The following is a 56144-nucleotide window of genomic DNA, read 5'->3' on the forward strand; positions in this document are numbered from 1 at the left end:
CCCTGCTGCTGATCCGTGCCGCGCTTTCGCAGATGGACGTCCCGACGCGCTCATCTTACGTCATGGCGGTCGTCACGGAGGCGGAACGGGCAGCCGCCGCGAGCTTCACATCGGTACCGCGCAGTTTGGCTGCCGCAGCCAGTCCCGCCCTGGCGGGCGCTCTGTTCGCTGCCTCGTTCCGGGCTTGGCCCCTGATCATCTGCGGTGCACTGAAGATCGCTTACGATCTGCTGCTGCTGATGCAGTTTCGGCACCTCAAGCCGCCGGAGGAACGGTGATGCAGCCGCCGGTTTGGGGTGTTTGACCAGGATGGGTCAATCGCGAAGGAAAACGTTGGAAAGTTGTCGATCACTTCCGGCTGTCGCGGAGCGTGAAATGTCGCCTCGCTTCCTCGTGACATTGTCTGCCGCACTTTATCTGACATCAACGGTGTTTGCCGGGGCAGGATCACCCGTTCCGTCGAACGTCTGCTATGCGTGGAAAAGCCGCTGCAGAAGGTCCGCATCGGTGAAGGTTTTTCGATGTGGGCCGCAGCGCGAGGGGTGCGGGCTGGGTCGACATCGGCCCGCGTTGAAAAACCTCCCAAGGAGGAAGCCGCGGGGTCATCTTCGGCTCTGCCGAGATGTTCGGCCCGAATGATTGGGTCGCGCGCAAGGGGATCGAGTCCCGCTCGCGCCCCGATTATCGGCCGTTACCAGCCGTAGCTGAAGATGGCGCCGCCACCACCATCGCCGTTCTGCACGACATTCGCCTCGGCGTTCCTTCCGAACTGGAAAATACCGTAGGCGTTGTCGTTGCCGTTCTGCCTCAGGATGGCGGAATGGCCGTTGCCCTCCTGATGGATGATGCCCAGATTGCCGCGGCCGTTCCGGCCGAGGCCAGCAGCATTACCGTGTCCGGACTGACGGATTCTGGCGCCGTGCAGGCCGCGATACTTCGAATAGACGCGCAGGCCGGTCGCCAGGGCGCCGGCGTCGCGGGCGTTGGCAGGAGCAAATGTCACCGACACCCAGCCTCCTGCGTAGGCCGGTGCGGACAGCGCCACCTGGCCGATGCTGCCGGCAACGAGAGCGGCAGTAAGGGTTATGAACATATTGCGGGTCATCTTGGTCTTCATTTCCGGCTGCCTCAGCCTATGGCCAACCTTCCCGAATTGCGGCTGAACCATCCCGGAACCCGTCGTTCAGCAGTCGTTCAGTCATTTTTCCCGGCTCGGCACACATAGAAAAGGCGCCGAACGCCGACGCCCTTTTCGTGAACTGGCCGATGCGATCAGGTCGCGCCGCCGACCCGCGCGGCGCAGCCGATGCTCTTGCCATCGACCGCAACTTCGAGCTTGGCGTCGTAAACGCCGCCCTTTGCGTCGAGCGTGACAGCGCCGAGCGTAGCTGGCTTGCCGGGCGCGGCGTTGAAGGCGCCGCCCTGCTCGATGTTGGTGCCGCCGGTGCGACCGGTGCTTTCGACATGGAAGGAATAGGTGCCACTCACGTTTCTGTCGGCATAGGCAAGCGCCTCAAGCAAGACCATGCCCCCTTCCGGCGTGGCGCGGATCTCGCAGCGCACCGGCCCAACGGACTGGTCGGCGGTGGCCATGGTCGCCAGCGCGCCGGCCGGGACCAGGATCAGGGCGAGTGCCGCCATGACGCGGCGGGAATGCTTGACGATGCGGGGCATGGTTCGTCTCCTTGGCTTGGCTAGCGGCGGGGCCGGGGGTTTTTGGCGGCCCCCCCCGCGGGGGTGGTTTGGGCTGCCGGGGGGGGTGTGTGGTGCCCCTGGGGGGTGGGCCCGGGGGGGGCGCCTATCTCGCCGCGGCCCCCCCTGGCCGTTGCCGTGTTTATGGGCAGGCCTGGACGAAAGCTGCGACATTGCCGCTGCCGCCCTGGCTGACATTGGCATCGCAGCCGTGGCCCACCTGCACGCCGGCAGCAATGTTGCCGTTACCGTCCTGGGTCAGAATGGTGGTGTGGTTGGAGCCGAACTGGCCGACGCCGGCCACGTTGCGGTTGCCGTTCTGGTAGGTGGCGCCGTAGTTGCCAGCCCCGTCCTGGCCGATAGCCGAAAGGTTGTGGCGGCCGCGCTGCTGGCCGATCACCTTGTTGAAGCGGCCGTTCTGATACACCCGGATACGGTTTTTGAAGCCGTTCTGGGCGCCGCCGGCCGAGTTCGACCAGCCATATTGCTCGATGCGCACGTCATTGGCCATGGCCGGAGCGGCGGCAGTGATACCGACAAGAGCGGCAAGCGCGGTTGCGATGAAAGAATTGCGGATCATGAGAGCGTCTCCTTTGGCGGACGGGACCGCGGTTGAACGGCTTCTTTTTAGGAGATGCCGTTCGAACTAAGGCTGAAGGCGGCGTTCAGCTGGGGTTCAGGAGGGCTTGCGCGGGTCGTGGCTGCGGCGGTCAGGCCGCTATTCGCTAGGGCAATGGGTGGAGCACACTCGCCAAGGGCGGCCGGTGTTGGGTCATTCTATACTTGGCGATTGGCCGCTTCCGGCCGAAAGGCTGACTGTCAGCAACGGGCCGCCAAATCGACCGTTCACCTACGAACCCTTGCCGCGTGAAAGCCGACATCCCTGTTGAGGAGGTTAGGCGTTCCGGAACTACGGCAAGAGATCCGTCACAGCGCGCCCACTTCCGTCCATTGCCATAGGGAAGCTGGCATGTTCGTGGATGATTTTCCAAGAACCGGCGACGCGCCTTAGCACGATGGTTCGCCGGCTCCAGGAGTCGACCTTTGTGCCATCGGTCTTAATGCCAGTCATGCGCGACAGGCCGAAGGCCACTGCAAGATCGCCGTCGATTATGAGCTGCGGGTCAGCCATGTGAACGGTGACGCCGTTGCGCCAAGTTGCAAACCAAGCATTTATCCCTTCGATGTCGCGTGCCTGTTCGCCTCGATAGGCAAGCGGCGGCGGCAGATCAAAAACCACGACATCCGGGTCCATGGCATCGACGTTGGCGCGGGCGTCCCCCTTGGCAGTTGCGTCTTCCTGGCCCCGGATGACAGACAAGACTTCCTTTTCAGACATATCGTTGCTCCTTCATTTTCTGGAACGACGAGGCCGGGGCGATCAATCCGACATCGATACCATTCGTAACAAATAGGGCCGGTCCTAGCTGCTGTTGCATCGTGATATCAAGAGTGATGAGCCCCTCATCTGCCGGACATCGCATCATCGGGGGCTCTAGTGGCCCACCCGCACCCGCTGACCTCACCACTCAGCATCCCGCAGTCCCAAATGGGAAGACCGATATCCAAATTACGCCCGCCAAGCAGCCCGTCACCCTCCGTGAGGTGGCGGCCATTGCCGGCGTCAGCGTTGCCACGGCATCAAAAGCGCTGAACGGGCAGGGGCGGATGACGGCCGAGACGCGGACCCGGATTCGCGGGACGGCGCAGCGGCTTGGCTTTCGCCCGATACCGTCGGCCTTTTGACCAACGACTTATCGCCGCGCCTTCGGCGCGCATTTGTGACGGTCACCGCCTTCATGAAGCAACTCTGATCCCAAATATCATCGTGCGATGCCAAGCCGCTGCGGGAGGGGATGCGGGTAACGTCAGCAAAGTGGAACAATCCGGCAGCCGGCGGGTTTGTACGATGAAGGGCGATCTGTTTCGGAGGAAGATTACGATGAAACGCGTCCTTGCCCAACATGCGGTGCGACTGATGCTCGGCGGCGTAACCGCCTGCCTGCTCACGATCGTCGAGATTCCCAACCCAATTGCGCCATTGTCGCTTGTGTCCGAGGCAAGGGCTGCCACCACCGTTAAGATCAGCACGTTCTACCAAAACCTGTCTTCCTATGGTGATTGGGTCTCGTATCACGGAGCGACCGTTTTCGTGCCGGTTGATGTGCCTGACGATTGGCGTCCGTACACGCTTGGACACTGGGTCTATACCGAGCAGTATGGCTGGCTCTGGGTATCCGACGAGCCATTCGGCTGGGCGACGTACCATTACGGCCGGTGGGGCTATGCCGACGATATCGGCTGGTACTGGGTTCCGGGCACTCGCTGGGCGCCAGCATGGGTGAGTTGGCGTCGTGACAGAGAGCACATCATTTGGGCGCCGCTGCCGCCCCGCCGCGATCCGGATTTGATTTCAATCGAGGTGACCTTCGACACGACGCCGGATTATTACTGGGTTGTGGTCCCCACCCGCGAATTCCTTGCCGCGGACATTTCTGTGGTCGTTATTCGTGATGAGCCGGAGTTTGTGCGCATTGTCGAGGCGGCCGAACCGGCCGGCGACGTGACGATCCAGAACAATTTGGTGATCAACAAAGTCATTGATGTCGATGTGATCGAAAAGGAGACGAACCAGAAGGTGACTGCTGTCAAGGTCAGCAAGACCGACGCGCCCGAGAAGTCCGGCAAACTGGAAAACGATAGGGTCGCTGTCTTTGAGGGCGAGGTGAAAGCCGACCCTAAGGCCAAACCAGCTAAGCTCAAAGACATCGAAGAGGTGAAGCAGGTTCAGGCTGGCCGGAAATCGAAGCCGACCGAAGGCGCTGCAACGACCGAGCAGGCCAAGCCCGAAGAAACCGCCAAGCCTGAGAAGCCGAAGGCCAAGGAGCAGCCGGCCACCGAGCAGCAGCAGGCCCAGCCCGAAAAGGCGGCCAAGCCTGAGAAGCCGAAGGCCAAGGAGCAGCCGGCGACCGAGCAGCAGCAGGCCGAGCCCGGCAAGGCGGCCAAGCCTGAGAAGCCGAAGGCCAAGAAGCAGCCCGCCGCCAAGCAGCAGCAGGCCGAGCCGGAACAGGCGGCCAAGCCTGAGAAGCCGAAGGCCAAGAAGCAGCCCGCTGCCGAGCAGCAGCAAGCTGAGCCGGAGCAGGCTGCCAAGCCTGAGAAGCGGAAGGCCAAGGAGCAGCCAGCGGCCGAGCCGCAGCAGGCCGAGCCCGAGCAGGCGGCCAAATCCAAGCCACAGAAACAGAAAAACAAGGCGTGCGATCCACAGACTGAGAACTGCTAGCCTTGCGGGAAGACTGCGGCACCGCGATTATTCCATCGCGGTGCCCGCTGAAAGGCAATGCACGCCAAAGCTGCTCGCCCTCTTTCCTTCGGGCCGCCATGGCAGATCCTGGACCCAGGGCAGCGAGTCGTAGTTGACTGCCGAACATGCCTGTAACCGGGCCATTCCCTCTTGCCATCCTTGCATCCTTCCCCTAATCTTCCTTTTGAGAAAACCTTTTCCCAACTCTGCCGGCATCCGCTGACTTCACCATTCAGCGCTTCGCAGGACGATAAGAGAAAAGCTTTTCTCAAATGGGAGGATCGATATCCAAATCATGGCGTCCGATGCGCAGCCAACGCCTGTCAAACAGCCGGTCACCCTCCGCGAGGTGGCGGCACTCGCCGGCGTCAGCGTCGCCACGGCCTCAAAAGCGCTGAACGGGCAGGGGCGGATGACTGCCGAGACGCGGACGCGTATTCGCGAGACGGCGCAGCGGCTTGGCTTTCGCCCGAACAGCCTGGCGCAGAGCCTGTTGCGGCGGCGCTCCTTTACCGTCGGGCTGTTGACCAACGACACCTATGGCCGCTTTTCGCTGCCGCTGATGGCTGGCGTTTCCGATGCGCTGGTCGATGCCGGCGTCTCGGTGTTTTTGTGCAATGTCGAGGACGACCCGCGCCTTGCCCAGCTGCATGTCGATGCCATGCTCGACAAGCGCGTCGACGGCATAATCGCCACCGGCAAGCGCATCGACCGCCATCTGCCGGTCGATCTCGCCAATCTCGGCATTCCGGCGATCTATGCCTTCACCGAGCCGGATCCGGGCGCCATCGCGTTCGTCTCCGACGATGCCGGCGGCGCGCGGCTGGCGGTCGAGCATTTTTGCCGGCTCGGGCGGCGGCGCATCGCCCATGTCAGCGGGCCGGCGAGCTTTGCCGTGGTGCATGCCCGCGCCGAGGCTTATCGCGCGGTGCTGGCCGAGAACGGCCTGCCGGTCATGGAGCCGCTGCTCGGCCCGTGGTCGGAGGCCTGGGGCCATGAGGCGGTCAAGACGCTGTTCGACGGCAAGGGACGCGATGGCAACGGGGAAAAACCCGATGCGGTGTTTTGCGGCAACGACCAGATCGCGCGCGGTGTCATCGACGCCTTGCGCGAGCGCGGTATCGGCGTGCCGGACGAAGTCGGCGTCATTGGTTTCGACAACTGGCAGATCGTCGCCGAGGCGACCCGCCCGCCGCTGACCTCGGTCGACATGAACCTTTCAGCACTTGGCCGCGAGGCCGGCCTTGCCTTGCTTTCGCTCGTCGGCGGCGAACCCGCTCTGCCGGGCATCAGAAAACTGCCGTGCCGGCTGGTGGTGCGTCAGTCATGCGGCCGTCCGCCGGACGGCTGAACGAAACGGGCCGTGTCGATAGTCACCCGCTTGGGGGCGCGGCTAAATTAAGACGCTAAATTAAACCATGTGGAGGAGAAGCATGAGAACCACCATTACCGGGCTCGCCATAGCCGCGAGCATTTTTGGCACGCTGGCAACCGTCGGCTCGGCCGCCGCCGACACCGCCAACATCTGGGTGCGCGCCGACGGCTCGAACTTCATGCCGCGCATCGTCGATGCCTTCAACAAGGGGCATCAGAACCAGATCAAGCTCGACATCATCCCCAATGCCGAAATCATCCCGAAATACGGCGCTGCCGCTGCCGGCGGCACAGCGCCCGATGCGCTCTCGCTCGACCTGATCTACACGCCGTCCTTCGCCGCCGCCGGCCAGCTCGAAGACATCACCGACTGGGCGAAATCGCTGCCCTATTTCGCCAGCCTGTCGCCGGCGCATGTCAAGACCGGCACCTATAAGGGCCGCATCTACGGGCTGCCGTTCTCGGCGGACTCCTCGGTGCTGATCTGGAACAAGAAGCTGTTCAAGCAGGCCGGCCTCGACCCGGAAAAGGGCCCGACCAACTGGGCCGAGATCGAAGCCGACGCCGAAAAGGTCAATGCGCTCGGCGGCGACATCAAGGGCTTCTACTTCTCCGGCAATTGCGGCGGCTGCAACATCTTCACGTTCACGCCGCTGATCTGGGCCTCGGGCGGTGACATCCTGACGGAGGACGGCTCCAAGGCGACGCTGGATACGCCGCAGATGCGCGGCGCCATCGACCTCTACCGTTCGATGGTCAAAAAGGACCTGGTGCCTTCAGGCGCGCAGACCGACACCGGCTCCAACTTCTTTGCCGCCTTCGCCACCGGCAATATCGGCATCTCGCCGTCCGGCGCCTTCGCCATCGGCGCGTTGAACACGCAATATCCCGACATCGACTACGGCATCACCTTCCTGCCCGGCAAGGATGGTGGCTGGTCGTCGTTTGCCGGCGGCGATAATTTCGTCGTCACCAAGGGCACCACCAAGGTCGCGGTGGTGAAGGAGTTCCTCGATTTCGCCTATTCGCTCGAGGGCCAGACCATCCTGGCAAAATACGGCAGCCTGCCGGTGCGCGGCGACATCGCCAATGAGGCGCTGAAGGAACTCGACCCGCGCTACAAGGTTGCCGCCGAAGCCATGGCCAAGGGCCGCACGCCCTATTCGGTGGTGTTCAACGATCTGATCAACTCGGCCAACGGTCCGTGGAACCAGATGATGAACGAGGTCTTCTTCGGCGAAGACGTCGACGGCGCCATCGCCAACGCGCAGGAAACCATGCAGTCGATCATCGATTCGGCGCCGCAGAAGTAAAGCGCCGGCTCCACCTCCCCCTCGAGGGGAGGTCGGACCGAAGGTCCGGGTGGGGTCGTTGCGGCAGTGCTCGACGCTCTTTTGATGTCGGCGCGCTTCGCGGAGGACCCCACCCCCGGCCTTCGACCGGACCCTCCCCTCAAGGGGGAGGGGGACGTAGCGCTAACGGAAGACCACGGCATGACCACCATCACAGCAACCACCGCCGCGCCAGCGCGCGCATACAAACTCGTCGGCGCCGGCCGCCGGCAGTGGATCGGCTTGCTCTATGTCGCGCCGGCCGTTGCCCTTGTCGTCGTCTTCTTCATCGTGCCGCTTTGCATGACCGCCTGGATGTCGCTGCACAACTGGCCGCTGATGGGCACGCATAGCTTCATCGGCCTCGACAATTATTGGGCGATACTGCGCGATACCCGTTTCTGGAACGCGCTGAAGTTCACCGGCTATTACACGGTGGTGGTGACGATCGCGATCTTCGCCGTCGCCTTTCCGCTGGCGCTGTTCATCGAAAGGCCGCGGCAGCTGACCGGCTTCTACCGGACGTCCTTCTTCATGCCGGCGGTCATCGGTTTTGCCTCGGCGAGCCTTTTGTGGTCGTGGCTGCTCAATGTCGATTCCGGCCTGTTCAGCCCGGCCGCTTTCGAGCTTGGCCTGACCGAAAAGAAATTCAATCTGCTGGCGACCTTCCAGCCGGCCTTCTGGTCGATCATCGCCATGGTGGTGTGGAAGGTGGCGGGCTTCACCATGATCATCCTGATGACCGGCCTGCAGTCGATCCCGCCGGATCTGCAGGAGGCGGCGATGATCGACGGGGCAGGGCCATTCGCGCGGTTCCGGGCGATCACCTTGCCCTTGATGCGCCGCACGCTGGCGCTGGCGCTGATCCTGTCGGTTGCCGGCTCGATCCTCGCCTTCGACCAGTTCTACATCATCCTGCGCGGTGGGCCGCGCAACCAGACGCTGACCGCCGTCTACTGGATCTTCAACCAGTCCTTCGTGTCGTTCAAGCTCGGCTATGGCGCGGCACTTTCGATGGTCCTGCTGGTCATCCTGGTGGCGCTCAGCCTCATCCAGCTGCGGCTGCTGCGCAATCCGGAAGGAGTCGACTGATGGCGCAGGCAAGGAGCCGCAAACGCCGCATCGGCATGCAGATCGCAGAGCATGCGACCGGCATCATCGCATCCATTCTGTTCCTGGCACCGATCGCCTGGACGGTGCTTTCGGCGTTCAAGCCGGCGCAGGAGGCGCGCCAGCCGCCGCTGCCGCCCTGGCCGACGACGGGCTTTTCGCTAGAGAATTACGCCACGCTCAACACTTTCGGCGATGGCCTCTGGCTGCCGGCGCAAAACAGCATCTATGTCTCGGTCATGACGGTGGTGCTGTCGGTGATCGTCAGCGTGCTCGCCGGCTACGGTTTCTCGCGCTTCCGCTTTCCGCTGAAGAACCTGCTCTTCGTCGTCATCCTGTCGACGATCATGATCCCGTTCCAGTCGATCCTGACGCCGATCTTCCTGGTGCTGACAAAAATCGGCCTGCACAACACGCTGACCGGGCTGGTCTGCGTCTACGTCACGCTGCAGCTGCCGTTCTCAATCTTCATGATGCGCAACGCCTTCGACGCGGTGCCGCGCGAGATCGAGGAGGCCGCGCGCATGGACGGCGCCAACAATGTCACCATGCTGCTTAGGGTCATGCTGCCGCTGGTCTGGCCGGGCATCGTCACCATCGCGCTGTTTGCCTTCCTTGGCGCCTGGAACGAGTTTCTGGCGGCCCTCGTGCTGATGACCGACCAGTCCAAATTCACGCTGCCGATCATGATGACCGCGCTGCAGTCTGGCCGCTTCGGCGCCATCGACTGGGGCGCCGTGCAGGCCGGCGTCACCGTGATGATGGTGCCGTGCCTGGTGCTCTTCCTGCTGCTGCAGCGTTTCTACATCCGCGGCCTGATGGCAGGGGCCGTGAAGTGACCACAAGAAATCGAACGGAGTAGGTTGATGACCGCATCGCAATCCGCCAGTCAGGGCGCCAAGCCAAAACTCGCCTTCCGTCCGCTGCCGGTGCCGCAGGTCGACGTGCGCGGCTTCTGGGGCGACCGCGTCGATGCCGTCGCCTCAAAGACCGCCGGCATCCTCTACGACCGCTGCGTCGAGGCGCGCATGCTCGAGCAGATCGACCCCGACCGGCCGTCGCCCGGCGTCGTCATTCCGTTCCACTCACCTTCACCGGACGAGGCAGCCACCGCCGGCAACGAGTTCACCGGATCGACGGTGACGACGCAGATGTTCTGGGACTCCGATTGGGGCAAGACCATCGAGACCGCCGCCTATTCGCTCTACCGCCGCCGCAACGACGAGCTCGAGAAGAAGATCGATGCCGTCATCGACATGTACGGCAAGTTGCAGCAGCCCGACGGCTATCTGTCGAGCTGGTACCAGCGCATCCAGCCGGGCCTGCGCTGGACCAATCTGCGCGATTGCCACGAGCTCTATTGCGCCGGCCACCTGATCGAAGGCGCGGTCGCCTATTACCAGGCCACGGGCAAGCGGAAGCTGCTCGACATCATGTGCCGTTATGTCGACCACATCGCCGAGACGTTCGGTCCCGAGCCCGGCAAGAAGAAGGGCTATTGCGGGCATGAGGAGATCGAGCTGGCGCTGGTCAAGCTGGCACGGGTGACGGGCGAGCGCAAATACATGGAGCTTGCCAAATATTTCATCGACCAGCGCGGCCTTGAGCCGCATTATTTCGACGAGGAGGCGCGAGCCCGCGGCGCCGACCCCAAGGCCTATCATTTCAAGACTTACGAATACAACCAGTCGCACAAGCCGGTGCGCGAGCAGGACAAGGTCGTCGGCCATGCGGTGCGGGCGATGTATCTCTATTCGGGCATGGCCGACATCGCCACCGAATATGGTGACGACACGCTGCGGGTGGCGCTCGACCGGCTGTGGGACGATCTCATGACCAAGAACCTCTACGTCACCGGCGGCCTCGGGCCGTCATCGCACAATGAGGGTTTCACCGCCGATTACGACCTGCCCAACGACACCGCCTATGCCGAGACCTGTGCTTCGGTCGGCCTGGTGTTCTGGGCAAGCCGCATGCTCGGCATGGGTCCCAATGCGCGCTACGCCGACATCATGGAGCGGGCGCTCTACAACGGCTCGATCTCCGGCCTGTCGCTCGACGGCTCGCTGTTCTTCTACGAAAATCCGCTCGAGAGCCACGGCGCCCACCACCGCTGGAAATGGCACCGCTGCCCGTGCTGCCCGCCCAATGTCGGGCGCATGGTCGCCTCGATCGGCAGCTATTTCTACGGCCTGTCGGACGACGCACTCGCCGTCCATCTCTATGGAAACGGCACGGCTCGTTTCGATATTGCGGGCCGGCAGATAGAGCTCACCCAAACGAGCAATTATCCCTGGGACGGCGCGGTATCGATCTCTGTCGAACCGGAAGCTCCGACCGAGTTCACTTTGCACCTGCGCCTGCCGGCCTGGTGCCGCAAGGCAGCGCTCAAGGTCAACGGCGCCGATGTTGATCTGGAGGCGATCAGCAGCGACGGCTATGCCGCGATCCGCCGCGAATGGCGCAAGGGCGACCGCGTCGAGCTCGACCTCGAAATGGCCGTCGACCGCCTCTACGCCAATCCGCAGGTGCGGCAGGATATCGGCCGCGTCGCGCTGGCGCGCGGGCCGCTGATCTATTGCGTCGAGGAGACCGACAACTCCAGCCAGCTGCACCGCATCGCTCTGCCGCGAACGGCCGACATCGAGGCGCATCAGCAGCCGAACCTTCTGGGCGGCGTTGTGACACTTTTGGCGATTGCCAAAAAGGAGGCTTTCGAAAACTGGGAAGAGGGGCTCTACCGCACCGAACCGCCGGCGGTCGAGGACGCGAAAATCACCGCCGTGCCGTATTTCGCCTGGGACAACCGCGACCCCGGCGAGATGCTGGTCTGGCTCAGAAGCGCGGGGTAGGCTGGGCGCGGCAGCGGCTCAAAGTACCTCGACCGCAGTCGCGAATATGTAGCCGGCGCCACGCTCCGTAACAATGAGCTTCGGCTCGCTCGGATTGACCTCGAGCTTGCGGCGCAGCCGCAATATCTGCACGTCGATGCTGCGGTCGAACACCTCTTCGTCGTGCACGCGGCTGGCAGCGAGAAGCTGCTCGCGGCTCAGGATCTGTTGCGGCGATTTCAGGAACGCCGTCAGCAGGTTGAACTCGCCGGCGGTCAGCGGCGTCGTCTCGCCCGCCGCCGACCTCAGGCGCCGCATCCGCATGTCGAGCTCCCAGCCGGCAAAACGATAGCGTATGGGTTTCTTACTGCGCGGCTGCGGCTGCGTCGACCGCGATCGCCGCAGCACGGCGCGAATGCGCGCCAGCAGCTCCCTGAGGCCGAAGGGCTTGGTGATGTAGTCGTCGGCGCCGAGTTCCAGGCCGACGACGCGATCCACCTCGTCGCACCTGTGGCCGGTGATGATGATGATGGGCGCTTCCGGCGGACTGCCGAGTTGCCGCATGATGTCGAACCCGTCCTCATCGGCAAGCCGCATGTCGAGGATCGTCAGGTCTACGGGCTTTTCATTGAGGACGCGCGACATGGCCCGGCTGTCGGCGACCGCGCTAACCCTGAAGTTTTGGCTCTCCAGGTAATTGGTGAGCATATCGCGAATTTCGGGGTCGTCGTCGACGACAAGGATATGCTTCGGCGCCGCTGGCTGCTCGGTACTGCCTTTCGACTGCTGTTCGTGGCGAATGTTTTGTTCGGCTGACATCTCGCACCGTCCGCAAGCATGGAACTCATGACCGAGCCGTTGCTTTATTAAACGTCGATTTTCGGCGATTTATTGGTGAACGCCGATGATCTACGTGATCGCACACCCTGCCGCAGGCTCGCTCGATGGCACATCAGCAGATTGGTAAGGTTCGGGCGGGGCTTTTTGTTCCGCTTTGCCTGGCAATGGCGGCACCTTTTGCGTTGGCCCAGAGCAATCAGCCGGCCCCGCCGATGGGCGAGCCGATTGCACCGATCACGGCCAGCGGCCCCTCCGACCGGGCGAAGATCGCGCTTGGCGAGAGCCTGTTCAACGATGCCCGCCTGTCGCATGGCGATGTCGTCGCTTGCAGTTCCTGTCACAGGCTCGATTTCAGCGGCGACGACGGTCTGGCCCGTTCCGTGGCGGCGGATGGCAAGCCGCTCGATTTCAACACGCCGACCGTCTTCAACGCGGCGCTCGATTTTCGGCTGAACTGGCGCGGCAATTTCCGCACGTTCGAGGAGCAGAACGAGGCGGCCCTGCTCGATGACAGGCTGATGAATACGAGTTGGGAGGAATTGCTGACCAAGCTTCGCTCGAATGCTGAGTATTCGCAGCGGTTCGCGAGGGTCTACGGCGCCATTCCCGACCGGACAAACGTGCTCGATGCGCTTGTTGTCTTTCAACGGTCGCTGATCACGCCCGATGCCCGTTTCGACCGCTATCTCAAGGGCGAACGCGACGCCATCACGACCGACGAAGAGCACGGCTATCAACTGTTCAAAGCCTATGGCTGCGTCGCCTGCCACCAGGGCGCCAACGTAGGCGGCAATCTGTTTCAGAAATTCGGCATCTTCCAGGATCCCTTCGCTCGCCAGAAGACCCTGACCAAGGCGGATCTCGGCCGCTTCGCCGTTACCGGCGCCGAGAGCGACCGCCATGTGTTCCGTGTTCCCAGCCTGCGCAACGTCGCGGTGACAGCGCCGTATTTTCACGATGGCCGCACCGCATCGCTCGCAGACGCGGTGAAGATCATGGCGCGCAACCAACTCGGCCGGGAGCTCGACCAGCGCGATGCCGATCTCATCGTCGAATTCCTCGGGACACTGACGGGCGAGTATCGCGGCCGGCCGTTGACCAGCGCAGCCGATCGTCTGCAGCAATGAAGTCGCTACGCATCCTGGCGCCGATCGTTGCCTGCCTGCTCATCGCCCTGACCTACCTCCTGGTGCAGGGCACGGCTCCCGATGCGGCGCGCCACGAGCGCACGCTCGATGCGCTCAGGACCGTCATCCTCTATAACGCCGCGCTGCAGCGCGATGTGTTGCGGGCACGCGCGGGGCTGCTGCGCAGCTACGATCCGCTTGTGCGGTCGATCGAGAACCTGGATGAGGCGACGCAGACGCTGCCGGCTGCCCGCGACGCAGCAAGCGGCGAAACACGGGCGGACATCGACAAGCGGATCGCCGAAGTCATCGCCGCGATCCGCGACGAGGAAGCGCTCGTCGAGAGGTTCAAGTCCGATAACGCGCTGCTGCAGAACTCGCTGAACTTTTTCAACTATATGAGCGGTCGTCTCACGAGCGAGGGTGACGGCCTTCGAGCGGTCGAGATAGGAGCCATGATGGTCGCAATGTCGCGGTTTATCAGCGATCCCCAGCCGGACGCGGCAAAAGCCGTAACCGCCGCACTCGACCGGCTGGCAAGGCCCTCCGTCGATGCCGTGCCTGCAAGCGATGTGCTCTCGCTTGTCTCCCACGGCCGGCTTATCGTCACCAGGCTTCCGGCGGTCGACGATCTCGTCGCCCGCCTGCAGACCGCGCCGACGAGCGAGCGGGCTCGCGCGCTGCAGGACGTCTATCTCGGTGCGCATGGGCGGGCCGCGGCGCGGGCCGAACTGTTCCAGACGCTGCTTTATGTCGCCGCGTTGGGCCTCGTCGGCTATGTCGCCTACCTGTTCGCCCGCCTGCGCCGCAACGCGCGGATCCTGCGCGAGCGGCTGGAATTCGAGGGCCTGATCGCCTCGATCTCCACGCAGTTCATCAATCTGCCGCGTGACCGCATCCGCGCCGGCATCAGCAAGGGCCTCGCGCGCCTGGTCGAACATGCCGGGCTCGACGGCGCCCAGATTTTCGTCAGCCACATCGCCGGTCCTTCCGGCGGCTACTTCTATCGCCGTCCGGGCGGGAGCAGGCCGGCCCGCCTGTCGAAGGACATGATCGAGCTGGCTTCACGCTGGGCGCTGGCCGACCACGAGCGGCAGGGCTGCATCGACGTTCCCCGCGTCGGCGAGCTTCCCGAGGGGCGGGAGAAGGCATCGCTGCAGGCACACCAGTTTCGATCGTGGCTGTGCATACCGATGTGGCATGCCGGCGAGCGGTTGGGTTTTCTGGCTCTCGATACCGTCACGCACGAAAAGCATTGGGCCGACGACGACATTGCACTGCTGCGCACCGCGGCCGAGATTTTCGCCAATGCCATCGTGCGCGAGCACAACGAACGCGAGCGCGAGGCACTGCAGGCGCGGCTCAATCAGTCGCAACGGCTGGAAGCGATCGGGACGCTCGCCGGCGGCATAGCGCACGAGTTCAACAACATCCTCGGTGCCGTCCTTGGCTACAGCGAGATGGCGCTGGCGGTGCTGCTGAAGGAGTCGCGCGCGCGGCGCTACGTCCAGCAGATCATGCAGGCCGGCAGGCGGGCGCAGGACGTCACCGAGCAGATCCTCGCCTTCGGCCGTCGTCACGAGCGGCAGCATCACGCGCTGCGGGCGGAAGCCGTGGTTGCCGAAGCGGTCGACCTGCTGCGCGCCTCGTTCCCCGCCACGCTTTCGGTGCAGACGCGTCTTGCAGCCGCGGATGCGGCGATGATGGGCGATCCGACCGAGCTTCAGCAGGTGGTGATGAACCTCGGCACCAACGCGGCGCAGGCGATGAACAACCGCGGCGCATTGGAAATCGGTCTCGATACGACGGAATTCGTCGAGGCGCGGATGCTGTCGCACGGCAACCTGCCTGCCGGCCGCTATCTCCGCCTTGCCGTCAGGGACACCGGCAGCGGCATGGATCAGGCGACGCTCGAGCGCATCTTCGAGCCGTTCTTCACGACCAAGCCGGCAGGGCAAGGCACCGGGCTCGGCCTGTCGACGGTGCACGGCATCGTCATAGCGCACAGAGGCGCGGTCGACGTGAACAGCAAGCCCGGCGAAGGCACGACCTTCGAGATCTATTTTCCGCAGATCGAGGCCGCCGAAGCAACCCAGAACGAGGACGAGAGCGACGCCGCCGAGGTGCCGGTCAAGCATGGCAACGGCGAGACGATCCTCGTCGTCGACGACGACACGCCGCTGATGCAACTTGCGGAGGAAATGCTCGCCGCGCTCGGCTACGAGCCGGTCGGGTTCGACCGCAGCCCCGCGGCTCTCAGCGCATTCCGCACCGATCCGGAACGCTTCGACCTGGTGCTGACGGACGAGGTCATGCCCGACATGACAGGGATCGAATTCTCCGGCCGGTTGCACAAGATCCGGCCCGACCTTCCGGTCGTGCTGATGACCGGTTACTGCCGTCAGCTGCGGTCGCGCCAACTGACGGCGGTCGGCATAAGCGAAGTCATCAAGAAGCCGCTGCTGTCGGCCGCCGTCGCACAATGCCTTGCCCGCCATCTGCATTCAGGCTGATCACGGCCGGCCGGATTTCTTCGTTACAACCGTAACCAAAATCCCACCTGGCTGAAATCGACCCGTAGCCGGGCCAGTCGATGATCCTCCCGCGCCCAGACCATGATCCCGAAAAACCGGGAACCGGTTTTTTGGAAAGGTCATGGTCTCTTGAGGAAGGAGAAATCTTATGGACGCAAACATCACCGAGGTAACGAAACAGGCGAAGGACGTCGCAGAACTGTCGCCCGAAAGCCTTATGCAACTCGGCCTCGGCTTCTGGGCATCGAAGACGTTGCTGAGCGCCGTCGAACTCGACCTTTTCACGGAGTTGGCGGCCGGACCCCTCGAAGGGGAAACACTGAGAAACCGGCTCGGACTGCATGAGCGGGGAGCGCAGGATTTCTTCGACGCGCTGGTCGCGCTGCGCATGCTTGAGCGCGAGGGCAACGTCTACTGCAACACGCCCGTGACTGACCGCTACCTTGACCGCAACAAGTCGACCTGTGTTGGCGGGATGCTCGCCAGGGCCGGTCAGCTGCTTTACGCGAACTGGGGCTCGCTCACCGACGCGCTCAGGACGGGCAAACCGCAAAACGGCACCCAGGACGGCGAAGATCTGTTCGACATGCTGTTTTCGGACCCGGACAAGGTGGAGATGTTCGCGCAGGCGATGACCGGCGGCAGCCTCCAGGTGGCGGAGGCGCTCGCCCGGGATTTTCCGTGGGCGGACTATTGTACCTTCACCGATATCGGCACAGCCGAAGGCAGGCTTCCGGTCGAGATCGGCCGCGCCCATCCGCATCTCACCGGCGGCGGTTTCGACCTGCCGCCGATGCGGCCGGTGTTCGAGGCCTATGTGGAGCGGCACGCACTTGCAGACCGGCTTCGGTTTTATCCCGGCGACTTCCTTGCCGAGCCGCTGCCTTCCGCCGACGTGCTGGTGATGGGTCATATCCTGCACGACTGGAACCTGGAGGTGAAGCGCGCGCTGCTGGCAAAGGCCCATTCCGCGCTGCCGAAGCAAGGCGTGCTCATCGTCTACGACCAGATCATCGATGACGAGCGACGGGAGAACGCTGCGGGTCTGCTGATGAGCCTCAACATGCTGGTCAACACCAATGGCGGGTTCGACTACACGCGCGCCGACGGCATGGGCTGGATGCGGGAGGCGGGCTTTGCGGAGGTCCGCTGCGAGCATCTCGCCGGTCCTCACTCGATGATCGTCGGCGTCAAATAGCAGCGGAGAAGCTGATGACACGAAGAGCTCTCATCGCAATTGCCGCCCTTGGCCTGGCCGCAGCATTCACCGCCGCAACGCTCAACCAGGGTGAGGTCGGCGCGGCGTCCGCGACCGCTTCGATCGAGCACGGTCGATACCTGGTGAAAATCGGCGGCTGCAACGACTGCCACACGCCAGGGTACCTGGAGAAGGCCGGCAACGTTCCGCAGGATCGATGGCTAATCGGCGACTCGCTCGGCTTCAACGGGCCGTGGGGTACGACTTACCCGACCAATCTTCGCCAATTTTTGCGGACCATGGACGAGGACGACTGGGTACAGTTCGCGCGCACGATCGAGACGCGCCCGCCCATGCCATGGTTCAACCTGCGTGCCATGAGCGAGCCCGACCTGCGCGCCATCCACCGATATGTGCTTTCGCTCCCGGCAGACGATACGCCGGTTCCGGACTATGTGCCGCCCGGTCGTCCGCCGAAGACGCCGCATATCGTGTTCGTTCCGCGGGCGCCGAAATCATAGTGGCGTCCGAATGCCGGGCGCAGGGTGGTTCTCCGCTTGCGTGGTATGCCAGGCACGGGCGCCTGTTTCAGTCGTAACGCAATTCCCGATTCCGGAAATCACGTTGTAGCACCGATCTCCGATCGTGACGGTCGGGCCCTGGGCGGTCATCAGGCTGCCCAGCGGTCACAAATCCCGGATAAATCGATCATGGAGTCAAACATGTACAATCTGCTTGCCGAACATGCGCCGAAGACCGACCGTGATCAGAGCCCCATGGATCCGCGTCCCTATGCGTTGGGTTACACGCAAAGCGAATTCAAGCGCCTGGAGCTGCAGGGAGCGCTCATTCACGACCTTACCGAGCATGTCCTGCGCAGTGCGGGCATAGGACCCGGCATGCGCGTGCTCGACATTGGCTGCGGCGTAGGCGATGTCTCCTTGCTGGCCGGAAGGCTGGTCGGACCGGCGGGAAGGGTGCTTGGTGTCGATCGCTCGGCAGAGGCTGTGGACATTGCCGAGCGGCGCGCCACTGAATCCGGCCAGTGTTACTGGACACGTTTCACGACGGCCGAGCTTGATACATTCTCGCCCGACGGGAGCTTCGATGCGGTGATCGGCAGGCTTGTCCTGATGTATCTGCCCGACCCGGCCGCAACCCTGCGCAGGCTTGCCGGTTTCCTGCGGCCTGGCGGCATCGTCGCCGTCCAGGAACTGGCGATGCCGCTCACCCGCAGTTTTCCAGAGGCGCCGGTGTTCGGCAAATGCCGCGGCTGGATCATCGACACGATCGAGCGCGCGGGTTTCGAGGTCGACATGGGTGGCAGGCTGCCCATGGTGTTCGCCGGCGCAGGGCTGCCGGCGCCGCGGATGAACTCCGCCGGCCTCGCCGGCAGCGGACCCGACTCGCCGATCTACGACTACATTGCCGGCACGTTGCGCAGCCTGTTGCCGATGGCCGAGGCAGTCGGTACCGCAACCGCCGCCGAGGTGGAAGTCGATACCCTCGCCGAGCGGCTGCGCAACGAGGCTGTCGAGCAGCAGACGTGCATCATGCTGCCGCCCTTTGTCGGCGCATGGGTGAATACGCCGGGATAACGAACCGAAGGGAGGACACACGATGCTCGATACTGCCATCGGCGAGCGCGCGGGACATCTCGTCGACCTGCACAACATCGATTTCGCCTGGGAGCCCGACGAGATGCTGGTCTGGCTCAGGGACGAATTAAGCCCGACCGCAGCGCCCGACCGATCTCCTCGGCCACAAGTTCCTGCAACTGCCAGAGATTGCGGTCGCGGATGCCGCAGGCGTCGAGATGGCGAATGGTCTCGAACAGATATTCGGCGCCCGAACCCCAATGGCCGACGGCCGTGGCCAGGGTCGCCGCTATCGCTCGCTTTTCGAGCTTGCCGGCATAGCGCGGATTGGCGGGATCGACAATGAAACCAAGCGCTTGGCCCGTGCCGTCGCCCGTCCTGACCTGCAGCCAGCGCGGCACGTTGACGGCCGGCAGGATGGTCATCTCACGGCGCAGCAGCGTTTCGAGATTGGCCCCCACTGGCTCGGCGACCTCGAACACCATGCCCTGACATTGGCCGCCGCGGTCGAGCGCCATCATCAGGCCGGGCTGCTCGACGGTGCCCCTGAAGCGCTGCACCGTAAAACAGAACGAACGGTGCCAGCCCGTCGCCACGGCCCGTTCGCCACCCCTGACCTCGCCGGCCGGCTTCCACAGCAGCGAGCCATAGGCGAACAGCTTCACCGGCCCGCCCGGCGCGCCGGCTAGCACCTCGTCGCGAATGCGCGCGTAATCGGCATCGGTCATGTAGACCATGCCCGGCGTCGGCCCGGCATCCTCGACCGCACGCAAGGTGCGGGCGACCAGCGCCTCGGTCAGCGCCATCGGTGTCTTGCGCGGCGAACGCCGTGATGCGGCGGAAATGACCTTGCTCATCCTCATGCTCTCAGCCTTGCCGCCATGTTGCCGAAGGCTGAAGGATTCTCAAGGGCCGAGTACACCAGCGCGGTATCGGGATTCGAACTATCGTGTCCAACAGCTTGACTGCACAAATACCTACGCGACGGGTTAAAAGCGTCGACTGAACCCATTTCAACGTGTGATGCGGCGAGATGCTGGTCTGGGGGGACGCCGGATAGGCGGTATCGCCAATTTTTGAGCCGCGTTGCATGCCTTGAATTCGCCAGGGCGCGCGTCATCTAGCTTTGAGTGGCGCCAGCCACTTGAACGGGTGGAGGCAGATTTTGGCGCTCGAAGCTGTCGCGCGTCCCGGCGGTCGCTATATTGCGGTCGCCGTCGTGGCGGTGCCGTTGCTGTTCGCCGTCAGTGGACTGGCCATCCGCTATGCCGCATTTGCTTCGGTTTCGGCAGAACCCGGCTTCGCGGCCTATGCCCAGGCGCTCTGCCGCTGGGATTGCGCGTGGTATGTCGGCATTTCCGAACATGGCTATGAGCGCTTTCCCATTCCAGGCCAGAGCAATGTCGGACGGTGGGGCTTCTTCCCGCTCTATCCGATGCTGGTGGCGGCAATCCGGTCTGTTTTCCCTTTGCCGACGATACTGCTCGCGTCGATCGCATCGATTGCGTGCAGCTACGCGGCCTGTCTGGTGGCGTGGCCGTTGCTCGAGAAGAACATGCGCGCTTATGTGCTGTATTGCGCCTTTCTGCTCAGCGGCCCGTTCTCCTTTCACTTCACGACCTTCCTGACCGAACCTCTTTTCGTGCTCCTGACGTCGTGCGTTTTTCTGGCACTCAAACGCTCCAGCTATCTGACCGCGGGGCTGTCATCGGCTCTGCTGTCGGCAACCAGGCTCGTCGGAGTGCTTGTTGTATTTGCGACCGTCATTCAGATGTTCAGGGATTACCGCGCAAAGGGCGGATCGGCGCTTTCGTTCCCACGTTGGGTGCTTGGCCGACCGGATCTGCTCGTTGCAATTCTCATCTCGCCTGCCGGCTTGTTCGCCTACATCCTGTTCCTCTATCTGACGGTCGGGGACGGCTTTGCCTTCCTGCACGTCCAGCGCGCGTTTGGACGGGTGGCGGGCAATCCGCTCGCCTTCATATGGGATGGACTCTCGGCCGTTCCGACGACTGGATGGCTGCCTACGGCGCCGCAATGGAGCGCGCTCGCCGCACTCATAGGACTGGCATTATCGGCGGTTCTGGCGGTTCGCAGGCAATATGGCGCCGCGCTGTTCTGCGCCTGCTGCATCATCTCGCCGCTGATCACGAACCTGGCCTCGATGGTCAGATACGTCGTTGGGCTTGCGCCTCTGACAATGTTGCTGACCACGTTGTTGTCGGCGTCGAAGCTGACTTTTCTTGCGGCTCTGGGTCTCTTCCTGGGCGCCTGCTATTTCATGACCGTCGCGTGGATCGGGGGCTATCTTGCCCTGGTCTAGCACTCCGGGCCCGCATCGGCGCGCGGCCTCGCTTGGCGGCTACACGCTGGCGGCGGTTCTGGCCGGGGCGGAAATCATCATCCTTGCGCTTGCTCTCAATCCAGACGTCAATGCCGATTATCGCGCCTATTACATCGACCGGACGACGACCTGCCTCAATCGCGATGCGGTCGGCAGCTACACACTTGGCCAGACGGTGTCGTTCCGGTCCGACGGAGCCAAAAAGGCAACCGGCATGATGGTCTGTGGCTGGTCGGGGCCGGTAGCCGACGGCACCCATTCGCTGGGCGAGACCTCGCGGCTTCGCCTGGACATACCGCCGCTTCGCGACGGCCTGACTGCCACGCTGCAAATGGCCGCCGTCATTCGTCCGCCACAGATCACGCAAAGGGTTGTGATCTCAGTGAACGGCGTTCGGGTGCATGCGGTGACGCTGTCCGGCAAAGAGCCACGCACCGTCTCGTTCGTCATCCCACCGGCGGCTCTCGCCGAGGCCAAGACACTCGACATCGCCTTCGACTACCTCGACGGCATTCCGCAAACTCCTGCCGCCAGCAACATCTATAAGCGCTCCATCAAATTGTTGTCGCTCCGGCTCGATCCCATTGACGCGGATTAGGGCGGGCGATCGCGCTGCTGGCCGCGTCTTCGCTGCGCAAAAACCCAGCGGTCGAGCATGAGGAGATTGACCGCTGGAACAAGCAAGCATGTAACCAGGATGGCAATGATCGGCGGCAGACTGAGTTTCGCCGTCAAAAGCGCCGGCGCCGCGTAAGCCACCGCGAAGCCGGTTGCCGTCAGCAAGAGAAAACGCGGAGCCTCCGATCGATGCGATCCGCTCGACGCGAAGGTCACGAACTTATGCGCGAGATAAGAAAACAGGGCGGCAGCGGTATAAGCTGCGAGCGAGGCACCGACCGGCGAGAGGCCGAACCGTTGCCATTCGACCAAAGCGGTGGCCATCACTGCATATAGGATCGTTGCAGCGATGCCGACCGACCCGAAGCGCGCCAGCAGCCTCAGCCCGGCGTCGCCGGTCGAACGGCGCTCAGACATAAGCGCTGCACACGTACTGGGCTCCAAGCGGCAGGGCAGAAAGCAGGCGCTCGACCTTTTTGGCCAAGGGCCTTGCCGAGGGCAGCAGCAGAAAATGCTCGGAGCGGATGTCCCTGAAGCCTGTTTCCTGAAAAAGGGACCTTGCTTTGGCGGCGTTGAGCAGGACTGCGTCGTGATCGAACGGACACCGGAACACCGCAAGACGCGTCATCGGATTATAGGGATTGTGCTCGATGATGCAGGCGATGCCGCCTGGCCGCACGACGCGCCGCATTTCCAGCAAGAAATCGAGCCAGGAGGAGGGCGGAACGTGATGGACGACACAACTGGCGAAAGCCAGGTCGAACGTGCCGTCCTCATAAGGCAGCCCCTGCGTGCTGCAGGTCCTGTAGGCCACACGCGGATTGTGTTGGCTGGCGCGCAAAATCGAGTCTTGCGAGACGTCGCAGCCATCGAGGCTGTCGAAAGCGCCGTCGAGATAGCGGTGGAGCGAACCGACGCCGCAGCCGACATCCAGCGCCCTTACAGCCGACCCACCCTGCCGAAGCTTTCGCTCGACCACCAGTCGCCGCAGCAGGTCCGCCTTGGCGACAAGGAAGAAGTCGTGCCTGAGTCCGGAAAACCGGATGGACCCTTCGACCGCCTCGCCGTAGTTGGAATTATAGTTGTCGAAGAGTTCGCCCATTGGCGGGGACTCCACTCCTGGGCTTGTGAAACGATCGGCCGCGCTCACCAGAGACGGCACGCATCGCCTCGTCGAAACCGGTGAGCCGATCGATCACGTACAGCGGGCGGCGTTTCACCTCGGCGTGGATGCTGCCAACGTAGAGCCCGACCACGCCGGTCATGAAGAGATTAATGCCGCACAGGAGCGACACGATCACCACCGTGGATGTCCACCCGGCAATGATGCCGGCTTCAAAAAACCAGGCAAACATGGCGTAGGCACCAAAGACCACCGCAAGCGCGGAAATGGCCAATCCGCCCCAGAGCGCCAGGCGCAACGGCTTCTCGGAGAAACTGACGATGCCGTGAACCGCAAGGTGCATCATCTTCCAGAACGGGTATTTGGTCTGGCCCAGGGTTCGCGCGTGGCGCTCAAATGGCACTGCCGTCTGCTTGAAGCCCATCCAGCCGAACATGCCCCTGACGAAGCGGTCATGTTCGGGCATATGCTTGAAGGTTTCCAGCGCCTTGCGGCCGACCAGGCGAAAGTCGCCGACGTCGCGCGGAATATCGACCGACGTCATTTTCTCCAGCAGGCGATAGAAAAGACTTGCCGTAAAGCGCTTGAACCAGGATTCGCCCTCGCGCTTGACTCGGCGGGCATAGACGATCTCGAAGCCTTCCTTCCACTTTGCCACCAGATCGAGAACGACCTCCGGCGGGTCCTGCAAGTCGGCATCCATGACGATGACGGCATCGCCCGCAGCGGCATCCATACCGGCGGTAATGGCCATCTGGTGGCCGAAATTGCGGGAAAATTCGATCAGCCGAAAGCGCGGCTCGGCGGCAACCACCTTTCTCAGGTATTCGACACTTCCATCGAGGCTTCCGTCATCGACGAAGATGGCCTCCGTTTCTCCGTCCAACCGGCCGATCAGGCAACTGATCCGCTCGATCAGCCGAGGCAGCACCTGTTCTTCATTGTATATGGGCAGGACCAGCGAGTAGCGAGGCGGTGACCTGTTCACCGTCATTCCAGGGTCGTGGACCACAGACTCTCGCATGCGGTTGAAAATGGAACGCAAGCTACAAAGTTCCAAAGGCACTTAAGAAACTGCTAATTTATCTAATTCTGGAGGGAATACCGGTTCTCGATGAGCACTGGAGGGTGTCGTCGTGAGGTCGGACGTCCACATCGAGGCGTAAACTATCGGTGGCTGCTGGCACGATCGGCCTGGCGAGAAACAGTCGTTGAGGCATAACGCGTTGACCGCGAGGCCTACTCCCGGACTTGCCGGCTGAAGCGGGGCTACGGGTGACCCTAAGGGTGCGGGCAGACCGCTTTTGACGCATGCCGGACATCGCTCATGGAACACGGTCGGCGAGCGCGGCCGAGTATCCCGCTTGCCGGCCAGCGAGCGTCCTGACCGGCAAGCTATCGTACCGGCCGAGCCTTAGCTGGGCCGGCCGGTACGCTTGCCGGCCTGACGAGGGCCGCCGTCAAGCAGCCGGTCGAATGTTTTGGTTCACCCGGAAGAGGTTGTTTGGGTCGTATTTCTTCTTCAGCGTAGCCAGGCGCTCATAGTTGTCGCCATAGGCCGCCTTGAGCCTTGCATCGCCCTCGTCATCCATCATGAAGTTCAGGTAGGCGCCGCCCAGATCGAATGGATGCACGGCCTCCCAGTAGGCCTTGGTCCAGCGTTTCACCGGCCCTGCTTTCTGTGGGTCCGGATCGATCCCGGCGATGACCATCGACCAGGTCGCATCACGGTAATTCCAGGGTGTCTCGTCTTTGCCGACGCGATGGACCGCACCATCGATCGGGTAGAGGTGCATGAGCGATAGCTCGCTCGGCGTCTTCGCCGCCTGCTCGAGATGGGCGTCGATCGCCTCGTCGGACAGCGTCTTGACGAAATCGCCCCGCCAGTACCACTGCATTCCCTTCGGGTAGAGCCCATCGAACATGCTCTGCACCGCGGGATAGGGCATCGTTCCCATCCAGTTGAACCAGGGCGCGGGCAGCGCATCGAGCAGCGGGGCCAGCGCCTCTCTGCCCTTTTCCTCCGGGCCGTTGTAGCAGCACATCAGCAGACACATCCGCTTTCCCCAAAACTCTTCCGGGAAGGGTGCGCTCGAGAGGACGGTCTTGAGCCCGAGAAAGATCCCGAGTTCTTCGGGCGCGTTCGGCAGGAACTCGCGATAATGCTGCATGATGGTGCGGGCGTGGCGCTGATCCCATGCGATCGGCCCCGCAAAGACCATGCTGACCTGGTGGAGCTTGAACACAAAGCTGGTGACGATGCCGAAATTGCCGCCGCCGCCGCGAAGCGCCCAGAACAGGTTGGGGTTCCGCTCCTTGCTGGCGGTGACGAAGCTTCCATCGGCAAGCACGACATCGGCCTCGATCAGATTATCGATGGTCAGGCCATATTTGCGCGTCAGATAGCCATGGCCGCCGCTCAGCGTCAGTCCGGCGACCCCGGTGGTCGAGATGATGCCCGCCGGTACGGCCAGGCCAAAGGCATGGGTGGCATGATCGAGGTCGCCCTGAGTACAGCCCGGGCCTACCCGCGCCGTGCGGGCATCCGGATCGACGCGCACGCCGTTCATCGCCGACAGGTCGATCACCAGACCGTCGTCGCAGCTCCCCAATCCTGGTCCGTTATGGCCGCCGCCACGTACCGCAACCAGCAAATTGTTGTCGCGGCCGAAATTCACCGCTGTGATTACGTCGGCGACGTCGACACAGCGGGCGATGATCAGCGGCCGCTTGTCGATCATGCCGTTGTAGAGCTTGCGGGCCTCGTCATAGCGGGCGTCGCCGGCGCGGATGACTTCGCCTCGCAGGCTTGCTGCGAATTTGGTGATGTCTTCATCGTTCATGGCATTCCTCCCTGCTATTGGACCTGTCGGCCGGCCGATGAAACGCTAATCCCGTCCGCTGTTCCCGCAAATGTCACATCGTCCATTTCTGTTGCCCGATCGTTCAGAGTAGGATTAGACCGGATGGATAGTTGCCCGGGCGGCCATATTGCCGGATAGTTCGAGATGCCTGGCGGAAAAACTCGTTGTCAAAGGGAGTAGCCGATCGTTTCCGGAGGTGTAGTGCATGGATGTCCTTTCCGATGTGCTCCGAGCCGTACGCCTCACCGGTGCGATCTATTTCGACGTCGACGCCAGCTCTCCCTGGGTTGGCGAGTCGCCGGGCACGGCCGACATTGCCGCCGCCGTCATGCCGGAGGCAGAGCACATCATTTCTTTTCATGCCGTGATGTCGGGCTCGTGCTGGGCCGCGCTGGGAGACGATTCGGTGCCGCCGGTGCTCGTGAACGCCGGTGATGTCGTTGTCTTCCCCGGTGGTGTTCCGAACGTCTTGAGCTCCTCGCCGGGGGCGCGGGGCGAGCCCAATATGGCGATGTATTATCGGCCGATAGACGAGAGCCTGCCGTTCGCGGTGATCCATGGTGGCGGCGGAGACGAGCGGACCCGGTTCATTTGCGGGTATCTTGGCTGCGATGCACGTCCCTTCAATCCTCTCCTGGCCGCATTGCCGGCCATCCTGTGTGCCCGCAAGCCCGCCGATGGAAGCAGCTGGGTTATCGACCTTTTTCGGCTGGCGCTGGCCGAAGGTGGCAGTGGGCGGGCGGGCTGTGAAACGATACTCGCCAAGCTGAGCGAGTTGATGTTTGTCGAGATCATCCGCCGCCATCTCGAGACCCTCCCCGACGATTCGCGCGGCTGGCTGTCAGGCCTACGGGATCCACATGTCGGCGAGGCGCTCCGGCTCATCCACGCTCGCCCCAGGGAGGAATGGACATTGGACCGGCTCGCCCGCGAAGTAGGGCTCTCGCGCACGGCGTTTGCGAGCCGCTTTACCCACTATGTCGAGGTCTCGCCGATGCACTATCTTGCTCGCTGGCGTCTGCAACTGGCAGGACGCTTGCTCGAACGCCCCGAAATGAGCATCGCGCAAGCGGGTGCCGAGGTCGGCTACGAGTCGGAAGCCGCCTTCAATCGCGCCTTCAAAAAGTTCGTCGGCATTCCACCTGGCACCTGGCGAAAGGGACGGTCGGCGTTGCTCGAGGCTCAGAAATTGCCCGCTGGCGTCGTGCAATAGGAAAGAACTGGCAGGGCGTTGACGCTTCGGTCTGCGTGCAATGCTCGAAAGCCCCTGGCACAAAGCGGTAGACGATGACCGGCCGCCGCGACGCTTTCGGCGAGGCGTTTCAGGCTTCGCGCCTCAATCCTTCGCGCGCTCGACATAGGCGCCATCGGCCGTCATCACCACCACGCGGGTGCCGGCGCTGATGTGTGGCGGCACCAGGGTGCGCACGCCGTTGGACAGCGTTGCCGGCTTGTAGGACGAGGACGCCGTCTGGCCCTTGGTCACCGGCTCGGTCTCGACCACCTCGAAAGTGGCGCGCTGCGGCAGTACCAGCGAGATGGCGATGTTGTTGTATTGCGAGATCTGCACCGGCATGCCTTCCACCAGATAAGGCGCCATGTCGCCGACCACGCTTTCCGGCACCGCGACCTGGTCGTAGCTCTCCGGATTCATGAAGTGAAAGCCTTCGCCGTCGCGATAGAGGAACGTGTGCTCGCGCTCCTCGACATAGGCGCGCTCGACCTGCTCGGTGGTGCGGTAACGCTCGGAAACCTTTACCCCGTCGGAGATACGCCGCATGTCGAGCTGGGTGACCGGCGTACCCTTGCCAGGATGAATGTTTTCGGCAAAGAGGATCACATAAAGCTTGCCGTCCTTTTCGACGACGTTGCCTTTGCGTAAGGAGCTGGCGATGACCTTCACGGGTTTCCATCCTGATAAAATTTGTTGGCGCAAATCGGCTGGAGAGGCCGTTGCGTGCGGCCTAGCGCATCTTGGCCGCAATCGCCAGCCCTCTGCGCAATTCCCCTGAAGCCGATGACCGCCGCCTCGCCGTGGTGGACGCCGCATGTCCACGCCGACCGCCGGCCGCGGCTGATCCTGCGCAATGCCATTGCCGCCGGGATGCGCGACTGGTTCGCCCGCCGCGACTTCGTCGAGGTGGAGACATCGGCCCTGCAGGTCTCGCCCGGCAATGAAGCGCACCTGTCGGCCTTTGCCACCGAGGCGATCGGGCCGGACGGACAGCGCCAGCCGCTCTACCTCCACACGTCGCCGGAATTCGCCTGCAAGAAGCTGCTTGCGGCCGGCGAGGAGCGCATCTTCAGCCTCGGGGCTGTCTGGCGCAACCGCGAGCGCGGCCCCTTGCACCATCCTGAGTTCACCATGCTCGAATGGTACCGCGTCGGCGAGACCTATGACAGCCTGATGCGCGATTGCGCCGAGCTCGTAGCGCTGGCGGCCGAACGGGCAGGCGCAAAGCGCTTCAGCTTCCGCGGCCGCGAGGCCGACCCGTTTGCCGAGCCGGAACGGTTGAGCGTCGCCGAAGCCTTCATGCGCCATGCCGGCATCGATCTGCTGGCGACGGTTGCAGCCGACGGCAGCACCGACCGCGCGGGGTTGCATGCCGCCCTGATCCAGGCCGGATTGCGGACCGCGCCCGACGACAATTGGGCCGACCTGTTCAGCCGGGTGATGGTCGAAAAAATCGAGCCGGCGCTGGGGCAGGGGCGCAACACCATTCTTTTCGGATATCCGATCTCGGAGGCGGCATTGGCCCGGCCGAGCGCCGACGATCCGCGCACCGCCGAGCGCTTCGAGCTCTATTGCTGCGGCGTCGAACTCGCCAACGCCTTTGGCGAATTGACCGATCCGGCCGAGCAGCGCCTGCGCTTTGCCGCCGAAATGGATGAGAAGCAGCGCGTCTATGGTGAACGCTACCCGATCGACGAGGACTTCCTCGCCGCGCTCGCCATCATGCCGCAGGCGAGCGGCGCCGCGCTCGGCTTCGACCGGCTGGTGATGCTCGCCACCGGCGCGCTCAGAATCGACGACGTGATCTGGACGCCGGTGGCCGCTTCCTGAGGGATTGTCGATCTCGCTCGCCGTTCATCCGTCCGCCTGCGGCCTGCGGTCCTGTTTGGGCGCTTGATGCACCCGGTTTGTCCGCTTCTCCCATTGCAGAAGGCGCATCGGGACAATAGATGGTGCAGCAGCGGCTGCCCTATTGCGGGCCGAAAATAACAGGATCATGCGCATGACCGATACGCTCGACGCAGCGAAACTGACCGATCGCGTCGCGGCCCTGGTCGAGGCTGCCAAACGGGCCGGCGCCGATGCCGCCGATGCCGTTGCGGTACGCGGCCGCTCGACCGGAGTGTCGGTGCGGCTTGGCAAGGTCGAAGGCACAGAGGCGTCCGAGAGCGAGGACGTCTCGCTGCGCGTCTTCGTCGGCAAGCGGGTAGCGAGCGTTTCGGCAACGGCGGCATCCGACCCCAATATGCTGGCCGAGCGCGCCGTCGCCATGGCCAAGGTGTCGCCCGAAGATCCCTATCAAGGCCTCGCTGACCCGGCCTTGCTGGTCAAGACGCCGCGCGACCTCGATCTGTTCGACGCCACCGAGGTGTCGGCCGATCAATTGAAGGAAGCAGCGCTTGCCGCCGAAGCGGCGGCGCTTGCCGTCAAGGGCGTCACCAATTCGGCCGGCAGTGGCGCCAGTGCCGGGCTCGGCGGCCTGGTGCTCGCCACCTCGCACGGCTTCGTCGGCCATTACGTCGCCTCGCGTTTTTCACGCTCGACCAGCGTGATCGCCGGCGAGGGCACCGGCATGGAGCGCGACTACGAATTCTCCTCGCGCCAGCATTTTTCCGATCTCGACGCGCCGGAAGACATAGGCCGCAAGGCCGGTGAGCGCGCTGTACGCCGCATTGGCGCGCGCAAGGCGGCGACCGGGCCGGTCGACGTGGTGTTCGATCCGCGTGTGGCGCGCGGCATTGCCGGCCACCTTGCCGGTGCCATCAATGGCGCCGCGGTCGCGCGCAAGACCAGCTTTCTCCGCGACATGATGGGCAAGAAGGTGGCTTCGGCCGCAATCACCGTCACCGACGAGCCGCTCCGGCGCCGTGGACAGGCCTCGCGCCCGTTCGACGGCGAAGGCGTCGAGGGCGAAAAACTGTTCATGGTCGACAAGGGCGTGCTCAACCACTGGTTCCTGTCGACTTCGGCGGCTCGGGAACTCGGCCTCGTCACCAATGGGCGCGGCTCGCGCAGCGGCTCGTCGGTCTCGCCGTCGTCGACCAATCTCGCCATCGAGCCCGGGGAAAATACGCCGGAAGAGCTGATCAAGTCGCTCAAGACCGGCTTCTACGTCACCGAAGTGTTCGGCCAGGGCGTCGACATGGTGACGGGCGAATATAGCCGCGGCGCTTCCGGCTTCTGGATCGAAAATGGCGAGCTGGCCTATCCCGTCGCCGAGGTGACCATCGCCTCCAATCTGAAGACGATGTTCCTCAACATGGTTCCGGCAAGCGATCTCGACCGCAATTTCGGCACTGCCGCGCCCACGCTTTTGATCGAAGGAATGACCCTTGCCGGAGCTTGACCCGGCCGTCTCGGCCGGCGCTACTGAAGACCTGCAGCTGCTGCGCGATGCCGCCCGCGCGGCGGGGCTCATCGCCATGCAGTACTTCAACAACAATCCGCAGGTGTGGATGAAGGGCGGCACCTCGCCGGTCAGCGAAGCCGATCACGCCGCCGACAAATATCTGCGCGAGACCTTGCTGGCGGCCCGGCCGGATTATGGCTGGCTGTCGGAGGAAACCGTCGACGACCCGGTAAGGCTCGTCGCGCGCCGCACCTTTGTCGTCGATCCGATCGACGGCACGCGCGGCTTCCTCGAAGGGCTGCCCACATGGTGCGTCAGCGTCGCTGTGGTCGAGAACGGCCGAACGCTTGCCGGCGTGCTCGACTGCCCGGCGAAGGGCGAAATCTATTGGGCGCTGCCCGGCGAGGGCGCGTTCCTGAATGGCAGGCGCATCAGCGTGCGTCCGCCGTCGGAAACGGCCGAAATCGCCGGACCGAAGGCGATGATCGACCTGATGCCGGCGAAATGGCACAAACGGCTGAAGCGCGTGCTCTATATTCCTTCGCTCGCCTACCGGCTGGCGATGATCGCCGGCGGCCAGCTCGATGCCACCTTCGTCAAGGCCAACGCGCATGACTGGGACATCGCCGCGGCCGATCTCATCCTGCGCGAGGCAGGCGGCGCCTTGCTCGATCGGCATGGCCGCGCGCCGCTCTATGCCGGCGAAGTGATCCGTCACGGACCGCTCGCCGCCGGCAGCGGCGAACTCCTCGCCGTGCTCGCCGGCGTCATCGCCGGGCTGGACAATTGACCACTATCAATAGTTCCAAAGTCGGCGGCTTTGGTCTAGACCTGTCCCAAACTCACGATATGTGAAGGATCGACATGGCCGCTGAAGACGGAAAGAAACAGCTTTTGCACCTGGTGTTCGGCGGCGAACTCAAGAAGCTGGGCGGCACCGAATTCCGCGATCTCGACGCGCTCGATATTGTCGGCATCTATCCGGACTATCAATCGGCGCACGCCGTCTGGAAGGCCAAGGCGCAAGCTAGCGTCGACAATGCCCATATGCGCTATTTCGTCGTTCACCTGCACCGCCTGCTCGACCCCGAAAACAAGGCTGTCGGTTGACATCGATGAACCATGAAGCGGTCAAGCGATCAGCCCCGCGGTCGGCGGTCAGACGTCGCAAGCCGAAGACGTTCTGGCGCAAGATCCGCGAACCGCTGGCGCAGTCGCGATTCGTCAAGAATGCGCTTGCCGCGCTGTTTGCGTATTTCGTCCGCCTTGTCCGCTTGACCAACCGCATGGTTGACGGATCGGCCAAGTTTTCCGGCGGTGCCTATGCGCAGCTCGAGCCTGGCATAATCGCGCTCTGGCACGGCCAGCACCTGCTGACCCCGGCCTACTATCCCAAGGGACGGCCGCTGGTTGCCATGGTATCGCGCAGCGCCGATGCCGAGCTCAACGCGCTGATGGTCGAGAAATTCGGCATCGAGGCGGTGCGCGGCTCTGGCGGGCGCGAAAGCGCAAGGCATCTCGACAAGGGCGGGGCCAAGGCGCTCATCGCCCTCAAAAAGTCGCTCGCCACCGGCAAGAATGTCGCCATGATTGCTGATATTCCCCACGGCACGCCGCGCGATGCGGGGCTCGGCGTCGTCCTTCTGGCGCGGCTGTCCGGCCGGCCGATCCTGCCTGCCGCGATAGCCACCAGCCGCCGCAAGGTGATCGAGGGCAGCTGGGACAAGACGACGATCAACTTGCCCTTCGGCCGCTCCTCGATTGTCGTCGGCACGCCTGTCTTCGTGCCGGCCAACGCCGACGCCGCGGAAATGGAACGCAAGCGCCAGGAGGTCACGGCCTCGCTCAATGCCGCGACCGCCGAGGCCTATCGCCTTGTGGACGGTTCGAAATGAGTATGCGCTGGGCCCGCGCCTTCCTGACGGCCTACCGCTTCGCCGGGGCCGCCGCTTACCCGCTGGTCGGACCTTACGTCGCCTGGCGCACTTCCAGAGGCAAGGAGGACCGCATTCGCCGGCGTGAACGCTACGGCGTCGCCGGACGCGAGCGTCCCGAAGGCCCGGTGATCTGGATCCATGCAGCCAGCGTCGGCGAGACCATCGCCGTCGTGCCGCTGGTCGAGAGCATTCTCGATTACGGCGTCAACATCGTGCTGACCACGGGCACGGTCACCTCGGCGCAGGTCGCCGAAGAACGGCTGGGCGACCGCATCATCCACCAATATGTGCCGCTCGACCTCAAGCCGGCGGTCAGCCGCTTCCTCGACCATTGGCAGCCGGACCTGGCGATCATCGCCGAATCGGAGATCTGGCCGATGACCATCCTGGAACTCGGCGCCCGCCGCGTGCCGCAGGTTCTGGTCAACGGCAGGCTGTCCGACCGCTCCTTCAAGTCCTGGAAGAAGCGCGCCAACATTGCCGAAGCATTGTTCGAAAATCTTGCCCATGTCGTCGCCCAGTCGGATCTCGATGGCGAGCGCTTCCTGTCGCTCGGCGCCCGGCCGGTCACTGTATCCGGCAATCTCAAGGTCGACACCGCGCCGCCGCCGGCCGACGAACGGGCGTTGGCGGCGCTGAAACGCCAGATCGGCGGTCGCCCGACCTGGGCGGCGATCTCGACCCATGACGGCGAAGAGGCGGTCGCCGCCGAAGTTCACGCCATGCTGCACAAGCGCCACCACGGGCTTTTGACGATCATCGTGCCGCGCCATCCCGATCGCGCCGGGCAGCTGGCCGCCCAGATTTCCGGCATGGGCCTGAAGCTGGCGCAGCGCAGCAAGGCCGACAGGATCACCGCCGACACCGATATTCTGCTCGGCGACACGATCGGCGAGATGGGGCTTTATCTGAGGCTGACGGAAATTGCCTTTGTCGGCCGTTCGCTGACTTCCGAGGGCGGCCAGAACCCGCTGGAACCAGCCATGCTGGAGACAGCGGTGCTTGCCGGCCGCAACGTCCAGAATTTTCGCGAGGCCTATCAGCGCCTGCTCGATAGCGGCGGCGCCAAGCTGGTGCGCGACCGCGATATGCTGGCCGGCGCCGTCAATTTCCTTTTGACCAACGAGGCGGCCCGCCATGAGATGATGGCGGCGGGTGCGGCGACGGTCGACGAGATGCGCGGTGCGCTGGCGCATACGCTCAGGTCGCTCGAGCCCTATATCCAGCCGCTGGTCGTCAAGTCGCGCCTGAAGGGCGCGAACGGGCGCTGACGTGACCTCGGAAGCGCCACCCTTCTGGTGGGAAGAGCCGGACTGGCGGGTCACGGCGCTGTCGCCGCTTTCCGCCATCTATGCGCTTGTCGCCGGTCGCCGCATGCGGCACGCGCCGCGCGAAAAGGTCGAGGCGCCGGTGCTCTGCGTCGGCAACTTCACCGTCGGCGGCACCGGCAAGACGCCGGTGGCGATCGCGCTGGCCGAGCAGGCCAGGCGCATGCAGCTCAATCCGGGTTTCCTGTCGCGCGGCCATGGCGGCTCCTTCGCGCAGCCGCATATCGTCGATCCCCACCATGACGCCGCCAAGCATGTCGGCGACGAGCCGCTGCTTCTGGCCGAACATGCGCCGGTCGCGGTGACGCCGAACCGGGCCGCCGGCGCCAGGCTTCTGCTGGACAAGCTCGGCTGCGATTTCCTGATCATGGATGACGGTTTTCAGAGCGCGCGCATCCACATCGACTATGCGCTGGTCGTCGTCGACGCGCGCCATGGCATCGGCAATGGCCGCGTCATCCCCGGCGGACCGCTGCGGGCGAACATCGTCGACCAGCTGGTCTTCACCAGCGCGTTGCTGAAGATGGGCGAGGGCACCGCGGCCGATACGGTCGTGCGGCAGGCAGCGCGCGCCGGCAGGCCGATCTTCGAGGCGCATACCGCGCCGAGCAGCAAGATGACGCTGGCCGGCAGGCGGTTCCTGGCGTTCGCCGGCATCGGTCATCCCGATAAGTTTTTCGACACCGTAAGCGAGGCCGGGGGCGAGCTTGCGCTGACCCGACCATTTCCTGACCATCATTTCTACACTGCGGACGAGCTTGCCGAATTGGCGGCGACAGCACGTAAAGCCGGGCTTGGCCTCATTACCACCGCGAAGGACGCTGCCCGCCTGCGTCACGGCGCAGCACCGCCGGAATTCCTCGACGGGCTCGATGTGCTGAAGATCGACACCGTCTTCGAGCTCGACCATGTGCCGCAACGCATCATCGACGAGACGCTGGATGCCTGGCGGCAGCGCAGGCTGAGGGGCTGACCAGCAGCTTGAGCACCGAGGCGATGTAGGACTGGAATTTGCAGCTTTCCGCTGGTCGCGGCATATTTTGTTTCGATCAACCTGATCGAAGATCTGCTGCTGTGGCGCTGATCCGGCGACGTCATCTCCCCGATGTCATCTACTATCCGGTGCATGCGGTCACGATGCCTTCCAGTGACCTGAAGATCGAACGGTATTGCGGCAAAGCGAGGTCAGGCAAAGCGCAGGCCGTCTCAACATCGAACCAACGGAGCTCGGTATGCTCATCACCCCGCATCTCCGGATCGCCGCCGGCCCACTCCGTGATAACAAAGAAATGAAGCCGGCCGGGTCCAACTTCGGGTGAAGACTCGACGAACCCTCCGATTGGTATGAAGCCCGTCGGCGTTACGCCAACTTCCTCTCGCACTTCCCGAACGAGCGCATCCTCTGGCCTTTCCGCGCCCTCAAGATGTCCCCCAATCACATCCCAGCAGCTTGCATAGGACCGACGATGCGGAGACCTCCGCCCAAGCAACAAGGTGCCATCGCGGACCAGGATGGCACAGGCGACTTCGCGCATCCCTTGAACACCTTCGTCGTCGTGGTTAGGCCGTGCTTTCTCACCCTAAGATCACAACAGATTGTCGACAAGCACAACTCGCGCGACGCCTCAGGCCGGACGCTTACTTTTGTTCTTGCTTTGTGCCGGCAGCTATGCTACTAATTCGGCTATGGTGATGATTCACCGAGACCCGCCCTCGAGCCCCGAGGCGGGTTTTTTATTTCAAGATAACCTCTAAGGTTTCGGTGTCGCCGGCTTGACGTCGCGGCAGGAGGCGGCGCGCGAAGGATCGCAACGGGGCGGCTTCCATTTGCGCTGGACTAGCGTCGGCGGCGCAGTTCCGGATGCGCTTCGATCTCGCGGCGCAGCGAGGCAGCGGCGTTCACATAGGGTTCCTGCCTGGCGACACTCCAGTATTTGAGCTCGTCGAGCGGGATGCTCTCGCCGGTCACCGCGCAGCGCACGAAGGCGCCGGGGCTGGTCACCTGGAAGTCGCCGTCGAGATAGCGGATGCGGGCTTCCTTGCCGCCGGGTCCTTCGAAACGGTTCATCATGGGGTGGTGCCGAAATTCATGACGATGTCATCGCCACAAATTGCGGCGAGGTCAAGCCGGCAAAGCGGATGCCGGCATCTCATTCCTCGGCCGTGATAAACTGCTCGATCTTCTCCGCTGCCAGCCCGGCCTGGACGGCGATGCGCCGGGCGAGTTCGGCGGCGGCGGCGCGCGGGCGCTCCAGCGGCCGGTCGAGCCAGTAGGATATCGGGCTTAGCGCACTGCGCTCGTCTACGGCGACGATGCGGCCCGATTTCAATTGGTCCACCGTCAACGGCGGACGTGCCAGCGCAATACCGAGCCCGTGCGCGGCGGCGTCGAGCACGAGGTTGTAGTCCTCGAAACGGCGGTCGTGCGGCCGCGGCCGATAGTCCATCTCCTGCGCCGCAAACCAGGCGCGCCAGGCCGAAGCGTCGGAATCGTTGATCACCGGAAATTTGAGCAGCCGGGCAGGATCTCCGCGGCCGATCTCCTTGGCCAATTCCGGCGAGGCGACCGGGAACACATATTCTTCGAAAAGCTGCACCGAGATCCGGCCCGGAATGCGGCCGCGCCCGCAGCGGATCGACAGGTCGATGCCCTCGTCGGCAAGATCGCCTTGGCGGATGTCAACGTCGAGCACTATACGCAGCTTGGACGGGTGGTTCTCCAGCGCCGCCATGCGCGGCATCAGCCACAGCCCGCTGACCGAGGGGATCGAGGTCAGCCGCACCACCGCCGTGCCGCGCGGCTCGACCCAACGGTCCGAATTGCTGGCGATCAGGGCAAAGGCTTCGGTGGTGCGCAGATGCAGGCGATTGCCCTCGACGGTCAGCGAGACGCCGCGGGCGCCGCGATCGAAGACTTTCAGCCCAAGCCAGCCCTCGAGCTTGGCGATCTGCCGGCTGACGGCGCCGTGGGTGATGTTGAGCTTCTCGGCCGCCGCCGAAAAGCTGCCGGTCCGAGCCGCGGCGTCGAAGGCGCGCAGCGTTTCGAGCGGCAGCATCGGGTCTAAGCTGTGATCCATAGTCACAGGTGATCCTTGATTTGTTCGTTTGTCAACCGACCCGCAATAGCGTTTCTCTACTTCATGGCATGGATCGCGAGGACACCCAGATGAGCGCTTACACCGGCACGTTGAATACGACACAGCGCATGGATGCCACGGCGGCCATCGCGGTGGCGCTGACGGTGGTCGGCTGGGCCTCCGCCTTTCCGGCGATCCGCGCCGGCCTTGCCGCTTTCGGGCCGCTGGAACTTGGCGCGCTGCGCTTTGCCATCGCCGCGGTTCCGGCGGCGATCTTCCTCGCGGTCAAGCGGCCGGCATTGCCCAGGCTCGATGAATTCTGGCGCTTTGTCTTCGGTGGTGCCGTCTTCGTCGCACTCTACACGGTGATGCTCAATTTCGGCGAGCTGACCGTTTCGGCCGGTGCGGCCGGCTTCATCATCAATGTCAGCCCGATCTTCACCGCCATCATGGCCATGGCGCTGCTCGGCGAACGCTTCTCGGGCCTGGCCTGGGCCGGCACGTTCCTGTCCTTCGCCGGTATCGGCATCATCGCCATGGGCGAGGGGCAAGGGCTGCATTTCAACAATGGTGCGCTGCTTGTCCTCGGCTCGGCGCTGTGCTCGGCCGTCAACACCATCGTCCAGAAGCCGCTGTTTGCCCGCCATCACCCGCTGACGATCTCGGCCTCGAACATGGTGCTTGGCGCGCTCTGCCTGTCGCCGTTCCTGCCGAGCGGTCTGGCGCAGGCGGCGGTCGCCGATGCGGCCGGGCTCGGCGCCGTCATCTTTCTCGGCATCGTGCCCAGCCTGATCGCCTATGCCGCATGGGCAACAGCGCTTTCCCGGCTGCCCGCGGCGCGTGCCTCGAACTTCCTCTATCTGGTGTCGCCGATGGCGACGCTGATCGGCTTCTTCTGGCTGGGCGAGGTGCCGACGCTGCTCGGCATCTTCGGCGGCGCGCTGGCGCTGGGCGGCGTCATTGTGGTGAATTTGAAGAGATGAGCAAAGGGTTTGGGGCTGTGCCTGACTCGAAAAGAGCCGCTGTACAGCGGCTCTTTTCGTACCCCCACCCCGCTGCTTCGCAGCGACCCTCCCCACAAGGGCGAGGGTAAGCTCCTCGCGAGGCGTCGGCGGATAGGCTCCCTACCTCCCCCTTGTGGGGAGGTCGGACCGACGGTCCGGGTGGGGGCTGCGCCCTGCGAGTTTCTTATCGCCGCCCGAACAACCGCTCAATATCCGCCAGCTTGAGCTCGATATAGGTCGGGCGGCCATGGTTGCAGGTGCCGGAGCCCGGCGTCGCCTCCATCTGGCGCAGCAGCGCGTTCATCTCTTCCGGCTTGAGCAGCCGCCCGGAGCGCACCGAGCCGTGGCAGGCCATGGTCGCGGCTATTTTGTCCAGCCGCTCCTTCAGCGTGTCGACCGTATCGTTGTCGGCGATCTCGTCGGCGAGATCGCGCACCAGCTGCTGGACGTTGGTCTCGCCGAGCATCGACGGCGTCTCGCGCACCGCGACGGCGCCGGGGCCGAAGCGCTCGATGCCGAGGCCGAAGCGGGCCAGCGTCTCGGAATGCCTGGCAAGCCGCTCGGCATCCTCTTCCGGCAGATCGACAATCTCGGGCAACAGCAGCATCTGCGACGGCACCGCGCGTGAGTGGAGGGCGTTCTTCAAGGCCTCGTAGACCAGCCGCTCATGCGCCGCATGCTGGTCGACGATGACAAGCGAATCCCTGGTCTGGGCGACGATATAATTCTCGTGCACTTGCGCGCGCGCCGCGCCCAGCGCCGTGCCGAGCAGCGTTTCCGCCGCTTCGTTTTGCCCGGCGCGCGCATCGGCGCTGTGCAGCGGCCCGGCGTCGAAGGCCGCCTGCTCGTCCTCGCCGAAGCCGTCGCCCATGTCGAGCGGCCGCTGCGGCGAACGGGCAGGATCGAACCCGGAAAAGCCCGATGCCCGATAGGCGGCCTCGTAGCTGCGGTGACCGTTGGCCGGGCCACCATGCGCATAGGATGCGGCGCCTGGCCGGAACGCCGCCATCATGCCGGCGGCCCCGGTGGTGGCGGCGCGGATGCCGGCATTGGCCAGCGCTTCGTGGATAGCGCCGACGATCAGCCCGCGCACCAGCCCCGGGTCGCGGAAGCGCACGTCTGCCTTGGCCGGATGGACATTGACATCGACGATCACCGGATCGAGCGTCAGGAACAGCACGGTGACGGCATGGCGGTCGCGCGGCAGCACGTCAGCGAAGGCGCCGCGAATGGCGCCGGCGATCAGTTTGTCACGCACCGGGCGGCCATTGACATAAGCGTATTGCTGCAGCGCGTTGGCGCGGGTGAAGGAGGGGACCGAGACATGGCCGGCGAGATGCACGCCGTCCCGCATCGCGTCGATGGCGATCGCATTGTCGGGAAAGTCGGCGCCCATCACCTGCGCCACCCGGCGCAGCCGGCCTTCCGGGCTGTCGTCGGTCGCCGGCAGTTCCAGCGTCGAGCGGTCCGGGCCGGCCAAGGTGAAGCGCACGGCGGGGAAGGCGATGGCGATGCGCTTGACCACGTCGCCGATGGCCGAGCTTTCGGCGCGCTCGCCCTTCATGAATTTGAGCCTTGCGGGCGTGGCGAAGAACAGGTCGCGCACCTCGACCGTGGTGCCGCGATTGGCCGCCGCCGGCCTGACCGCGGAGACGCGGCCGCCGTCGATGCCGATCTCGGCGGCGTTTTCACTGGACGCGGTGCGCGAGCGGATCGACAGCCGCGCCACCGAGCCGATCGACGGCAAGGCCTCGCCGCGGAAGCCGAGCGAGCGGATGTCGTGAATGTCGTCGGCGAGCTTGGAGGTGCAATGGCGCGCAATCGCCAGCGCCAGTTCCTTTTCCGGAATGCCCGAGCCGTCGTCGCTGACGCGGATCAGGTTCAGCCCGCCGCCGGCGGTGACGATCTCGACTCTGGCAGCGCCTGCATCCAGCGCGTTCTCGACCAGTTCCTTGACCACGCTTGCCGGACGCTCGATGACTTCGCCGGCGGCGATCTGGTTGATCATCGTTTCGGAAAGCTGGCGGATGGGCATGGGGCACTATAGGCGGATTCGTGGTCGATGCGGGAGAGGGAGAATAGCGTTGACCGTTGCAAGGCAGTGAGACTGCTCCGTTGCTCCGCCAGAGGGGGGTGCTGTCCGGGTGCTGTCCCGCCACGATATAGAGATAGGAATATTGTTGAAGTGAGTGGGCTTGGCCCCCAATTGACTTATTAGAATTAGTCGGACGAAGGCCAAAATCCGAAGCGAATGGCCGTTGGAGGCGACATTTGGACGTCATCCTAGATTACTTGATGGTAAATTTCGCTCGATGGATACAGCGTCGAAAGAGTCGTATTGCGAGAATAATTTGGTTTACTATTTGGACGGTTATTTCGATATTGCTAACAGTTTTTCTATTTTATCTCCTGTATATTCGAAACCTGACCATATAGTTTCGTGTTTCTACCACTGCGCCGCAGGTGCCGCCGCAGGCTTGATCGCGGACACCCTCGATGCGGATCTCGGGGGCACTGTCGCCCAATGCGAGGCGCGAGCGGATCGACAGCGGCGCTGCCGAGCCGATCGACGAAGCCTCGCCTCGAACGGCTTGCGCTTGCGTCGAGTCGTTCTCGAGGAAATCCACGCAGCCGACCGCGGCCGTGCACTTCAAGTCATGAGCTTGGGCAGCGCTGCCGACAGTGCATCGGCGGCAAGGCGGACTTTCATCGGCAGATGACGCGTCTGCAACCACAGGGCATGAACGTCGTAGAGAAACCGGGATTGTTCCGGCAATAGCAGGACAAGCGCGCCCACCTGGATGCGCTGGCGAACCAGCCAGTATGGCAGCCAGGCGAGCCCCATGCCGGCGGCCGCGGCATCGGCGATGGCATCGAGATCGTCGAGCCGTAATCTGCTGATGGGCCTGACCTCAATCGCGGGCAGGCCATTGCGCGGAAACAGCCACGGCTGAACGGCACGCCCGGAACGGCGGTAGATGATCGCGTGATGGCTGCCGAGGTCATCGATTTCATGTGGCTCGCCGTGCCGGTCGAGATAGGACGGCGACGCGCAGACGACCATGTGCTGGCGCGCGATGCGACGCGCCATTACCCCGGCCTGGTCCTCCAGGTCGCCCGTTCTAATGGCAAGATCGCAGCCGTCCTCTGCGAGATCGGCGATGGTGTCGCTGAACGACAGGTCAAGTTCCAGCGCCGGATATTGCTGCGCAAGCCCGAACAGGATCGGGGCAACGCAGCGCCGGCCGAAATGCACCGGCATGAGGACACGCAGTTTTCCGCGCGGTTCGGCAAGCTGGTCGGCGGCGAGTGCATCCGCGGCCTCCGCTTCGGCAAGCACCAACCGGCAGCGTTCATAATAGGCGCGCCCGAAATCGGTCAGGCTTTGGCGGCGCGTCGTCCGGTTGATGAGGCGCACGCTCAGGCGCTCCTCGAGAAACCGGACATGCTTGCCGACCATCGGCCCGGACAGATCGAGAGCCGCCGCCGCGGCTGCGAACGAGCCCAGGTCGACGGCTTTGACGAACACGGCCATGCTCGTAAGGCGATCCATATTCAAAACCCACAGTTTCTGCTGCTCTACTCAAGCGGCTATTTATCCGCCTGATGAGCGCTGGCATAGCTGATTCAGTTCAAATATTTTGGAGTTGTGACCGATGGCACGTGTCGTTCGCTTTCATGAGCTCGGTGGTCCCGAGGTCCTGCGCATCGAGAATGTTGACACGCCTGCGCCCGCGAGCGGTGAGATTCAGATCCGCGTCAAGGCGTTGGGTATAAACCGCGCCGAGGCGCTGCTGCGTTCGGGGACCTACATCCAGACCGCGCCGTTGCCTTCCGGTCTTGGGCTCGAGGCGGCGGGTATCGTCGAGATGGTCGGCGAAGGCGTGGACGGGTTTGCGCCTGGCGATGCCGTCAGCATCGTGCCGCCATTATCGATGGCCCGCTGGCCTGCCTATGGTGAGATTGCCACATATCCCGCCGAGCTCGTCGTCAAGCATCCACCATCGCTGAGTTGGGAAGAAGCCGCCGCAGCGTGGATGCAATATCTCACCGCCTACGGTGCGCTGATCGACATTGCCAAACTCGGCAGGGAGGACTTTGTTGTCATCACTGCGGCATCGAGCAGCGTCGGACTGGCGGCGATCCAGATCGCCAACATGGTTGGCGCGACCACGATCGCGGTCACACGGACGTCCGCCAAGAAGCGGGCTTTGCTTGAGTTCGGCGCGGCCCACGTCATCGCCTCGGCAGAGGAGGACCTGGAAGCCAGGCTGAAGCGAATCGCCGGCCCGGACGGCGTGCGCGTGGTGTTCGATGCCGTCGGCGGCCCGATTTTCAAGCCTCTGACGGCGGCGATGGCACCGGGTGGCATTCTCATCGAATATGGCGGCTTGAGCCTCGACCCGACACCCTTTCCACTACCTGCAGTGCTGGCAAAGACACTGACGCTGCGCGGTTATCTCGTCCATGAGATCGTGCGCGATCCGGTCCGGCTGCAGGCCGCCAAGGCGTTCATCCTTGACGGACTGAGCTCGGGTTCGCTGAAGCCGGCAATCGCCAGAACCTTTCCGTTCGACCAGATGGTCGAGGCGCACCGCTATCTCGAATCGAACGAGCAATTCGGCAAGATCGTCGTGACCGTTTGACCGGGCATTTATCGGCCTCACGCCTGCGCCGCCAGCCAGTCCCGCACCTTGCGGGCGTTGTCGCTGAGTTCGCGGTTCTTCGACCAGATGACATGAAAGCCCTTGCCGGTCGTCATCGTGTGGCCGGTGACGCGCACCAGCAGCCCTGATGCCAGCAGCCGCTCGGCGAGGTGACCCCAGCCGAGCGCGATGCCTTGCCCTTCCATGACTGCCTGGATCACCAGCGCATAGTCGTTGATGCGCAAGCCGCGTCCGGCATCGGCGATGTCGACACCGGCCGAGGCGAACCATTCGTCCCAGCTGGCCGCCTCGCGAAACGGTTCTTCAAGATGGATAAGGCGGTGCGATTGAAGGTCCGCGACACGCTCCGGCAGCCCGAACCGTGCCACATAACTAACGCCGGCAACGGGGAATATCACCTCATCGGCCAGCGGCAGCGAATGATAATCCGGCCATTCCCTGGGCTCGCCGCCGCGGACGCCGAGCGGGATGTCTTCGGCGATGATGTCGAGATCGCGGTCGGCGGTCTGGATGCGCAGGTCGATGCCCGGCAATTCGTCGCGAAACTGCTGCAGGCGCGGCATCATCCAGAACGAGGCGAAGGCGGTCGAGGCGGCGAGCGTCACGTGCGCGCCGACGGCGATCTGGCGCAGATCCTCCGCCGACTTGCGAATGTGCGACAGGCCGAGCGAGACGTCGGCATGGAAGCGGTCGCCGGCCTCGGTCAGGCTGACTTGCCGGTGGCGGCGCTGGAAGAGTTTCGCGCCGAGCTGCTCTTCGAGCCCACGGATCGCATAGGAGACGGCAGCCTGCGTCATGCCGAGCTCGCGCCCGGCGGCGGTAAAGCTCGACAGCCGCCCGGCGGCCTCGAAAACGATCAGGCTGCCGGCCGACGGCAGCAGATGGCGCAAGCTTCGCATAAGCTGAGCTTATACAAGAGATCAGGATTTTCCAGCGTCACAGCTGCATTTTGTCTGGCTAGATTGGTCACCAACAGGAATATGGAGCCTTCATGAACGCACCGGCCGTTGAAGTGAGCGAACACGCCAACCGCCGCAGCGGTGGCCGCCTGGGGCGCAAGGCGCTGCGGGGCGCACCCATAGCGTCGTTTCCAACCCTGGTCCGCCAGATTCCCGTCTATCAGATGGTTCCGGACGAGGCGGTTGAGGTGATCCACCAGGAGTCGCTCTCCATCCTCGAAGAAGTGGGATGCGAGTTCCGCGACGACGAGGCGATCGCAATGTGGAAGGCGGCGGGCGCCGATGTCTCGGAGACAAGAGTCCGGATCGACCGCGCCCTGCTGATGGAGCTCATCTCGAAGGTCCCGTCGGAGTTCACGCTCAATGCGAGGAATCCCCAGCGTTCCGTACGTGTGGGTGGAAACAACTCCATCTTCGTGCCGATGTACGGGGCGCCTTACGTGCGCGACCTCGACAACAACAGGCGCTACGGCACACTCGCCGACCTCAACAATTTCCACAAGCTCGCCTACATGGCGCCGGCGCTGCATTCGTCGAGCTCGATCATCTGCGAGCCGATGGAAATCGCGGTGCCGAAACGTCACCTCCACATCATCCATTCGGCGCTGAAGCACTCCGACAAGCCGTTCATGGGCATCGTGACCTCCAGGGATCGAGCCGAAGACACGATGGCGATGGCAGGCATCGTGTTCGGCGAGGACTATGTCCGCGACAACCCGGTCCTGGTGTCGATCACCAACTGCAATTCGCCGCTGGTGTGGGACGCCACCATGCTGGACGCGATGAAAGTCTATGCGCGCCACAACCAGCCGCTGATCCTCGCCCCCTTCGCCCTTTGCGGCGCCTCGACTTCGGCCTCTGCCGTCGGTGCGGTCGCGCAGGTCAATGCCGAAGCGCTGGCGGGCGTCGCGTTCACACAGCTCCTGCGTCCGGGTTCGCCGCAGATCTACGGACAGTTCATGGTGACGGTCGACATGAAGACCGGCGCTCCCATGGGCGGCACGCCGGAGGCGGCCCAGATGATGTATCTCATGGGCGCGCTGGCGCGGAAGTATCGTCTGCCGTGGCGCACGTCCGGTTTCCATGTCGGCTCGAAGCTGAACGACGCCCAGGCGGGCTACGAGGCGAACATGCTGATGCATGCCGCCATCCTTGCCGGCGCCAACTACATCTGGCACTCCGCCGGTTGGCTCGAGGCCGGCCTGACCTGCGGCTATTCGAAATTTGCCACCGACTGCGAGCAGCTTGTCGGCTGGTACAAATATGCTGGCGGGCTGCCATTCGACGATTTCAAGGAGGCTATGGCGGCTATCCGCGAGGTCGGACCGCAGGGCCATTTCCTCGGCACCCAGCACACGCTTGAACATTTCGAGTCCGCCTTCTTCATACCGAGCATCATGGACTTCAATTCGTTCGAACAGTGGAAGGCGGAAGGAGCAAAGGACCACGACACCCGCGGCCGCGAGAAAGCGCGCAACATGCTCGCCGATTATGAGGAGCCGAAGCTCGATGAGGGCATCGCCGATGGTCTCAAAGATTTGATTGCGCGGCGCGAGGAGAAACTGCCGGACAGCGTTAGTTGATCACGGGCGAAGACCCGATGCGAACCATAAGGGAGGAAAAAATGACACTCTTCAGAAGCAACGGCGATCGCGTACCGAGCGCCATCGAAGCAATGGCCAGCGAGGCGCGCGCCGGTCGCGTCGACCGGCGGGAGTTTCTGGCCCTGGCAAGCGCTTTCGGCGCATCGACGGCCCTTGCCTACGGCATGATTGGACTTGCCGTGCCGGAGCGGGCTTTGGCTGAAGAGCCGAAGAAAGGCGGAACGCTGCACGTTTCGATGTCGGTGAAGGCGCAAAAGGACACGCGCACCTACGACTGGGTGGAACTTGCGAACATTTCACGCTGCTGGCTCGAGCCGCTTGTCCGCTACACCCGCCAGTTCACATTCGAGCCGGTTCTGCTCGAAGGCTGGGAGGTCAACGACGACGCCACCGAATACGTGCTGCATGTGCGCAAGGGCATCGCCTGGAACAACGGCGATGCTTTCAACGCCGATGACGTGGCCTACAATCTGACGCGCTGGTGCGAGAAGGCTGCCGCCGGCAATTCGATGGCCGCGCGCGTCGGTGCGCTGATCGATGCAAAGACCGGCAAGGCCAGGGAAGGGGCGATCACCAAAGTCGACGACAACACGGTGAAGCTGAAGCTGAACGAACCGGACATCTCGCTGATCCCGAACTTCACCGACTATCCGGCGCTGGTGGTCCATCGCAACTTCGACGCCGACGGCGCCAATCCGATTGAGAAGCCGATTGGCACCGGGCCGTTCGAACTGGTGTCTTATGCGGTCGGCCAGAAAGCGGTCGTCAAGCGTCGTGAGAATGGCAAATGGTGGGGCGGTGAAGCGCTTCTCGACGGCGTCGAATTCATCGACTACGGAACCGATTTCAACGCCTCGATAAATGCATTCGACTCCGGCGAAATCGACCTCAACTTCGAGACGCCGGCCGACTTCATAGACATCCTCGACAAGATGGGGCTGGTCAAATCGGAGGTCGCGACAGCGACCACGCTCGTCGCCCGGACCAACATCACGAACAAGCCCTATGACGACAAGCGGGTTCGCAACGCCCTCCAGATGGCCGTCGACAACAAAGCGGTGCTCGAACTTGGCTACGCCGGGCGAGGCACTGTTGGTGAAAACCACCACGTCAGCCCGATTCATCCGGAATACTACGCGCTGCCCAAGAAGACACGCGACGCCGCGGGCGCCAGGAAGCTTATGGCCGATGCCGGGCAGGACGACTTCGAGCATGAACTGATCACCGTCGAGGACGATTGGCAAAAGAACACCGGCGACGCTATTGCCGGCCAGTTGCGCGATGCCGGGATCAAGGTGAAGCGCACCGTGCTGCCGGGGTCGACCTTCTGGAACGACTGGACGAAATACCCCTATTCGATGACCATCTGGTACATGCGCCCGCTTGGCGTACAGGTGTTGGCGCTCGGCTATCGCACCGGCGAGGCCTGGAACGAAACCGGCTACTCGAACCCTGATTTCGACGCCAAGCTCAAGCAGGCTCTTTCGCTCATCGACGTGGAAAAGCGCCGCGAGGTCATGAAGGACATCGAGCAGATCCTGCAGGATTCGGGCGTCATCATTCAGCCGTTTTGGCAGAAGCTGTTCAGCCACATGAATGAGAAGGTGAAGAACTACGGTGTCCACCAAACCTTCGAGATGGATCTCCAGGATGTCTGGCTGAACGCCTGAGTTGCCAGCAGACGAGACGTTGCAGGATTTCATGGACCGCAAGAAAGCCGACGGGCAAGATGCGTGGTACTGATAGCTTCCGTCAGTGAACAATCGGGGACACCCATGAAACTGCCACTTTTTGTTGCCGCGCTTTCGATGGCCGTGCCGGCGGCCGCGTTTGCCGGCCCTGCTGCCAACGCCGTGAAGTTCTTTTATGTCCCGTCGGTCAAATTCGAGGCCGATGCGCAATATCGCGACCGCTTCACCGCGCCGGTGACGAAACTGTTCGAACTGAACGACAATGCGGCAAAGAACCATCCGGATGAAGTTCCCTGCATCGACTTCGCCCCTGGTCTCGATGCGCAGGACTATGACGAGAAGACCGTGGCCAAGACGCTGACGCTGGCCGAAACGCTGGACGGCGATAGCGCCGAGGTGACGGCGACGTTCAACCTTTTCCCCGAAGGCGATGAGTCCAAACGCGAAATGGTCTGGTCGTTGAAGAAGATCGACGGCCAGTGGAAGATCGCCGACATCACCTCGAAGACCAGCGGCTGGACGCTGAGTGCGCTCGAATGCCTTGCCGGGCAGTCGCCGGAGTGATGCCGTGCTCCGCTGCCGTCCCTGGGTTCTGGCGACTGCGTGCCTGCTGGCCGGATTGAGCAGCGCCGCCGCTCAGGGCCTGTTCGGCGCGCCGCCCGCAAACGCGCCGGCCGACAGTGCGGCACCTCCGCCGGCAGTTTCGCCGCCGGCAGAAAACGCGCCGGCCGCAGCCGTGCAGCCGGCCTCGCCGACCGCGGTGGTGAAGCCGTTCTACGAGCATGCCGGGCTCGAGGTCGATCCGGCTCAGCGGGGCCATTTCACCGACCCGGCAAAGTCGGTGCTGGACAAGAGCGACGCGCTGCGGAAGTCGGGGCAGGGCGAGTGCCTCGATCCCAACATGGCACTCGACAATTCCGAATACGACAAGGCGGAGATCGACAACAGCCTGAAGACCATCGAAGCGATCAAAGGCAACGAGGCCAAGGTCGTCGTCGCCTTCGTCGTCGCCGGCAACCCGCACCGGCTGGAGTGGAAATTCAGGAAAGTCGACGGCGACTGGAAGATATCCGACCTGCTCTCGGTGACCGGCGAATGGGCGCTCAGCCAATACCAGTGCGAGTGAGAACGGAACCGATGAAGATCACCAACATCCGCGTCACCCACGTCAACGTCCCGCTCGATGCTCCGTTCTGGTGGACGGCTGGTCTCTACGGCGGCGCCTCGAAATCGATCATCGAGGTCGAGACGGACGAAGGCGTGGTCGGACTGGGCGAGGCGCCATGGTGGCATTTCGGCGAGGTGATCAAGGCCGAGATCGCGCCGGCGCTGATTGGCGCCGATCCCCTCGACATCGCCGACTGCGAGGCGCGCTGCGTGCCGCCCTGGCAGATTACCGCCAATACTGGCGAGAATGCAGCCACGGTGGCGTTCGGTGCCGTCGAACTGGCGCTGTGGGATATAAGAGGCAAGGTCTTCGGCATGCCGCTCTACAAGCTGCTCGGCGGCGCGGTGCGCAAGGACATTCCGTTTTCGGAATATTTCGCCTTTCGCCCCGCTCAAGGCGGAGCCGGCGGCGAGATGACCGCCGAAGCGATCGTCGACTACTGTCTCGGCATGCGAGAACAGCACGGCTCGACGATCTTCGAGGGCAAGCTGATCATGGGCGATCCCGAGCTCGAGATCAGGACAGTGCGCATGCTGCGCGAGGCGCTTGGCGATAAAGCGCAGATCAAACTCGATTCCAACATGCAGTGGTCGCTGACCACAGCGCGCTGGGTGCTGGGCGAGATCGAGCCGTTCAACATCCGCAATTACGAGGATCCGGTCGCGACCTTCGAGGAGATGGCAGCGCTGCGCCAGCATTCGCGCATTCCGTTCTCCACGCACATCCCGGATCTCAGACGGGCAGTCGCGCTCGGTGCGCCGGATTACTTCGTCTGCAATTTCGCAGCACTCGGCGGATTATCGAAAACTCTGAAATTCATCGCCGCCTGTGAGGCGATGGGCAAGGGGTTCTGGTGCTATTCGAACGATCTCGGCATCATGACATCGGCTTATCTGCACGTCGTGGCGGCAACGCCATGGATCACCGAGGCGTCGCAATCCCTGTTTCGCTGGCAGATCGGCGACGTGATCAAGGACGGCCCGTTCAAACAGATCGCCAACACGGTGCGCGTGCCGGAAGGTGACGGGCTGGGTGTCGAACTCGCCCCGGCGGCAATGAAGCGCTGGTCAGCGCACTTTGCCGAACACGGGCCGATGCACCATTTCAGCGATCCGAACAGTCCCGGCCGTTACCGGCGGCTGCCGCTCAACTGATGCGAAGTGCACGTGACCGATCGATGAGAAGAGGTCCTGTCGTGGTTGCTTTATTCGCGGCGGTTTGCGTCCTGGCCTGCGCTGTCACCTGGGAGGCAGGAAGCCGCGCGGTGGCCCGCGTGCCTCAGCAAAGCTTCACGCTGCCTGTGGGGTTACCGGTGGAGCGCATCGTTCTGAAGCAGGAGGGCGCGCCCGATCTTGCCGGTTGGGTGGCGGATCGGCAGGACAGTTGCGGAACAATCGTGCTGTTACACGGACGCGGTTCAAACAAGCTGGCCATGGTTCCAAGAGCGAAGCTGCTTTTCGAAAGCGGCTACTCGATCGTGCTGTTCGATCTGTCGGGACATGGCGAAAGCGGCGGCGATATCAGAGGCTTTGGTTACATCGAACGGCAGGACGCCAGCCGCATCCTCGCCTTTGCGCGGCAACGCTTCGCCGGTCGCAAGGTGGCGGCCATCGGCTCGTCGCTCGGTGCGGCTGCTTTTGTATTTGGCGCTCAGCAGGAGCATGCCGATGCCTATGTCCTGGAGCAGCTCTACGCGACTTTGCTGGAAACCACGGCGTTGCGAGCGCCCTTGCCTATGTTGCGCGACGTACAGGCGACCATCCTCTTGGCGCAGATGCAGCTCCGCCTTGGCTTCGGGGTAGATGATGTCAGGCCGGTCGATCGCATCGGCGCGATTGATCGGCCGATATTGCTGCTAGCAGGCAATTCGGATCCGTTTGTCGCTCGCAGCCAGACACTGGCGTTGAAAGATGCGGCAGGCGCTGACGCAAAGCTGGTCTGGTTCGACGGCGCGCGGCACGTTGATCTCTATCGCTATGACCAACAGCGGTACCGCGACGCCGTGATGCCTTTCCTGGGGACCAACCTGTGCCGGACCGGGATCAGGTGAGCCGCTCCGTCCGATTAGCCGCGCCCGCGATAGGGGGCGACGCCGGTGTCGGGCAGCCACACACCTTCCGGCGGCGCGCCGGTTTGCCAGAACACGTCGATCGGAATGCCGCCGCGCGGATACCAATAGCCGCCGATGCGCAACCACAATGGCTTGGTCGCGGCGATGATGCGGCGGCCGATCATGACGGTGCATTCTTCGTGGAAGGCGCCATGGTTGCGAAACGAGGTCATGAACAGCTTGAGCGACTTCGATTCCACCAGCAGCGCATCGGGTGCGTACTCGATGACGATATGGGCGAAGTCCGGCTGGCCGGTGACCGGGCAGAGCGAAGTGAATTCCGGGCAGGTAAAGCGAACGATGGCCGGCGGGCCGTCGCCGCGCGAAAACGGCACGGTTTCCAGGACTGCCGCTTCAGGGCTCTGTGGCGCCTCGACGTTGGTGCCGAGCTGGGTGAGGTTTTTCGTATCGGTCATGAGCAGGTTCCTTGCTGCATGTCGCCCAAAACTGCGCAGCGATTTTGGGACAGCGACATGCGTAAAAACAGAAATTTGCCGCTCATTAGCACAATTTGAAACAGCAGGAAGATGATGACTAGCAACGACCCGCTCCTCCAGCCCTATCAGCTCAAGCATCTGACGCTGAAGAACCGGGTGATGTCGACCAGCCATGAGCCGGCCTATTCCGAGGACGGCATGCCGAAGGAACGCTATCGGCTCTACCATGCCGAAAAGGCCAAGGGCGGCATGGCGCTGACCATGACCGCCGGTTCGGCGATCGTCTCGCGCGACAGCCCGGCCGCTTTTGGCAATCTGCATGTCTATGACGACCGCATCGTGCCGTGGCTCGCCGAGCTTACCGATGCCTGCCACGAGCACGATTGCAAGGTGATGATACAGATCACCCATCTCGGCCGCCGCACCGGTTGGAACAAGGCCGACTGGCTGCCCGTCCTGTCGGCTTCGCCGGTGCGCGAACCGGCCCATCGCGCCTTTCCCAAGACTATCGAGGACTGGGATATCGAGCGCATCGTCGCCGACTATGCGGCGGCCGCGCAGCGCTGCCAGGCTGCCGGCCTCGACGGCATCGAGTTCGAAGCCTACGGCCATCTGATGGACGGTTTCTGGTCGCCGGCCACCAACCAGCGCGACGACGATTTCGGCGGCTCGCTCGACAACCGGCTGCGCTTCACCGGAATGGTGCTCGACGCAGTGCGTGCCGCGGTCGGCGAAAAGTTCGTCGTCGGCATCCGCATGGTCGCCGACGAGGATTTCGAGAAAGGCCTGTCGAAACAGGAGGGCGTCGAAATCGCCAGGCGGCTGGCCGGCTCCGGCAAGGTCGATTTCCTCAACATCATCCGTGGCTCGATCGAGACCGATGCGGCGCTGACCAAGGTCATCCCGGTGACCGGCATGCGCTCGTCACCGCATCTCGACTTCGCAGGGGAGGTGAGAGCGGCGACGAAATTCCCGACCTTCCATGCGGCGCGGATTTCCGACGTCGCCACCGCGCGTCACGCCATCGCCACCGGCAAGCTCGACATGGTCGGCATGACGCGCGCCCACATTGCCGACCCGCATATCGTCAAAAAAGTGATGGAAGGCCGCGAGCACGAGATCCGCCCTTGCGTCGGCGCCACCTATTGCCTCGACCGCATTTATGAGGGCGGCGAGGCGCTGTGTATCCACAATGCGGCGACGGGCCGCGAGGCTGATATCCCGCATATTATTCCGAAAACCGAGGGACCGAAGCGGAAGGTGGTCGTCGTCGGCGCCGGCGCCGGCGGGCTGGAGGCAGCGCGCGTCGCCGCCGAGCGCGGGCACCAGGTGACGGTGCTGGAAGCATCGAGCCAGGCCGGCGGCCAGGTGCGGCTGGCAACGCAAAACCCGCGCCGCAAGGAATTGATCGGCATCATCGACTGGCGCCTGGCCGAACTCGACCGGCTGGGCGTCGAGATCCGCTACGACAAATGGGCGGAGACGGACGACGTGCTGGCGCTGTCGCCGGACGTGGTGGTGGTCGCCACTGGCGGCCTGCCGCAGAACCCGCCTCTGACGGCGGGCGACGATCTCGTCACCTCGAGCTGGGACATCATGGCCGGCAGCGTCAAGCCGGCCGAGAACGTGCTGCTCTATGACGACAACGGCGGCCACCAGGGCATGGGTGCCGCCGAACTGATCGCCAATAGCGGCGCCAGGCTGGAGCTGGTTTCACCAGAGCGCTTCTTCGCCCCGGAAATGGGCGGCATGAATCATGTGCCCTACATGCGCGCCTTCCAGGAAAAGGGGGTCACGGTGACCATCAACACACGGCTACGTTCTGTGCGGCGCGAAGGCAACCAGCTGATCGCCGAGCTCGCCTCCGACTTCGCCGATGGCTGGCGCGGCGAGCGGCGCGTCGACCAGGTGGTGGTCGAGCACGGCACGCTGCCGCTCGACGATCTCTACCTGGCGCTGAAGCCGCTGTCGAAGAACGCCGGCGCGATCGATTACGAAAAACTGGTCAATGGCGGCGACATCTTTCCGGTGCGCAATCCGCAGAGTGGTTTCGTGCTCTTCCGCATCGGCGATGCAGTAGCCTCGCGCAACATCCACGCCGCAATCTATGACGGCATCAGGTTCGGCTTGCGGATCTGAGGAATATTTTGGATTGATTGGTGGCGCGCAGCCGAACCTCCGTACGGAGAGCCACCAGGCACGTCGGTCCGGTCTGCGCGCCGCGCACGCCGCCGGCTATCGCCGGGCACCGTACGATCTTGCGATTGCGGCAGGACGCTCAAAACATCCTGGCGGTGGCCATGCAGAACACGGTGATGACCAGCAGGCCGCCAGCGATGCGTTCGCCTTTTGTCATCTTGGCGCGCAATTGGGTTTGCTTCGCCGCATCGGCCCCGGCCAACTGCCTGCTGGCGGAACCCACCAGCGCGCCCTGAACCCCGGCGGCGATTAACGCCGTCAAGATGCCCAGCGCCAAGACCTTCTCCATCGAGCCGAAAGAGCCGTTGTGGAAGAAATACCACAGCAGCAAGCCCGTGAGGAAAACCACGCCGGCTGCGCCCATTTGCGGCCGGAAGAAACGTTCCGCCCTGATCTCCGGTTCGCGGGCGACCGCGATGGTGGTGCCGGCCCAGAACACGCCCGCCATGACGTGAAGGCCGAGGACGATGATGTAGACATATTGCATGACCGCATATCCTCTCTTGCCCACCGCCAGGCATATTGATAGATATCAAATGATTAGATGTCAACGCATAAGCTCGAGCCGGTTCCTTAGGCTTTGCCCTTGTTCTAGTGTCGGATCATGACGCCCTTTGACCGCCCGCCGATCGGGATGAATCTCGCGCGCACCGCCAAGCTGGTTGCGCAGGCTTTCGACGCTGCCTTGGTCGAGGCAGGCGGCACGCTGCCGGTCTGGGTCACGTTGCTGTCGGTCAAGTCGCGGGAGCTGGCCAACCAACGCGAGCTCGCCGGCATGATCGGCATCCGGGGCGCAACGCTGACCCACCACCTCAACGCCATGGAGACGCAAGGCCTGCTGATGCGCCGCCGCGATCCCGAGAACCGCCGGGTTCACCAGGTGGAGCTGACCCAAGCCGGAGAAGCGCTGTTCCTGAAATTGCGCACCGCCGCGTTAGCCTTCGACAAGCGGCTGCGGAAAGGACTGTCCGACGACAGGCTGGCGGAGTTTGCACAGGTGCTGGCCGCGTTGCGGGCCAATGTCGAGGGTTAGAAATTAGGATAGGAAACGCCATGCGCGAAATTTCGCTGAAGGATGCCGGGGCTACACTCTCGGCGCTGCTCGATCAGGTCGTCGCGGGAGAACCCGCCATCATCACCCGGCACGGCCGCAAGCAGGCGGTCATTCTGTCGTTTCAGGACTACGAAAGACTGGCGCGTGTGCCCAGCTTTGGACAATTGCTGGCAGGATTTCCCGGTGATGAGGATGACCTTCCGCCTCGGCAGATCAGGTCGGTTCGCAAGTCCGAACCATGACGGATCTACGCCCGGCAGCCCTGCAGCACCGTCAGCCTGGCCTTCTTGGGCGTTCGCGCCAGCAGCCATTCGCGCACGCTGTCCGGCGGCATCGGGAAAGCGATGGAATAGCCTTGCACCTGGTCGCAGCCGATCGCCATCAGCGAGTCGAGCTCGGCTTCGGTTTCAGCGCCCTCGGCAACGATCGAGATGCCGAGACCGCGGGCGAGTTCTGTGAGGGCACGCACGATCTTGGTGTTGCCGCTGTTCTCGTTGATGTTCTGGACGAAACGGCGGTCGATCTTCAGCCGATCGATCTCGTTTGGATTGACATGGCTGAGCGATGCGTAGCCGGTGCCGAAATCATCGAGCTCAAGATGGATGCCGGCGGCGCGAATGTGCCGCAGCTTTGCCGCGATACCGGTCTTCTCGTCGTCGAGGATGACGGATTCGACGATCTCCAGCGACAGTTTGTGCGCTGGCAGGCCAGCCCTCTCCAGCATGTCGAACAGGAAGACTTCGAAATCTGTCTCGCGCAGCTCCGAGCCGGATACATTGACGGCGATCCGCCCGAAGGCGATGCCTGCGCGGTTCCATTCGGCTGCTTCGTCGATCGCCTTGGCAATGACGATGCGGCCGATCTCGGGCATGAGTCCGCATTTTTCCGCGATCGGAATGAACTCGCCCGGCGCGATCATGCCGCGCTCGGCATGTCTCCAGCGAACCAGAGCCTCGATGCCGCTGATGCCGCCGTCCGACAGCGAGACTTGCGGCTGGAAATAGACTTCGAACGCCTTCTCCGAGATGGCGGTCCTGATGTCGAGCTCGAGCTGCTTGCGATAATCGAGTTCGTGCCTCAGCTCCTCGGAGAAGAACGACAAGCTGCCGCCGCCCTGCTTCTTGGCGGAATACAGCGCCAGATCGGCATGGACGAGCAGATCCTGCGCATTGTCGGCGTCGACAGGGTAGACCGCAATCCCGGCACTTACGCCCGGATGGATTGTCGTGCCTCGAAAGACGATCGGCTTGTTGAGCTTGGTCAGGATGCGCCGGGCGACGGTATCGATGTCCTCGGTGCTGCCGGCACCGTTGAGAATCATGACGAATTCATCGCCGCCGAGCCGCACGTTGAGATCCGACGTACGGCACGAATCACGCATGCGCTGCGCAGCCGCCACCAGCACATAATCGCCGGCGGCGTGGCCGAACGTGTCGTTGATCTGCTTGAACCGGTCGAGATCGAACTGCACAACGGCAACCCGTTCACGCCGTCGCCGCGCCGCATTGATCAGCGTATCGAAATGCTCGGTCAGGAAGGTGCGGTTGTGCAGGCCGGTCAGCCCGTCATGCACGGCGATAAAGGCCATGGAATTGCGCGCATCGACCAGCTCGCGCGTCCTGCGCAGGATGGCATTCGACATTGGCCTGAAAATGAAAAGCGCCACCAGCACGATGACGCCGATGGTCGAGTAGAACAATGTGCGGTTAAGATCGAGAAGTGTTTCGGATCGCTGGTCTGCAAAGGCGCTGATGCGCTGGCCAAGTGCGGCATAGCCCGACAATGTTGCGTTGGCAACGGAAGCGTTCAGGTTGACGCGCTCCTCTCCGCCTTTGTAGCCACCATTGCCGGCCATGTTGAGCCGCGATTCGAATGACGAGATCAGGCGTTCGCCGTTGGCGATAAGCCCGACCGAGAAATAGTCGAGATGGTACGGCTTGGCGAAAAGCACGCTCTCGATCGATTTCGGATCGAACCTTGCCGGCGACGCCGGATCGGCGGCGGTCCGTTCGAGCAGCAGATCGTAGTTCTTCTCGAACTCCACCGTCGCTTGCTTGAGCGCGCTAACCAGGGCCGGCTGCTGGTCGCGTGAAGCGCTGCCTGTCGCGCCGGCGAGGAAGACGATGCGCTGCGACAGGGCTTTCTGTGTGCTGACGATATCGAGCAGCGCCTGATTGTGCCGTTGGGTAGACATCACCTGTTGCAGCAGGATGAAGGAGGCCACGACCATGGCGGCTATGATCAACAGAGCCAGCCAGTAGCCGGATTTGATCAGGAGTATGAGCCTGCCTGAAACGGCGTGCACCGGCTGCTGCGACATTTTCTGAGGCGGCCCTCTCGCCAACGAATTCTTGTGCGACAACCTTTGGCTTCAAAGTGTTAACAGGTTTGGGACGGCAGCAGGCCGGCGGCGGCGACCGCGGCGGGAAACCCGCAAAGTG

The 56144-nt window shown here is 63.5% G+C and carries 52 protein-coding genes and 2 pseudogenes; 34 read left to right on the top strand and 20 right to left on the bottom strand.

Annotated elements, in window-relative coordinates; translation table 11 throughout:
• Positions 1–278 (top strand): annotated as a pseudogene (locus NKI24_RS25725) (MFS transporter); the annotation flags it as partial.
• Positions 279–691: 413 nt separating this feature from the next.
• Here the strand turns inward: NKI24_RS25725 and NKI24_RS25730 are convergent.
• The 4 genes from NKI24_RS25730 to NKI24_RS25745 all read right to left on the bottom strand — a co-directional run bounded on the left by NKI24_RS25730 (position 692) and on the right by NKI24_RS25745 (position 3031).
• Positions 692–1105, bottom strand: coding sequence for a curlin (locus NKI24_RS25730; RefSeq protein WP_352749523.1), 414 nt, complete (start codon positions 1103–1105; stop codon positions 692–694).
• Positions 1106–1272: 167 nt separating this feature from the next.
• Positions 1273–1674 carry a curli-like amyloid fiber formation chaperone CsgH gene (gene csgH, locus NKI24_RS25735; RefSeq protein WP_352453909.1) on the bottom strand — a complete coding sequence of 134 codons (402 nt, stop codon included), beginning with the start codon at positions 1672–1674 and terminating at the stop codon, positions 1273–1275.
• Between the two features lie 160 nt (positions 1675–1834).
• On the bottom strand, positions 1835–2272 hold the full coding sequence (locus NKI24_RS25740; RefSeq protein ID WP_352452314.1) for a curlin: 438 nt from the start codon (positions 2270–2272) through the stop codon (positions 1835–1837).
• 330 nt (positions 2273–2602) lie between these two features.
• A complete protein-coding gene (locus NKI24_RS25745) occupies positions 2603–3031 on the bottom strand; it encodes a YybH family protein (RefSeq protein WP_352452313.1) in 429 nt (142 codons plus the stop codon).
• A gap of 224 nt (positions 3032–3255) precedes the next feature.
• On the opposite strand from NKI24_RS25745, the pseudogene NKI24_RS25750 reads away from it, so the two are divergent.
• The 7 genes and pseudogenes from NKI24_RS25750 to NKI24_RS25780 form a co-directional block, all read left to right on the top strand.
• Positions 3256–3420: pseudogene (locus tag NKI24_RS25750) on the top strand (LacI family DNA-binding transcriptional regulator); the annotation flags it as partial.
• Between the two features lie 214 nt (positions 3421–3634).
• A complete protein-coding gene (locus NKI24_RS25755) occupies positions 3635–4972 on the top strand; it encodes a DUF6600 domain-containing protein (protein WP_352749417.1) in 1338 nt (445 codons plus the stop codon).
• 316 nt (positions 4973–5288) lie between these two features.
• The gene (locus NKI24_RS25760; RefSeq protein ID WP_352749420.1) at positions 5289–6344 is read left to right on the top strand and encodes a LacI family DNA-binding transcriptional regulator; all 1056 of its coding nucleotides are present in this window, start codon (positions 5289–5291) and stop codon (positions 6342–6344) included.
• Between the two features lie 82 nt (positions 6345–6426).
• Positions 6427–7680: an ABC transporter substrate-binding protein gene (locus NKI24_RS25765; RefSeq protein WP_352749423.1), complete on the top strand. Its 1254-nt coding sequence runs from the start codon at positions 6427–6429 to the stop codon at positions 7678–7680.
• Between the two features lie 180 nt (positions 7681–7860).
• Entirely contained in the window at positions 7861–8790 is a 930-nt protein-coding gene (locus NKI24_RS25770; RefSeq protein ID WP_352541572.1) for a carbohydrate ABC transporter permease, read from the top strand.
• Positions 8790–9647 carry a carbohydrate ABC transporter permease gene (locus tag NKI24_RS25775; protein ID WP_352749428.1) on the top strand — a complete coding sequence of 286 codons (858 nt, stop codon included), beginning with the start codon at positions 8790–8792 and terminating at the stop codon, positions 9645–9647. The genes NKI24_RS25770 and NKI24_RS25775 overlap by 1 nt, the downstream gene beginning before the upstream one ends.
• A gap of 27 nt (positions 9648–9674) precedes the next feature.
• A complete protein-coding gene (locus NKI24_RS25780; RefSeq protein ID WP_352749431.1) occupies positions 9675–11660 on the top strand; it encodes a glycoside hydrolase family 127 protein in 1986 nt (661 codons plus the stop codon).
• An 18-nt stretch (positions 11661–11678) separates the two neighbouring features.
• On the opposite strand, the gene NKI24_RS25785 is transcribed toward NKI24_RS25780, so the two are convergent.
• Positions 11679–12458 carry a response regulator gene (locus NKI24_RS25785; RefSeq protein WP_352749434.1) on the bottom strand — a complete coding sequence of 260 codons (780 nt, stop codon included), beginning with the start codon at positions 12456–12458 and terminating at the stop codon, positions 11679–11681.
• Positions 12459–12691: 233 nt separating this feature from the next.
• Between NKI24_RS25785 and NKI24_RS25790 the strand changes: the two genes are divergently transcribed.
• From NKI24_RS25790 to NKI24_RS25810, 5 genes are all read left to right on the top strand, one after another.
• Positions 12692–13606, top strand: a complete 915-nt coding sequence (locus NKI24_RS25790; protein WP_352749437.1) for a cytochrome-c peroxidase — start codon at positions 12692–12694, stop codon at positions 13604–13606.
• Complete coding sequence (locus tag NKI24_RS25795; RefSeq protein WP_352749440.1) at positions 13603–16119, top strand: two-component system VirA-like sensor kinase; 2517 nt, start codon at positions 13603–13605, stop codon at positions 16117–16119. Before NKI24_RS25790 ends, NKI24_RS25795 begins: the two co-directional genes overlap by 4 nt.
• A gap of 169 nt (positions 16120–16288) precedes the next feature.
• Positions 16289–17338, top strand: coding sequence for a methyltransferase (locus tag NKI24_RS25800; protein WP_352749443.1), 1050 nt, complete (start codon positions 16289–16291; stop codon positions 17336–17338).
• 14 nt (positions 17339–17352) lie between these two features.
• On the top strand, positions 17353–17859 hold the full coding sequence (locus tag NKI24_RS25805) for a hypothetical protein (protein WP_352474406.1): 507 nt from the start codon (positions 17353–17355) through the stop codon (positions 17857–17859).
• A 189-nt stretch (positions 17860–18048) separates the two neighbouring features.
• Positions 18049–18936 (top strand): class I SAM-dependent methyltransferase, encoded by an 888-nt coding sequence (locus NKI24_RS25810; protein ID WP_352749447.1) that lies wholly within the window; start codon positions 18049–18051, stop codon positions 18934–18936.
• 116 nt (positions 18937–19052) lie between these two features.
• Here the strand turns inward: NKI24_RS25810 and NKI24_RS25815 are convergent, their stop codons facing one another.
• Positions 19053–19793 (bottom strand): gamma-glutamylcyclotransferase, encoded by a 741-nt coding sequence (locus NKI24_RS25815; protein WP_352749450.1) that lies wholly within the window; start codon positions 19791–19793, stop codon positions 19053–19055.
• Positions 19794–20101: 308 nt separating this feature from the next.
• Here NKI24_RS25815 and NKI24_RS25820 point away from each other — a divergent pair, with 308 nt between their 5' ends.
• Both NKI24_RS25820 and NKI24_RS25825 read left to right on the top strand, forming a co-directional pair.
• Complete coding sequence (locus tag NKI24_RS25820; RefSeq protein WP_352749453.1) at positions 20102–21259, top strand: putative hexosyltransferase; 1158 nt, start codon at positions 20102–20104, stop codon at positions 21257–21259.
• Positions 21246–21878, top strand: coding sequence for a hypothetical protein (locus tag NKI24_RS25825; RefSeq protein ID WP_352746989.1), 633 nt, complete (start codon positions 21246–21248; stop codon positions 21876–21878). Before NKI24_RS25820 ends, NKI24_RS25825 begins: the two co-directional genes overlap by 14 nt.
• Here NKI24_RS25825 and NKI24_RS25830 read toward each other — a convergent pair.
• The 4 genes from NKI24_RS25830 to NKI24_RS25845 form a co-directional block, all read right to left on the bottom strand.
• On the bottom strand, positions 21875–22315 hold the full coding sequence (locus NKI24_RS25830) for a GtrA family protein (RefSeq protein WP_352707211.1): 441 nt from the start codon (positions 22313–22315) through the stop codon (positions 21875–21877). The two genes, NKI24_RS25825 and NKI24_RS25830, sit on opposite strands and share 4 nt — an antisense overlap.
• Positions 22308–23000 carry a class I SAM-dependent methyltransferase gene (locus NKI24_RS25835; RefSeq protein ID WP_352746992.1) on the bottom strand — a complete coding sequence of 231 codons (693 nt, stop codon included), beginning with the start codon at positions 22998–23000 and terminating at the stop codon, positions 22308–22310. The genes NKI24_RS25830 and NKI24_RS25835 overlap by 8 nt, the downstream gene beginning before the upstream one ends.
• Positions 22975–24015 carry a glycosyltransferase family 2 protein gene (locus NKI24_RS25840; RefSeq protein ID WP_352749525.1) on the bottom strand — a complete coding sequence of 347 codons (1041 nt, stop codon included), beginning with the start codon at positions 24013–24015 and terminating at the stop codon, positions 22975–22977. The genes NKI24_RS25835 and NKI24_RS25840 overlap by 26 nt, the downstream gene beginning before the upstream one ends.
• 466 nt (positions 24016–24481) lie before the next feature.
• Entirely contained in the window at positions 24482–25864 is a 1383-nt protein-coding gene (locus tag NKI24_RS25845; protein WP_352749459.1) for an FAD-binding oxidoreductase, read from the bottom strand.
• Between the two features lie 226 nt (positions 25865–26090).
• Here NKI24_RS25845 and NKI24_RS25850 point away from each other — a divergent pair, with 226 nt between their 5' ends.
• Entirely contained in the window at positions 26091–27098 is a 1008-nt protein-coding gene (locus tag NKI24_RS25850) for an AraC family transcriptional regulator (RefSeq protein WP_352452294.1), read from the top strand.
• 123 nt (positions 27099–27221) lie between these two features.
• Here the strand turns inward: NKI24_RS25850 and efp are convergent, their stop codons facing one another.
• Positions 27222–27788, bottom strand: a complete 567-nt coding sequence (efp, locus tag NKI24_RS25855; protein ID WP_352452293.1) for an elongation factor P — start codon at positions 27786–27788, stop codon at positions 27222–27224.
• 114 nt (positions 27789–27902) lie between these two features.
• On the opposite strand from efp, the gene epmA reads away from it, so the two are divergent.
• The 7 genes from epmA (at position 27903) to lpxK (ending at position 34706) form a co-directional block, all read left to right on the top strand.
• The gene (gene epmA, locus NKI24_RS25860; protein ID WP_352749464.1) at positions 27903–28949 is read left to right on the top strand and encodes an EF-P lysine aminoacylase EpmA; all 1047 of its coding nucleotides are present in this window, start codon (positions 27903–27905) and stop codon (positions 28947–28949) included.
• A gap of 172 nt (positions 28950–29121) precedes the next feature.
• Positions 29122–30465: a TldD/PmbA family protein gene (locus NKI24_RS25865; protein ID WP_352452291.1), complete on the top strand. Its 1344-nt coding sequence runs from the start codon at positions 29122–29124 to the stop codon at positions 30463–30465.
• Positions 30452–31258, top strand: coding sequence for a 3'(2'),5'-bisphosphate nucleotidase CysQ (locus tag NKI24_RS25870; protein WP_352452290.1), 807 nt, complete (start codon positions 30452–30454; stop codon positions 31256–31258). Before NKI24_RS25865 ends, NKI24_RS25870 begins: the two co-directional genes overlap by 14 nt.
• A gap of 74 nt (positions 31259–31332) precedes the next feature.
• Positions 31333–31578, top strand: a complete 246-nt coding sequence (locus NKI24_RS25875; RefSeq protein WP_023674378.1) for a DUF4170 domain-containing protein — start codon at positions 31333–31335, stop codon at positions 31576–31578.
• 5 nt (positions 31579–31583) lie between these two features.
• The gene (locus NKI24_RS25880) at positions 31584–32363 is read left to right on the top strand and encodes a lysophospholipid acyltransferase family protein (protein WP_023717166.1); all 780 of its coding nucleotides are present in this window, start codon (positions 31584–31586) and stop codon (positions 32361–32363) included.
• Complete coding sequence (waaA, locus tag NKI24_RS25885) at positions 32360–33676, top strand: lipid IV(A) 3-deoxy-D-manno-octulosonic acid transferase (protein ID WP_352749469.1); 1317 nt, start codon at positions 32360–32362, stop codon at positions 33674–33676. Before NKI24_RS25880 ends, waaA begins: the two co-directional genes overlap by 4 nt.
• Before the next feature lies 1 nt (position 33677).
• Complete coding sequence (lpxK, locus tag NKI24_RS25890; RefSeq protein ID WP_352452289.1) at positions 33678–34706, top strand: tetraacyldisaccharide 4'-kinase; 1029 nt, start codon at positions 33678–33680, stop codon at positions 34704–34706.
• Positions 34707–34848: 142 nt separating this feature from the next.
• Here the strand turns inward: lpxK and NKI24_RS25895 are convergent, their stop codons facing one another.
• From NKI24_RS25895 to NKI24_RS25905, 3 genes are all read right to left on the bottom strand, one after another.
• On the bottom strand, positions 34849–35268 hold the full coding sequence (locus NKI24_RS25895; RefSeq protein WP_352749473.1) for an NUDIX domain-containing protein: 420 nt from the start codon (positions 35266–35268) through the stop codon (positions 34849–34851).
• A gap of 302 nt (positions 35269–35570) precedes the next feature.
• Positions 35571–35804 (bottom strand): DUF2093 domain-containing protein, encoded by a 234-nt coding sequence (locus NKI24_RS25900; protein WP_031211156.1) that lies wholly within the window; start codon positions 35802–35804, stop codon positions 35571–35573.
• Between the two features lie 79 nt (positions 35805–35883).
• Complete coding sequence (locus tag NKI24_RS25905) at positions 35884–36810, bottom strand: LysR family transcriptional regulator (RefSeq protein ID WP_352749476.1); 927 nt, start codon at positions 36808–36810, stop codon at positions 35884–35886.
• A gap of 89 nt (positions 36811–36899) precedes the next feature.
• Between NKI24_RS25905 and NKI24_RS25910 the strand changes: the two genes are divergently transcribed.
• The gene (locus NKI24_RS25910) at positions 36900–37793 is read left to right on the top strand and encodes a DMT family transporter (RefSeq protein ID WP_352749479.1); all 894 of its coding nucleotides are present in this window, start codon (positions 36900–36902) and stop codon (positions 37791–37793) included.
• A 205-nt stretch (positions 37794–37998) separates the two neighbouring features.
• Here NKI24_RS25910 and mutL read toward each other — a convergent pair whose 3' ends face one another.
• Positions 37999–39849: a DNA mismatch repair endonuclease MutL gene (gene mutL / locus NKI24_RS25915; protein ID WP_352749482.1), complete on the bottom strand. Its 1851-nt coding sequence runs from the start codon at positions 39847–39849 to the stop codon at positions 37999–38001.
• 615 nt (positions 39850–40464) lie between these two features.
• Positions 40465–41367 (bottom strand): LysR family transcriptional regulator, encoded by a 903-nt coding sequence (locus NKI24_RS25920; protein ID WP_352749485.1) that lies wholly within the window; start codon positions 41365–41367, stop codon positions 40465–40467.
• A gap of 103 nt (positions 41368–41470) precedes the next feature.
• Here NKI24_RS25920 and NKI24_RS25925 point away from each other — a divergent pair, with 103 nt between their 5' ends.
• Positions 41471–42460 carry a zinc-dependent alcohol dehydrogenase family protein gene (locus NKI24_RS25925; protein WP_352749488.1) on the top strand — a complete coding sequence of 330 codons (990 nt, stop codon included), beginning with the start codon at positions 41471–41473 and terminating at the stop codon, positions 42458–42460.
• A gap of 17 nt (positions 42461–42477) precedes the next feature.
• Here NKI24_RS25925 and NKI24_RS25930 read toward each other — a convergent pair whose 3' ends face one another.
• Entirely contained in the window at positions 42478–43380 is a 903-nt protein-coding gene (locus tag NKI24_RS25930; RefSeq protein ID WP_352569797.1) for a LysR substrate-binding domain-containing protein, read from the bottom strand.
• A gap of 92 nt (positions 43381–43472) precedes the next feature.
• On the opposite strand from NKI24_RS25930, the gene NKI24_RS25935 reads away from it, so the two are divergent.
• The 6 genes from NKI24_RS25935 (at position 43473) to NKI24_RS25960 (ending at position 49953) form a co-directional block, all read left to right on the top strand.
• A complete protein-coding gene (locus NKI24_RS25935; RefSeq protein ID WP_352749492.1) occupies positions 43473–45023 on the top strand; it encodes a trimethylamine methyltransferase family protein in 1551 nt (516 codons plus the stop codon).
• 41 nt (positions 45024–45064) lie between these two features.
• Complete coding sequence (locus tag NKI24_RS25940; RefSeq protein ID WP_352747024.1) at positions 45065–46714, top strand: ABC transporter substrate-binding protein; 1650 nt, start codon at positions 45065–45067, stop codon at positions 46712–46714.
• Positions 46715–46819: 105 nt separating this feature from the next.
• Positions 46820–47299: a DUF3828 domain-containing protein gene (locus NKI24_RS25945; protein ID WP_352452279.1), complete on the top strand. Its 480-nt coding sequence runs from the start codon at positions 46820–46822 to the stop codon at positions 47297–47299.
• 4 nt (positions 47300–47303) lie between these two features.
• Complete coding sequence (locus NKI24_RS25950; RefSeq protein ID WP_352452278.1) at positions 47304–47861, top strand: hypothetical protein; 558 nt, start codon at positions 47304–47306, stop codon at positions 47859–47861.
• Positions 47862–47872: 11 nt separating this feature from the next.
• Complete coding sequence (locus tag NKI24_RS25955) at positions 47873–49057, top strand: mandelate racemase/muconate lactonizing enzyme family protein (protein ID WP_352452277.1); 1185 nt, start codon at positions 47873–47875, stop codon at positions 49055–49057.
• A 23-nt stretch (positions 49058–49080) separates the two neighbouring features.
• Positions 49081–49953, top strand: a complete 873-nt coding sequence (locus NKI24_RS25960) for an alpha/beta hydrolase (RefSeq protein ID WP_352749498.1) — start codon at positions 49081–49083, stop codon at positions 49951–49953.
• A gap of 14 nt (positions 49954–49967) precedes the next feature.
• Here the strand turns inward: NKI24_RS25960 and queF are convergent, their stop codons facing one another.
• Positions 49968–50429: a preQ(1) synthase gene (queF, locus tag NKI24_RS25965; protein WP_352452275.1), complete on the bottom strand. Its 462-nt coding sequence runs from the start codon at positions 50427–50429 to the stop codon at positions 49968–49970.
• A 114-nt stretch (positions 50430–50543) separates the two neighbouring features.
• On the opposite strand from queF, the gene NKI24_RS25970 reads away from it, so the two are divergent.
• Complete coding sequence (locus tag NKI24_RS25970; protein WP_352452274.1) at positions 50544–52589, top strand: oxidoreductase; 2046 nt, start codon at positions 50544–50546, stop codon at positions 52587–52589.
• A gap of 139 nt (positions 52590–52728) precedes the next feature.
• Here the strand turns inward: NKI24_RS25970 and NKI24_RS25975 are convergent, their stop codons facing one another.
• The gene (locus tag NKI24_RS25975; protein ID WP_245274614.1) at positions 52729–53097 is read right to left on the bottom strand and encodes a hypothetical protein; all 369 of its coding nucleotides are present in this window, start codon (positions 53095–53097) and stop codon (positions 52729–52731) included.
• A 156-nt stretch (positions 53098–53253) separates the two neighbouring features.
• On the opposite strand from NKI24_RS25975, the gene NKI24_RS25980 reads away from it, so the two are divergent.
• Together NKI24_RS25980 and NKI24_RS25985 are read left to right on the top strand one after the other, a co-directional pair.
• A complete protein-coding gene (locus NKI24_RS25980; RefSeq protein WP_023674397.1) occupies positions 53254–53682 on the top strand; it encodes a MarR family winged helix-turn-helix transcriptional regulator in 429 nt (142 codons plus the stop codon).
• A 20-nt stretch (positions 53683–53702) separates the two neighbouring features.
• On the top strand, positions 53703–53945 hold the full coding sequence (locus tag NKI24_RS25985) for a type II toxin-antitoxin system Phd/YefM family antitoxin (RefSeq protein ID WP_352452273.1): 243 nt from the start codon (positions 53703–53705) through the stop codon (positions 53943–53945).
• A gap of 5 nt (positions 53946–53950) precedes the next feature.
• Here the strand turns inward: NKI24_RS25985 and NKI24_RS25990 are convergent, their stop codons facing one another.
• Positions 53951–56023, bottom strand: a complete 2073-nt coding sequence (locus tag NKI24_RS25990) for a putative bifunctional diguanylate cyclase/phosphodiesterase (protein WP_352749502.1) — start codon at positions 56021–56023, stop codon at positions 53951–53953.
• Positions 56024–56144: the final 121 nt, after the last annotated feature.

This window comes from Mesorhizobium sp. M0701 (genome assembly GCF_040320365.1).
GTDB lineage: Bacteria > Pseudomonadota > Alphaproteobacteria > Rhizobiales > Rhizobiaceae > Mesorhizobium.

What these genes read in the sequence shown, in the direction of transcription:
- NKI24_RS25755 (WP_352749417.1), top strand. Translation starts at nt 3,635, where the DNA reads ATGAAACGCGTCCTTGCCCAACATGCGGTGCGACTGATGCTCGGCGGC.
- NKI24_RS25775 (WP_352749428.1), top strand. Translation starts at nt 8,790, where the DNA reads ATGGCGCAGGCAAGGAGCCGCAAACGCCGCATCGGCATGCAGATCGCA.
- NKI24_RS25980 (WP_023674397.1), top strand. Translation starts at nt 53,254, where the DNA reads ATGACGCCCTTTGACCGCCCGCCGATCGGGATGAATCTCGCGCGCACC.
- NKI24_RS25925 (WP_352749488.1), top strand. Translation starts at nt 41,471, where the DNA reads ATGGCACGTGTCGTTCGCTTTCATGAGCTCGGTGGTCCCGAGGTCCTG.
- NKI24_RS25745 (WP_352452313.1), bottom strand. Translation starts at nt 3,031, where the DNA reads ATGTCTGAAAAGGAAGTCTTGTCTGTCATCCGGGGCCAGGAAGACGCA.
- mutL (WP_352749482.1), bottom strand. Translation starts at nt 39,849, where the DNA reads ATGCCCATCCGCCAGCTTTCCGAAACGATGATCAACCAGATCGCCGCC.
- csgH (WP_352453909.1), bottom strand. Translation starts at nt 1,674, where the DNA reads ATGCCCCGCATCGTCAAGCATTCCCGCCGCGTCATGGCGGCACTCGCC.
- NKI24_RS25970 (WP_352452274.1), top strand. Translation starts at nt 50,544, where the DNA reads ATGACTAGCAACGACCCGCTCCTCCAGCCCTATCAGCTCAAGCATCTG.
- NKI24_RS25800 (WP_352749443.1), top strand. Translation starts at nt 16,289, where the DNA reads ATGGACGCAAACATCACCGAGGTAACGAAACAGGCGAAGGACGTCGCA.
- NKI24_RS25895 (WP_352749473.1), bottom strand. Translation starts at nt 35,268, where the DNA reads ATGCGCGAAGTCGCCTGTGCCATCCTGGTCCGCGATGGCACCTTGTTG.
- NKI24_RS25900 (WP_031211156.1), bottom strand. Translation starts at nt 35,804, where the DNA reads ATGATGAACCGTTTCGAAGGACCCGGCGGCAAGGAAGCCCGCATCCGC.
- NKI24_RS25865 (WP_352452291.1), top strand. Translation starts at nt 29,122, where the DNA reads ATGACCGATACGCTCGACGCAGCGAAACTGACCGATCGCGTCGCGGCC.
- NKI24_RS25790 (WP_352749437.1), top strand. Translation starts at nt 12,692, where the DNA reads ATGGGCGAGCCGATTGCACCGATCACGGCCAGCGGCCCCTCCGACCGG.
- NKI24_RS25955 (WP_352452277.1), top strand. Translation starts at nt 47,873, where the DNA reads ATGAAGATCACCAACATCCGCGTCACCCACGTCAACGTCCCGCTCGAT.
- NKI24_RS25850 (WP_352452294.1), top strand. Translation starts at nt 26,091, where the DNA reads ATGGATGTCCTTTCCGATGTGCTCCGAGCCGTACGCCTCACCGGTGCG.
- NKI24_RS25740 (WP_352452314.1), bottom strand. Translation starts at nt 2,272, where the DNA reads ATGATCCGCAATTCTTTCATCGCAACCGCGCTTGCCGCTCTTGTCGGT.
- NKI24_RS25785 (WP_352749434.1), bottom strand. Translation starts at nt 12,458, where the DNA reads ATGTCAGCCGAACAAAACATTCGCCACGAACAGCAGTCGAAAGGCAGT.
- NKI24_RS25875 (WP_023674378.1), top strand. Translation starts at nt 31,333, where the DNA reads ATGGCCGCTGAAGACGGAAAGAAACAGCTTTTGCACCTGGTGTTCGGC.
- NKI24_RS25920 (WP_352749485.1), bottom strand. Translation starts at nt 41,367, where the DNA reads ATGGATCGCCTTACGAGCATGGCCGTGTTCGTCAAAGCCGTCGACCTG.
- NKI24_RS25910 (WP_352749479.1), top strand. Translation starts at nt 36,900, where the DNA reads ATGAGCGCTTACACCGGCACGTTGAATACGACACAGCGCATGGATGCC.
- NKI24_RS25795 (WP_352749440.1), top strand. Translation starts at nt 13,603, where the DNA reads ATGAAGTCGCTACGCATCCTGGCGCCGATCGTTGCCTGCCTGCTCATC.
- NKI24_RS25975 (WP_245274614.1), bottom strand. Translation starts at nt 53,097, where the DNA reads ATGGCGGGCGTGTTCTGGGCCGGCACCACCATCGCGGTCGCCCGCGAA.
- NKI24_RS25960 (WP_352749498.1), top strand. Translation starts at nt 49,081, where the DNA reads ATGAGAAGAGGTCCTGTCGTGGTTGCTTTATTCGCGGCGGTTTGCGTC.
- NKI24_RS25810 (WP_352749447.1), top strand. Translation starts at nt 18,049, where the DNA reads ATGGAGTCAAACATGTACAATCTGCTTGCCGAACATGCGCCGAAGACC.
- queF (WP_352452275.1), bottom strand. Translation starts at nt 50,429, where the DNA reads ATGACCGATACGAAAAACCTCACCCAGCTCGGCACCAACGTCGAGGCG.
- NKI24_RS25985 (WP_352452273.1), top strand. Translation starts at nt 53,703, where the DNA reads ATGCGCGAAATTTCGCTGAAGGATGCCGGGGCTACACTCTCGGCGCTG.
- NKI24_RS25845 (WP_352749459.1), bottom strand. Translation starts at nt 25,864, where the DNA reads ATGAACGATGAAGACATCACCAAATTCGCAGCAAGCCTGCGAGGCGAA.
- NKI24_RS25945 (WP_352452279.1), top strand. Translation starts at nt 46,820, where the DNA reads ATGAAACTGCCACTTTTTGTTGCCGCGCTTTCGATGGCCGTGCCGGCG.
- NKI24_RS25940 (WP_352747024.1), top strand. Translation starts at nt 45,065, where the DNA reads ATGACACTCTTCAGAAGCAACGGCGATCGCGTACCGAGCGCCATCGAA.
- NKI24_RS25830 (WP_352707211.1), bottom strand. Translation starts at nt 22,315, where the DNA reads ATGTCTGAGCGCCGTTCGACCGGCGACGCCGGGCTGAGGCTGCTGGCG.
- NKI24_RS25835 (WP_352746992.1), bottom strand. Translation starts at nt 23,000, where the DNA reads ATGGGCGAACTCTTCGACAACTATAATTCCAACTACGGCGAGGCGGTC.
- NKI24_RS25770 (WP_352541572.1), top strand. Translation starts at nt 7,861, where the DNA reads ATGACCACCATCACAGCAACCACCGCCGCGCCAGCGCGCGCATACAAA.
- NKI24_RS25780 (WP_352749431.1), top strand. Translation starts at nt 9,675, where the DNA reads ATGACCGCATCGCAATCCGCCAGTCAGGGCGCCAAGCCAAAACTCGCC.
- NKI24_RS25905 (WP_352749476.1), bottom strand. Translation starts at nt 36,810, where the DNA reads ATGGATCACAGCTTAGACCCGATGCTGCCGCTCGAAACGCTGCGCGCC.
- NKI24_RS25760 (WP_352749420.1), top strand. Translation starts at nt 5,289, where the DNA reads ATGGCGTCCGATGCGCAGCCAACGCCTGTCAAACAGCCGGTCACCCTC.
- epmA (WP_352749464.1), top strand. Translation starts at nt 27,903, where the DNA reads ATGACCGCCGCCTCGCCGTGGTGGACGCCGCATGTCCACGCCGACCGC.
- waaA (WP_352749469.1), top strand. Translation starts at nt 32,360, where the DNA reads ATGAGTATGCGCTGGGCCCGCGCCTTCCTGACGGCCTACCGCTTCGCC.
- NKI24_RS25880 (WP_023717166.1), top strand. Translation starts at nt 31,584, where the DNA reads ATGAACCATGAAGCGGTCAAGCGATCAGCCCCGCGGTCGGCGGTCAGA.
- NKI24_RS25815 (WP_352749450.1), bottom strand. Translation starts at nt 19,793, where the DNA reads ATGAGCAAGGTCATTTCCGCCGCATCACGGCGTTCGCCGCGCAAGACA.
- NKI24_RS25935 (WP_352749492.1), top strand. Translation starts at nt 43,473, where the DNA reads ATGAACGCACCGGCCGTTGAAGTGAGCGAACACGCCAACCGCCGCAGC.
- NKI24_RS25805 (WP_352474406.1), top strand. Translation starts at nt 17,353, where the DNA reads ATGACACGAAGAGCTCTCATCGCAATTGCCGCCCTTGGCCTGGCCGCA.
- NKI24_RS25765 (WP_352749423.1), top strand. Translation starts at nt 6,427, where the DNA reads ATGAGAACCACCATTACCGGGCTCGCCATAGCCGCGAGCATTTTTGGC.
- NKI24_RS25990 (WP_352749502.1), bottom strand. Translation starts at nt 56,023, where the DNA reads ATGTCGCAGCAGCCGGTGCACGCCGTTTCAGGCAGGCTCATACTCCTG.
- NKI24_RS25930 (WP_352569797.1), bottom strand. Translation starts at nt 43,380, where the DNA reads ATGCGAAGCTTGCGCCATCTGCTGCCGTCGGCCGGCAGCCTGATCGTT.
- NKI24_RS25730 (WP_352749523.1), bottom strand. Translation starts at nt 1,105, where the DNA reads ATGACCCGCAATATGTTCATAACCCTTACTGCCGCTCTCGTTGCCGGC.
- NKI24_RS25840 (WP_352749525.1), bottom strand. Translation starts at nt 24,015, where the DNA reads ATGACGGTGAACAGGTCACCGCCTCGCTACTCGCTGGTCCTGCCCATA.